Here is a 57,671-nt window from a genome sequence, read left to right as displayed (position 1 = left end):
TCCTATCTCAATGGCGCTCCGCTGGGTTCTTCCACCTACTCCATACCTCAAGGCGGTCTCGGCAATTACGGGGATCTGGTCGCCCACCTGGGCAAATCCTCCTATCCGGATCCAAGGAGCAAGATCGAGGTCGATGATTACGCCATCTACGATCAGGCCATGGATTCCGCTGCGGTCAAGGGGCTCTATACCAGCCAGGCCTTGGAGAAGATCATGCCGACGGTAGCGGTCCCTGCTCAGGCGAGTGAGAACTTCACACTCCCCACGGATCTCTCGGGCGTGCATCTGGACTGGGCATCCTCTTCAGCAGCCCTGGTCGTGGCCGATGATGGGGCAGTCACTGTCAACAGGCCTGCTCCCGGGCAGCCGGACGCGCGGGTGACTCTGACGGCCACTTTCAGCCTGAACGGGGTCGCTCGCACCAAGGCCTATCAGGTTTTGGTTCCCCATCTTCCGAGTGATCAGGAGCAGGCGCAGGCTGATCTGGATGCTGTGGGCATCGAGAATGCCGACGATGTGCGAACCAATGTCTCTATACCTACGGTCGGGGAGCACGGTTCCTCCTTCACCTGGTCCGTCAAGGATCCGGGAACGGTTGGTGCGGTGATCGTCGATGGCGTCAACGGCTCTTCCAAGACTGTGAAGGTCAACCGTCCCGTCGCTGGCAAGCCGGCTGCAACCGTGGTCCTGAGCTTGGAGGTCAAGCATGGTGACAGCAGGCTGGTCAAGGAGTTCACCCTTAAGGTGCAGCCCATGCCTGCCGACAACTCCAAGGATCAGGCCTATGTCTGGGCATTCTTCACCGGCGAGGGCGTCGGCGGCGAGAAGATCAGCCTGGCTGCGTCCAAGGGCAACAATGCACTGGACTGGAACACGCTGAACAACGGTTCTCCCCTCTTCACCTCCAGCAAGGGCGAGCAGGGGCTTCGCGATCCTTTCATCATGAGGTCCAAGGATGGCGACAAGTTCTACATGCTGGCTACCGATCTGAAAATCTCCGGACGCCCCAATGCTCCTGGAGGCCTGAGCGGTTTCATGGGTGCCCAGGCCAACGGATCCAAATACATCGAGATCTGGGAGTCGGATGATCTGACCCATTGGTCCCAGGAGCGGCATGTCAAGGTGAGCAACGACTATGCCGGCAACACCTGGGCACCTGAGGCCTATTACGACGCTGAGATCGGCAAGTACGTGGTCTATTGGGCATCCAACCTGTATCCGGGCACCGATCCGGCTGAAAGGACCTCGTTGACTTACAACCGGATGATGTATGTCACCACCGACGATTTCATCAACTTCTCCAAGCCCCAGGTCTGGATCGATGTAGACCGCAGGGGTCAGCCCGGCTCAGGATCCATTGATGCCACAGTGCAGAAGGATGGCGGCCTTTACTATCGCGTCTACAAGGACGAGAAGACCATGACGCTGCGTCAGGAGAAGTCCAAGGATCTTCTGGCCAAGGTTGCCGGATCCTATCCCACTGCTGCATCCAGCGATGCCAACGGCTGGTCCCTGGTCGGGGAACGCATCGGCGGCGGACAGGCCAACGGCTACGGCGGTACTTTCAGCGCTGGCGAAGGCCCATCCCTTTTCCGGGCGAACGACGGGGACATCAACGGATACCAGTACTACCTCTTTGCCGATCAGCCCAATTACCACGGTGGCCCCAACCACTATGTGCCGATGGCCACGAACAATATATCCAAGGCCGACCAGTGGAAGGTGATCGGCGACAAGATGCCCGAGGCCAACTTCCCGACCAATACGGACGGCGGCAAACCACGGCACGGCACTGTCCTGCCAGTGACCAGGGCTCAGTATCAGAAGCTCCTGGAAGCCTATGCGCCCCATGTGGCGGTCGCCTCGGTTCCGGCCATGTCTGTAGAGACGAAGGTCGGTCAGGATCCCACGCCGAATCTTCCTGCCGAGGTGGAGCTGACCAAGGCTGACGGAAGCAAGGAGCAGGTGAAGGTGGCTTGGGATGCCGTGGATCCGTCCGCCTACAGCCACCCCGGAACCTTCAGGGTAAGCGGAATCGCTGCGGATGCTTCTCGGATGCCTGTGGAGGTCACGGTCAAGGTCCTCTCCAATGACGCCAGCCTCAAGTCTTTGACCGTGGCCGGCCAACCAGTGGACCTGGCGCAGGCCTTGGCGGGTACTGCCACGCTGGCGCTCGCCGACCTGCCTGGACTGACTGAAGCCGACATCGCCGCTCTCGCCACGGATGATCAGGCTACAGTCGCCTTGACCTTGGATTCTTCCGGATCAGCGGAAAGGATGCTGACGGTCACGGTCACAGCAGCCGATAAGGCCACCACAAGGACCTACAAGGTCAAACTGACCCAGATTCGCAGCGCCCAGCCTGCACCCGACAAGGACAACACCCAGAAGCCGGGGCATTCATCATCCGGCAATCCATCCGGTACTGCGAACCCGCAGGCACAGGCTCGCCCCTCCCTCTCCGCCACAGGTGTGGACCTGTCAAAGGTTCCGAGTCTCCTGCTGGCAGCAAGCCTGGGGCTGGTTCTCATTGCCGTCTGCAGGTTCTTCGTCCGTCGACAGGGGCCGGCATCAGCCATGGACGGAGATGAGCAGAAGTGAAACGATGTGGAAGAATGATCGCCTGGATGGTGGCGATTCCGACCGCCTTGGCCGGATTGGCTTTCATCCCCGCAGCAGCAAGTGCTGTTGAAACCCTGCCCACCGAGGATTTGCTGGCCGAGTACTCCTTCGCCAGCAAGCCATCGGACGGGCACACGGTCGCCAATACCGCCCCTGGCAGCGCCTTTGGCGAGGCCCAGGTGCAGAATCCGGGAGACGATCTGTGGAAGGATCAATCCCTGGTTCTTTCCGGTGGGGACTGGAGCGGAGGGGGCAGCTGGGTTCGCCTGCCTGCGGACCTGCTTTCCGGCAAGTCCTCCGCTACCGTCCAGATGGAGGTCAAGGCGGATCCCGACATGTTGAAGAGCTTCCACTTCATGTGGAACATCGGCAATGCCTTCAACCAGGAATACCTGTTCAGCTCCCTCAACTGCGCCTTCGGACGCCAGCCGCTGGTGGGCATCAAGGCGAAGGGGACCGAGCATCTGGTCCAGTCGGGTTCCTGTGCGGTCCGGGCCGACCAGTGGATGTCGGTGACGGCCACCTTGGACGGGTCGGACGGTATGGCCAGGCTCTATGTCGATGGCGAGGAGGTCGCCTCTGGCAAGGTTCCCGTCACCACTGCCGATATTGGCGACCAGAGCCTCAACACCATCGGCCACTCGCCTTGGAAGGATGTGAATTTCAAGGGCCAGGTGGCTAACTTCCGTGTCTACGGCAGGGCTCTGGACGCTGGACAGGTCAAGAGCATCAGCACTGTCGACGCCAACATCCACAGGAGCGAACTGGTGGACGGACGCATCGATGCCCTGGGCTTTCATGACCAGAGCGTGGATGGCGACTACCTGGCACTTCCCACAGCGGGCGGCACGGTAACCTGGTCCTCATCGGATCCTTCGATCATCACTGATACAGGTATGGTCAACCAGCCGCCCTCCGGCGCTCAGGATCAAACGGTGACCATGACGGCTACCACCACAGTGCGTGGATTGACTGGCAGCAAGAGCTACCGCATCACCGTAAAACCGAGTACGAAGACCAAGGCCGAGAGGTTGCAGGAGGCGGCTGACGGTTACGTCATCCCGCCCCTGATCGCCTCAGGGACCAAGCTTCCTGTGGCTCCGGATCATACGACTCTGCAGCTGAAGGCCGCTTCCGGCATCTCCATCCGAGACGGGGGATTGGTCTCCATAGCTGGCGACAAGCCTGTCTCTGGACGGATCACTGCCACAATCACCGCTGCAGGAGTTGCCGAACCTGTTGTCAAAGACTTCGAGGTGAAAGTCCTTCCCAAGTCGAAGGCCAGCACCCTCCTTGCCTACGACCGTAATGCGACCTCGGCGGATACAGCCAACAACGGCGATATCGCGCACAGCATGCATCTGGCCCTCAAGGACGAAGCTTCGGGGCGGTACCAGCCCTACAACGGCAACTATGGCATCTTCTTCCCGCTGGGTTACGCCTCGCAGCCCGTCAACCAGAACACCAGGGACTACGCGCGCAGCCTCAAGGATCCCTCGATTTTCATGATGGGGGATGGGTCCTACGGTATCCTCTCCGTGCGCACCAACCGGGGGACGGATGTGCCGGACAGTCCCGGTCATCTGCTCTTTGCCCGGTCCACCGACCTGCTTGCCTATGAGGAGTCCCCGAACTCCGCAGGCCTGATTGACCTAGGCGAAACCAACGGGGTCAACAGCCCCTACGGGGTCTACGATACGGCGTCCAAGACCACCATGATCGGGTGGTATGACGACAACGGAGTGCCCAAGTACACCAGTTTCGCTGAGCTCAAGGGCAAGGATTCTGCGCATGGACCTGTTCATGTTGGGCGGTTCGCCACAGTCGGTGGCAGCCAACCGGCGTCAAAGGTTCAGGGCATCGATGACTATCGCCACGGTTCGTCCATGGTCATTGATCAGGACCGTGTCAAGGCCCTGCAAACCCGATTCGGTCGTCTGACCAACACCGGGGTGGAAGATTTCAAGGACATCACCGTGACCAAGGGGAGTTCAGCAAAGGGATTGAGGTTGCCGAAAACCGCTCGACTGACCTATTCCGATGGTTCCACAGGTTCACTGCCCATCAAAGATTGGGATACCTCGCATCTTGACTTGAACAAAGTCGGGGAATATGAGGTTACCGGCACCATCGGCCAGACCTCCTACAGAGTTCCTTTCGCTGAGGAGCGCGCTGACCCCTCCATCTACAAGTGGCAGTGGAAGCGGCAGGTGGACGGTCATGAACGGGTGGAGACCAAGTACCTCATGATTGCCACCAACGATATTGAAGGAGACTGCACCTGGCAGCATGGCAGTCCTCACATGCCCCTGCGGATGGCCGATGCCATCGCCGATCTGGCTGACACCCCTGGCCAGGACTCCGGGTTGATTGATGCCAACGGGTACAACGCCAAGGAACACATCATCCTTAAGGCGGGGGATCCTGATGCAGAGGGGCAGCCGATCATGCACAGCTTCTGGGCGCCCGAGATTCACGAGATCAATGGCAGGTTGACGGTCCTGTTCATGGCGGGATACGGAAACCAGTGGACCAATGGCAAGGCCGTCTATATGCAGCTCAAGCAGGATGCCGGAGGTCATGATCTTGACCCGACCGTCGCTTCCAACTGGGAGCGGCCGCGAGCCGTGACTCGTTCCGACGGGCGTCCCCTGGCCCTTGCCGCTGATGGAAGTGTCGGCATGTCCTTGGATATGAGCTACTTCCAGGATCAGAAGGGACAATCCTATTATGTCTGGCAGCAGCTGGGCGCCACCTATTTGGCCAGGATGAATCCTGCCGACCCTGCTCACGTCACCACCGACCCGGTGAGGATTGTCGCCCCGGATTACGCCTGGAACGCCACAATCGCCGAGGGACCTAATGTAACCCTGCACCAGGGTAAGCTCTATCTGATGTATTCAGGTTCCTCGGTCGGCAAGACCTACACCACGGGCATGGCCGTGGCCGACGGATCAGGCAGTACCGATCTGACCAATCCAGCCAGTTGGAGCAATCTCAACTATCCCATCCAGAATTCAGGCATTTTCAACGGAAAGTGGCAGCTGGGCACGGGCCATGGCATGTGGAGCGAGGACGAGGACGGCAATCAGATCTACGTCTTCCACGCATACGCCAACAAGACGGATGGCTACCGCAACTATTCCGGGCGGGATACTTTCGTGCGCCGAGTCCATTGGGCGGCGGATGGTCTGCCCGTGCTGGACATGGATGCGGATGAAGAACTCGCCCACCCTGATGTGAAAGTCCGGGTCACGGTGGTCGATTCCATAGCAAAGGTCGATAAATCCGGTCTTTCTGCTGCCTTGAAGAAGGCCGATGGTTTGGACCAGGGCAAATATGAGTCCGGTTCCTGGATGGCTTTCACTGCGGCTCGAATGCAGGCGCAGGCTGTCTATGACGATCCCAATGCCGACCAGGCTACTGTTAATGAGGCGCTGAAGGGTCTTCAGGAGGCTGTCAAGGCCCTGGTTCCCCTCAGTAGACCGGGCGGAAACGGGACGCAAAGTGGCGGTCTGGGACAAGGCAACAGTCTGATCTCTGCCGATGTCAGCGGACATGGTCGTCACGACCCTGGCCGTGATGCATCGGTCGGGGGCGGTGGTTTGTCCTCCACCGGGGCGGATGTCGCTGCAGTAAGTTTGGCGGCCTTGCTCATGGTCTCGTTGGCCTTGATGGTGGCCATTCCGGTCAGAAGAAGGTCGATGTCATCGTCGTTGACTTAGGCTTGAGCTTGGCCTGACGGTGCCCCGCAGATGGAACAGATCATCTGCGGGGCACTTTTACAAGGTGTCCGCCGTGTCCTGCTGCTTCAGCGGGCGGATTCGGCGCCGGACACGTCCATGTCCTTGAGGCGCACGATCTTGGTGTGGTTGACGAACTTGAAGCCCAGGTAGAGGACCAGGACCAGTACCACGCTGAAGTAGGTCATGGCCATGTGCGACCAGTTCAGGCTGAGCAGGGAGGGGATGTCCTGTCCGGCGATGACGATGACGCAGAGCACCATGGCCAGGACAGGGCCGAACGGGTAGAGCTTGGAGTGGTACTTGAGCTCGCTCAGGTCGTGCCCCTGGAGCTTGAAGGCCCTCCGGAAGCGGAAGTGGCTCAGGGCGATGCCGATCCAGGCGATGAACCCGGTCAGCCCGGTGGCGGTCACCAGCCACATGTAGAAGGACTGGCCGAAGATGCTGGAGGCGAAGGTGGCCAGTGACATGCAGACCGTGGCCACCAGAGCTGCCAGGGGGATGCCCCGCTTGGTGGTCTTGGCGAAGATGGCCGGAGCATAGTGGTCCTTGGCCAGTCCATAGAGCATACGGCTGGAGGCGTAGGCCCCGGTGTTGACGGCCGAGAGGATGGATGTCAGCACCACCGCGTTCATGACGCTGGCTGCCGAGGCCAGGCCGGCCCGTTGGAAGACCAGGGTGAAGGGCGACATGGCGATGTTCCCGTCAGAGGCTCCCAGGAGGTTGGGACTGGTGTAGGGGATCAGGGCGGCGATGACGAAGATGGAGAGCACATAGAAGAGCAGGATCCGCCAGAAGACGTCGTTGATGGCTTTGGGCACCGCTTTGCCGGGGTTTTCGGATTCACCTGCGGTCACGCCTACCACCTCGGTTCCCTGGAAGGAGTAGCCAGCGATCAGGAAGACGCTCATGATGGCCGGGAAACCTCCCACGAATGGAGCGTCCTTGTAGGTGAAGTTCTTCAGGCCGACCGCCGGCTGGAACATGATTCCGCAGATCATGGCCATGCCGATGACCAGGAAGACGATGATGGTAGCCACCTTGATCAGTGAGAGCCAGAATTCGGTCTCGCCGAATGCAGAGACCGTCAGGGCGTTGATCAGGAAGACGATGACCAGGACCAGCAGACTCCAGATCCATCCTGGGGTGTTGGGCAGCCAGTACTGGATCAGCAGGGCAGCGGTGGAGATGTCCACGGCACCCGAAATGGTCCAGTTCAGCCAGTAGTCCCAGCCCATGGCAAAGCCCAGGGCCGGATCCACGTAGCGGGCGCTGTAGGCGGCGAAGGATCCCGACACTGGAAGGTGGGTGGCCAGCTCGCCCAGGCTGGTCATCAGGAAGTAGACCATGACACCCATGGCTATATAGGCCAGAAGTCCACCGCCGGGACCGGCTGTAGAGATGGTGGAGCCGGAGGTCATGAACAGGCCGGTGCCGATGCAGCCGCCCAGGGCGATCATGGAGATGTGGCGGGTCTTGAGGTTGCGTTTGACGCTGCCGTAGCCATGATGCTCTTGCCCGGCCCGGTCGGATTGATTGGTGTTCGACGCTGCATTGCTGGTGTTCTGCGTCATGATCCTCCTCCTTTTGGCTGGGCGACGCACCGGGGAGTCCGGGGTCGTACTGAAATTGCGATTCCTGATATGCCGGCTGGATGCCGGAATGGATTCATATGGCCGGGTCCTTGAGCCGGTCCTCGAACGCTTAGGGAGTCTATGCCATTGGTATGGCCTTTCGGCTCCCGTGGTCACAATGTGTCATGGTAGTTGACGGATCTGTCATAGCGATTCCGGATCCCCGCTCAAATCCATCTCCTTCAGGGGCACGATCCGGGTATGGTACCGGATCTTGTAACCCAGGTAGAGGGCAAGCACCAGGGGCACACTGATGTAGGTGATGCCGATCTCCTGCCAGTTCCAGTTGACGAAGGCCTCGATGTTCTGCCCGCCGATGACGATGATGCACAGGATCAGGGCCAGGATGGGCCCCAGGGGGAAGAGCTTGGCATGGTAGCGCAACTCCTCAACCCGGTGGCCCTGGACCACCCAGGCGCGACGGAAGCGGTAATGGCTCAGGGCGATGCCGACCCAGACGATGAATCCGGTCAGCCCCGAGGCGGCCACCAGCCACATGTACATCCGCTGGCCGAAGATGCTGGCGGCAAAGGTGGCCAGGGAGACCACGAGAGTGGCGACCAGCGAGGCCATGGGTATGCCGTGACGGGTGGTGTGCCCGAAGAAGGCGGGGGCGTAATGGTCCTTGGCAAGGGCGTAGAGCATCCGGGTGGAGGCGTAGACACCCGAGTTGGCGGACGAGAGGACCGAGGTCAGGATGATGGCGTTCATGACGCTGGCTGCCGAGGCCAGACCGGCCCGCTGGAAGACCATCGTAAAGGGTGACATGGCGATGTCCCCCTCGGCGGAGCTCAGCAGATTGGGACTGGTATAGGGGATCAGGGCGGCGATGACGAAGATGGACAGTACGTAGAAGAGCAGGATCCGCCAGAAGACGTCGTTGATGGCCTTGGGAACCGCCTTGCCGGGGTTTTCGGACTCGCCGGCCGTGACCCCGATCAGCTCGGTGCCTTGGAAGGAGAAGCCTGCAATTAGAAAGACGTTGAGGATGGCGGGGAATCCGCCCACGAAGGGGGCGTCCTTGTAGGTGAAATTGCCCAGGCCCACGGCTGGGCGGAACATGATGCCGCAGATCATGGCCAGACCGATGACCAGGAAGACGATCACCGTCACCACCTTGATCAGAGCCAGCCAGAACTCGGCCTCGCCAAAGGCCGACACGGTCAGGGCGTTGATCAGGAAGATGACCACCAGGACCAGCAGGCTCCAGACCCATCCTGGGGTGTTGGGCAGCCAGTACTGGATCAGCAGGGCGGCGGTGGAGATGTCCACAGCCACGGTGATGGCCCAGTTCAGCCAGTAGTTCCAGCCCATGGCGAATCCCAGGGCCGGATCCACATAGCGGGCGTTGTAGGCGGCAAAGGAGCCGGAAGTGGGCAGGTGAGTGGCCAGCTCGCCCAGGCTGGTCATCAGGAAATAGACCATGAGGCCCATGGCCGCATAGGCTACCAGCGCGCCTCCTGGTCCGGCCTTGGCGATGGTGGAGCCGGAGGTCATGAACAGGCCGGTGCCGATGCAGCCGCCCAGGGCGATCATGGTGACGTGTCGGGTTTTAAGGTTGCGTTGAACCCGGTCGGTGGAAGCGGAGGGACTGGCCTTTCCGCCCTGCCTGGTCGCCATAACTGCTCTTTTCCTTGGACTGACCTGAGAGCCCTATGACGACGGTTCCGGCCAGTTCCGCTCAGGCGGAATCCAGGCGGGTTGCCTGTCTGTGACACTGCACATAGCGCTCCGCAACATGGGGTTGCGACAGTCCCGGACCTGTTCGACCCGGGCCCAACGGGTCGGATGGGCGGATCCGAACCGTTTCGGCCGGACCTCCTTTCGCCGAGAATGCGCGACACCGCACTGTCTGATCCCGGTTACTGATAGGTTCGGCGACCTCTTCAGTGGCTTTGCAATTACGCGTAAGCATAGAGGGATTCTCAGACAAGGTAGGAGCGCTTGCTTTATAGGGCATAGGGCGAAGTCGTCGAAAGCGTTGCTACCGCAAAGCACTACACCAGCCTAGAGTTCGTTTGATCCAACAGGTTGATGTCAATTGTGAATGAAGATAATCAAATGAAAATCCCGTGGTTTAGCACCGCTTTGCTAAATCTACATTTCCTGTAATTGAATTAATAAACTGTCCTCGCAAATAAGTACTGCTATACTGAATGTGCACTTCGAGGTTAAGACAATGTTGTTTTTTATGAAGGGGTGAATCAAGATGAGAACCAGCAGCAAACGCATAATGGCGGCCATGGCTGCAGTGGCGGCCTTAAGTATGACATTGGCCGGATGCGGCTCCTCCGGCGGATCCGATGCCAGCAAGGGCGGTGACACCAAGTCGGGTGGCAAGGTCGAACTGACATACCTGCACCGTCTTCCTGACAAGCAGGGCATGACCATGGTCAAGGACACCGTGGCCAGGTGGAACAAGGATCACCCGAACATCCAGGTCAAGGCCACCAAGTTCAATGGCAGCCCCGGCGACCTGATCAAGAAGCTGGAGACCGACGTCAAGGCCGGTAATGCTCCCGATCTGGCCCAGGTAGGCTACGCTGAGCTGCCCGAGGTCTATACCAAGGGCATCGTTGAGGATGTCACTGCAGAGGCAGGCAAGTACTCCAAAGACTTCGCAGAGGGTCCCAGCAAGCTCATGAGCGTGGACGGCAAGGTCTTCGGTCTGCCCCAGGATACCGGTCCCATGGTCTACTACTACAACAAGACGGAATTCGACAAACTGGGCATTAAGGTCCCCACCACGGCCGAGGAATTCATCGAATCGGCCAAGAAGGCAGCGGCTCAGGGCAAGTACATCATGACCTACCAGCCCGATGGCGCAGGCATGGCCTTCTCCGCCCTTTCCGGCGCGTCATCTCCCTGGTACAAAATCAAGGACGGCAAGTGGGTCGTCAATGTTGATACGCCCGGCTCCAAGGCCACAGCCGACTTCTACCAGCAGCTGCTCGATGCCAAGGCGATGAACCTGACCCCCAGCACCGACCCCTCCTTCGCTGGCGCCTTCCATGACGGCTCCATCATCGGAACTGTTGACGCCGCCTGGAATGCCCCGATCATGATGGACTGGATCGGTGATGCCGGCAAGGGCCAGTGGAGGGTCACCCAGATCGGCGACTGGTTCAAGAACGGCGAGAAGACCGGGCCCAACGGCGGTTCGGGCGTTGCAGCCATCAAGGGCACCAAGCACAAGGCAGAGGCCATGGAGTTCCTGGATTGGTTCAACACCCAGGTGCCTGATCTGACCTCTCAGGGTCTGATTGTCGCGGCCTCCACCGAGAAGGCCAAGACCCCTCAGTCCTGGACCGAATTCTTCGGCGGGCAGGACGTGATGGCGGAGTTCGCCAAGGCCAACGCCAACATGGGCTCCTTCAACTACATGCCCGGATTCTCCGCGGTGAGCAGCGCCGTCGGCGAGGCTGCTGACAAGGCCGGCAAGGGTCAAGCCAAGGTCTCCGATGCCTTCGATGCAGCACAGAAGACATCCCTCGCCACACTGAAGGATTATGGCCTTCCGATCGCCAAGGATTGATCGGTAACCGCTCTTCGGCGGATACAGCAGGGAGGCCTTCCCTGACAATCTCACCAGGTTGGGGAACCCGGGTCTGTGGCCCGTGTTCCCCGCCTGCTGGAAGGTCGCTCGCCTTATAGGTTCCGAGAGGATGGGTTATTCACATGAGCCATCGAACAGCAGCTGAGGCAGGGGCTCAGAAGAAGGGGAGATCCGAGATCGTCAAACGCAACGAACGGACGGGTTGGGCATTCATGATGCCTTTCTGCATCCTCTTTGCGATTGTCTTCATCATCCCCATCGCCTATGCCGTCTATATGAGCTTCTTCCAGCAGGTGGCCTCGGGCGGCGGCGCCTACGGCGGGGGCGAGTTGATCAATAAGTTCGTCGGGTTGGAGAACTTCCGATTTACAGTCACCTCCGCAGCCTTCTGGACCGGCATCGGCAGGGTTCTAATCTACACGGTCATCCAGGTCCCGGTCATGATCATCGCCGCTCTGGCCCTGGCCATGCTTCTGGATTCCTTCATCGTCAAGCATGTCACCCCCTATCGGCTGGGCTACTTCCTGCCCTATGCCATCCCGGGCGCGATCGCGGCCATCATCTGGGTATTCCTTTACAACGACCAGTTCTCGCCCATCGTCAAGGGCCTGGCAGCCATAGGAATACACGTCAACTTCTTCGCATCCAACGCGCTGATCGCCTCCATGGCCAACATCACCACCTGGACCTTCACGGGCTACAACATGCTGATCTTCCTGGCAGCCCTCCAGGCCATCCCGCGTGACCTCTATGAGGCTGCCCGAATCGACGGAGCCAACGGTTTCCAGATCGCCATGAGAATCAAACTCCCCAACGTCAGGGGGGCCGCCCTCCTGGCCATGCTCCTGTCCATCATCGGCAGCATCCAGCTCTTCAACGAGCCCCAGGTCATGCAGACCGTCGACAAGGGCATATCGAACTCATACACCCCCATGATGATGGCCATGAACACATCACGAGGCATCCTCACCCCCAAGGGTGACGGTCCGGCTTCAGCCATCGCAATCGTCATGGCGCTGATTGCCGGGATCCTTGCCGCCCTCTACGCATACATCGAGAGGAAGGTGAACGAATCATGACCTCGGCCAATCCCGCACGCCTCGCAAAAAAGCAGGACAAGCTCCTCAAGCAGAAGGCCGATGAGCTGCCCCGCTCCATGAGGCCCACCAAGGTGGTCAAGATCACCACCATCGTGGTTCTGGTCTTCGCCCTGATCTACTTCCTCTTTCCCATCTACTGGGCCATCATCGCCTCTACCAAGTCGCCCTCCCAGCTGGTCAGCAGCAACGGCCTCTGGTTTGCTGTCGACCTGAAGAAGATTCCCCAGGCAGTGGCCACCAACTACTCGATCCTCCTGGGCTGGACCCACTCGCAGTTCTGGCACTGGGTCTTCAATTCCTTGATTTACTCAGGGGTTTCCGCCCTGATCGGCACGGTGGTTTCGGTCATGGCCGGGTATGGCACAGCCAAGTTCCAGTTCCGTGGCAGGGGCGTCGTCATGACCATCGCCATGTCCGCCCTGCTGATGCCCTCGGCCCTGATGACCATCCCCCAGTACTCCATCTTCAATGCCCTGCATCTGAGCAACACCATGCTGGCAGTGATCATCCCCTGCTCGGTCTCGCCCTTCGGTTTCTTCCTGGGAAGGGTATACGCCCAGAGTTCGGTACCTACCGAGCTTCTGGAGGCGGCCAGGATCGACGGTGCCGGTGAAGCCAGGATCTTCTTCACAATCGTGCTGAGGATTCTTGCGCCCGCCATGGTCACGATCTTTCTCTTCCTCTTCGTGGCCACCTGGAACAACTTCCTCCTGCCGCTGATGATGCTCTCCAGCGAGAACCTATTCCCGGTGACCCTGGGCCTCTATGGTCTGGTCTCTCTGCCGGTCTTTACCGATCGAGGGGCGCTGATGATGGGGTCGCTGCTGGGTGTTCTGCCGGTGATCATCCTCTTCTTCTGCCTGCAGCGGTTCTGGCAGGCTGGACTGACCGCCGGTTCGGTCAAGGAGTGAGAGTCCAAGGCTGCACACAGTTTTTCAGTCATTCCGTTACGAGATATTCCAAGGAGATTTGATTCAATGACCACGACCGGGCGCTTTACCCTGCCGGGCGAAGAGAACTTTGCCGAAAAGACCAAGGAGCTGGCCAAACTCTGGGGAGCGGATGCCATTCGCAATTCGGACGGCACCCGCTTGGACCAGGAGCTGTTGAACTTAGGGATGAAGGTGTACAGCGCCTACTTTCCTACTCGCGCCCACAACGAGTGGATCAGCAAGCACATGGACGAGACCCCGCAGGTCTACCTGATGTCTGAGCGCATACTGGCCCACGAAGACCAAGTGCAGATTCCCTTGATGGACCGCTACTTCGACCAGCAGCTCAGGCCCAACAGGGATGCCGACCCCCATCGGTACTGGGAGGTCATCGACCGCACCGCCGGACGGGTCCTGGACCAGTCGGAGTGGAGCCTGGATCCGGATCAGGACCTGGTTCGCGTGACCGGGGCCACCCCCATGCACGAGTACACGGCATCCTTCCTGGCCTACATCATCTGGGATCCGGTCGAGATGTACAACCACCTGACCAACGACTGGGGCGACAAGGAACACGAAATTCCTCTGGACATCTACCACCCTGCCACCCGAAAGTTCGTCATGGATGCCTATCGGCAGTGGCTGGATGAGAACCCGGCGACCGACGTGGTCCGGTTCACCACCTTCTTCTACCAATTCACGCTGATCTTCGACCAGCTCCACCGGGAGAAGCTGGTGGACTGGTTCGGATATGCCTGCACGGTCTCCCCCCAGGCCTTGGACGATTTCGAGACCCGATACGGTTACCGTCTGCGTCCAGAGGACTTCATCAACAAGGGCAGCTACAACTCCTCCTTCTGCATTCCTGGCAGGGCACAGCGCGATTGGATCGATTTCCTCTCGGATTTCGTGCGAGAGAACGTGAAGACCATGGTCGACATGACCCACCAGGCCGGCAAGGAAGCCATGATGTTCCTGGGAGACCAGTGGATCGGCACCGAGCCCTACAAGCCGGGCTTCGAGAAGTTGGGTCTGGATGCTGTGGTCGGGTCCGTGGGCGACGGCACCACCCTGCGCATGATCTCCGACATTCCAGGGGTCCGCTACACCGAAGGTCGGTTTCTGCCTTACTTCTTCCCAGATACCTTCCATGAGGGCAACGATCCCAGCATCGAGGGGCTGGACAATTGGCGCAAGGCCCGCAGGGCCATCCTGCGCAGCCCCATATCGCGCATGGGCTACGGCGGCTACCCATCCCTGGCGGCCAAGTTCCCCAAGTTTGTTCGGACCGTGGCCCGCATCGCAGACGAGTTCCGCGATCTGCATGACAGGACCAAGGGGAGGGCGGCCCAGGGACAGCTCAATGTGGCGGTGCTGAATTCCTGGGGCGCCATGCGGTCCTGGATGGCCTACACGGTGGCGCACGCCCTGCCCAACAAGCAGACCTACTCCTACTACGGGGTTCTGGAGGCACTGTCGGGCATGAGGGTGAACGTCCGCTTCATCAGCTTTGACGACATTCTGGCCCACGGCGTGGATCATGACCTGGATGTGATCATCACCGGTGGTCCGGCCGATACGGCCTTCAGCGGTGGCGGGGTCTGGAAGAATCCTGCCCTGCTGGAGACCCTGCGATCCTGGGTCGACGGGGGAGGGGCCCTGGTCGGCATAGGCCAACCGACTGCTCTGGAAAGAGAGGGGCGCTTCTTCCAATTGGCCGACGTTTTCGGCGTTGATCAGGAGCGCTTCCATACCCTTTCGGTAGACAAGTACTTCCCGAAGGTCACCGAGAGGCACTTCATCACCGCCGATCTGCCCGAGGACGGCAAGGCGGACTTCGGAGAGCCCGTAGTGAACACCTACTCCATCAACGAGGATGTCACCCTGCTCAGGGCCGACCAGGGTCAGGTGCAGCTGGCGGTCAACCAGTATGGCATGGGCCGTGGGGTCTACCTGTCCGGACTGCCCTATTCGGCCGTCAACGCCAGGCTTCTTGAACGGATCCTCTTCTATGCTAGTGGGCGACAGGACCGGTACGGGGACTGGAGCTGCACCAATCCTCATTGCGAGGTGGCCTACTTCCCGCAGGAGGGCGTCTACTGCGTCGTCAACAACACCGACTTGCCCCAGGAGACCAGCGTTCGTCAGGCAGACGGCCAGGTCAGAGACATCGTCCTGGAACCCAGCGCCATGGTCTGGCAGCAGGCATAGGCAGGTTCGGCAGGAAAGGGGCTATTATGACGACGGTTCAGGATCAGGAGCTGGCCGCGGTTGCCGCCCACTACCCACTCGAGGGGCGTGTGGAGAGCATTGCGCCTTATGGCAACGGGCACATCAATCAGACTTATCTGATACAGACGGACAAGCGTCGTTACATTCTGCAGCGAATGAATACCTCGGTTTTCCCTGATACGGCCTCCCTGATGCGCAATATCGAGTTGGTGACCGAATTCCTGCGCTCGCAGGGCCAGGAGACCCTGGACATCATCCGCAATAGAGAGGGCAGTACCTACTGTGAGCTGGCAAGCGGAGCCTGGCGGGTCTATGCCTTCATCGAGAACACGATCTCCTACGATCTGGTCCCTAGCCCAGATGTTTTTAGGGAAGCGGGCCAGGCCTTCGGACGATTCCAGAACTCCCTGGCGCTCTTCGATGCCTCTCAGCTGACCGAGACCATCGCCCACTTCCATGACACCCCCAAGCGGTTCGAGACCTTCAAACAGGCTGTTCAGGAAGATATCAAAGGCAGGGCATCCACCTGCCGGACCGAGATCGACTGGTATATGGAACGTGCCGACCAGTACCCGGTCATCATGGAAGGGCTGGCCGATGGATCCATTCCACTCAGGGTCACCCATAACGACACCAAGCTCAACAACATCCTGATGGATGCAGCCACCGGTAAGGCCAGGGCCATCATCGACCTGGACACGATCATGCCCGGATCCATGCTCTTCGATTTCGGCGACTCCATCCGTTTCGGCGCCTCGACAGCCCTGGAGGACGAGCGTGATCTGGATAAGGTTCATTTCAACCCCGATCTTTACCGTGCCTATGCTCAAGGGTTCCTGGGAGCCGTGGCCGGCAAGGCCGTGGACCGGGAGCTGAGCCTCTTCCCGGCTTCCTGCAGGATTATGACCCTGGAGTGCGGCATGCGCTTTCTGACCGACTACCTTCAGGGCGACACCTATTTCGCCACCGCCTACCCGGAGCACAATCTGGTGCGGACCCATACCCAGATGCGCTTGGTGGAGGAGATGGAGGCTGACGATGCCCGCATGCAGGAGATGACCGCCCAGGTGGTCGAAGAGGTGAGGAGCTGATGCTGAACCGGGTTTACCGGAGCCTTGACGCTCTAATCGGGTACGCCTGTGCCTGTCTGGACCTGGACCCGTCCGATGTCGACTGGGCTCGCAATCAGATCCTGGCGCTTTTCTCCTTGGACTCCTACGATTCCGGGGATGGATCTGCTGATCCCGCTCCCGGTGGCGTCGATGATCTCCTGGAATCCTTTATGCAGGCCTTGGAGGGCGCCGGGCTTATGGTTCAGGATGATGCCCCCTCCATGGCAGATACGGTTATGGGAATCCTGTCCTCCAGGCCATCCCAGCTGCAGCGGCGCTTCACGCAGGTGGAGAGGGCCCAGGGTGGTATGGCCGCCATGCACTGGTTCTACGACTATTGCGTTAAAAACACCTACATCAAGAAGTCCCGTCTGGATAGGAACCCTTGTTTCTCCTCCGGGGGCGTGGTGGTCACCATCAACCTGGCCAAGCCGGAATTCAAGGATATGAAGAAGGCTGCGGCGGGCAACAGCACCGCAGGCGGGTATCCCAAGTGCACCATCTGCCATGAAAATGAGGGCTTTGCCGGGCGCGACAAGCGCACACTGCGGACCATCCCCCTGACTCTGGGCGGGCATGACTGGTTCTGGCAGTTCTCGCCCTATGGGTACTTTCGCGAGCATGGCATCTGTGTCAACGCTGATCACACCCCCATGCACGTGGACCGGGACACCTTCGGGAACCTGCTGGATTTTGTGGACCGTTTCCCCGGCTACTTCCTAGGCTGCAACGCCGCCCTGCCCCGCATTGGCGGATCCGTTTTGGCCCATGACCATTATCAGGGCGGAGGAGAGCGCCTGCCTGTGCATCAGGCCAGGGCTTGGCGGACCCTGCACTTGGGCGGCCACCCTGATACTCCTATCGAGATTCTGGACTGGCCGGGGACCGTGGTCAGAGTGGTTTCGCCATTGCGGCAGGAGATTATTCAGGTCAGCGAGACCATCAGGCAGGCCTGGGTGGATTACGACAACCCGGACCTAAACATCGCCAGCCAGGGGCCAGAAGGACGGCAATCAGCCCTTTCGCCCAGCCTGGTCAAGACCGACCGAGGCTATGAGATGAGCCTGATCCTGCGTAATAACGGTGTCAGTCCGGAGTTTCCGGATGGTATCTTCCACGTGCACCCGGAGTTCTATCCGGTCAAGCAGGAACCCATCGGGCTGATTGAGGCCCAGGGGCTCTTCGTCCTGCCCGGAAGGCTGGTCGGCCAGCTTGCCTGCCTGGAGAAGGCCCTGGTGGCAGGTACCGGGCTTCCCGAACAAGTAGCCGACTTCAACTTGGAGTATGGCGAAATTACCAAGGCTCTGCAGGGGTCGCATGATCCGGACCAGGTTCATGAGGCCCTTAAGAGTGAGATTGGCAGTGTCTGCGCCCGGATCCTGGGCAACACCGCAGTCTTTAAGCGGCCCGAACAGACCGAGGAATTCCTGCGGGGGCTGGGTTGCCGGTAGGTGGCGTAGATGAATAACACCAATGACAGGGGATGACCGATGGGCGGAACAATCATGGGCGGAAACCAACCGATCGCGAGGCAGGGCGCCACGGACTCCTGGGAGACCCTGCGTACTCAAGTAATGGAAGTGCACCTCAGGCCCGACTTTCCTTCGGTGATTGACTATCGGCTGAAAGCACCTCAGGCTGAAAGAACCATGCTTGGGCAGGTCCGGGATCTGCGTCTGGTGGCCATCAACGGCGTCGAGATTGAGCTGGGTCCTGACAAGGTGGAGCTGGAGCGGGAGAATGAGACCAGTCTGGTCTATCGACTTCATGTGATTGCTGCGGGTCAGGGGATCGATGCGGTTTTGGCAGTCCGCATTTCAGTCGAGGACGCCTCTCTGAGCTTTAAGGTGATCTCGATTGGGAACCTGGCCGGCCCCGACCATCCAGTCCAGACGGTGGCCTTCCCCGGACAATGCCTGATTTCCGTGACCAGCACTCAGGCGGATGCGGAGTTTACCGGCGCTCGCATGTCTGCGGACGTCTCCATCAGTGGCGATGTACACCGGGCGGTCACCGAGCAGATGGAGGAGGATCCTATTGGGCAGGACTACATGTATGGCTTCCTCTCCGCAGATGGCCTCAGTGCCGGCCTCTGGAGCAACTCCGAGCACGATGGGACCACCGCCAGCAAAACGGGAACCGGCGGCGCGCAGAACACCAGGGTTCTGGCGGTTCGCGACCAGGTGGACGGAGTCACCGTCCTCGGTCTGACCAGCGCACCTTGGATATACAACCGGGTGGTCCAGGATTCCCACGGACGCTCTTATACGGTCGGGGAGACGGACAAGCCCGCCATGGCAGTGGCTCTGGCCGGAGACTTGAACGATGACGGGGTGGTCAACTGGCAGGACGGCGCCATCGCCTTCAGGCACATCATGAACAATCCGTATGGTTCTGATGACATTCCGGACCAGGTGGCACGACGCATAGCCATGAACTTCGGCTCTCAGGCCCAGAATCCCTTCATGACAACCTTGGATAACGTCAAGCGGGTGGCCCTGGCCACCGATGGCCTAGGTCAGTCCATCCTTCTCAAAGGTTATGGCAACGAGGGCCACGACTCCGGCCATCCGGACTACGACGACATCGGTCGACGAATCGGCGGAGTCAAGGATATGAATGCTCTGATGGACAGGGGCAAGGCCTATGGGGCCCGGTTCGGAGTCCACGTCAATGTAGACGAGATGTATCCCGAGGCCAAGGCCTTTTCCGAAGACATGATTCGCGGGGACGGCAAGGGCGGCCTCTGCTACGGCTGGAACTGGCTGGACCAGACTGTGGGCATCGATGGCATCTACGATCTGGCCTCTGGCGCCAGGAGGGAGCGCTTTGCCGCCCTCGCCCGTGAGGTCGGTGACAGGATGGACTTCGTGTACGTGGATGTCTGGGGCGATGGGACCTCGGGGGAGGAGGATTCCTGGCAAACCCGGCAGCTCTCGAAGATTCTGACCGATAACGGGTGGGGGATTGGCACGGAGTACGCTTCGGCCAACGAGTATGATGCCTCCTTCCAGCATTGGTCCCTGGATTTGACCTATGGATCTCCCCATGACAAGGGTGAGAACTCCCAGGTCATGCGGTTTCTGCGCAACCACCAGAAGGACAGCTGGATAGGTGATCACCGAGCCTTCGGAAGCGCAGCCAACGCCCCGCTCCTGGGCGGCTACAGTATGAAGGACTTCGAGGGATGGCAGGGGCGCAACGACTTCGATGCCTATATGGATAACCTCTACACCTGCGACCTCTCGACCAAGTTCATCCAGCACTTCAGAATCATGGCCTGGTACAACGACCCCATCAATGTCGATTCAGTGCGTGACTCGACCAGGAATCAGGGGAACGAACAGATTGAGCTGGTCAATGATCAAGGTGACAGGCTGGTCATCTCCAGGGGTTCCAATGATCAGGCATTGCCCGTCTACCGCGAGCGCACGATGATGCTGAATGGCCGCGTGGTGCTTGTCGGCGATTTGGAGGCCAATGACCCCAAGGCCGACAAGCCTGGGCTTGAAACCGGAACCGGCGCAGGGGCATATCTGCTGCCCTGGGTCTGGGATGCCAATACAGGGGACCGGCTCAATCCAGATGAGCAGAAGCTCTACCACTGGAATACTGCAGGCGGCTCAACCACCTGGGAGCTCCCGGAATCGTGGCGCGATGCCTCTGCTGTCATCGTCTACCGGCTGACCGACCAGGGCAGATCGGAGCCAAGGGAGATTCCGGTGGTGCAGGGGAGCCTCACCCTGGATGCCAAGCCCAGAACACCCTACCTGGTCTGCCGGCATGCGGGCCAGGGGGTTCAGGTGGACTGGTCGGGAGAGCATCTAGTGGATGCAGGGTTCAACGGCGGCGAAAGGCTGCTCCAGTCGGTCTGGTCCGTGAAGGGGCCCGGGCGTGCCTCGATCACCAAGGGTCAGTGCGCCAATCCCATGCTCAGGCTTGAGGGTTCGGTCTGTGCTGTGCAACCCCTGACCAACCTGGTGCCAGGCAAGAGGTATGCCCTCTATCTAGGGCTTGACAACCGTGGCGGCCAGGTCAAGCTGAGTGTGGAAGCGGACCAGGGTGGGGTGCTGGCTCGCAATATGAGCGGCCCGAGCATTGCCAAAAACTATGTCAAGGCCTACGCCCATAACACCGATGCCCCAACGACTGACGGCAGCAGCTACTTCCAGAATGCCTATCTTTTCTTCATGGCTCCCAAGGGTGGGCAGACCCGTCTGGCCTTGGCGCATGAAGGGGAGGGCGCCGCCTACTTTGACGACATTCGCCTGGTTGAGAACGACTACGACGGCATCAGCTTGGACCAGGACGGTCATCTGGCTGAGCTTACCTGTGACTTCGAGGATAACGTCCAAGGCATCTGGCCTTTTGTGGTGGCTGGTGCTGAAGGGGTGGAAGACAACCGAATCCACCTGGCCCAGCTGCATGAGCCCTTCACGCAGGCCGGGTGGACGGTCAAAAGAATGGACGATGTCCTCCAGGGTGACTGGTCTCTGAAAGTCAACGGTCTGACTGGAAGACGAGCTCTCCTCTTCCAGACCATTCCCCAGAACGTCCCCTTTGCGCCGGGTCGACGCTACAGAGTCTCGTTCGACTACCAGTGTGGCTCGGACGGCATTTACGCCCTGGCAACAGGTAGAGGCGAATACCCCGCTGAGGATCTGAACCTGTATCCCTTGCACAAGGCTCTAGGGGTCACCGCCAGATGCGAGTTCGAGCTGACTGGCGATGCGAATGGCGATACCTGGTTCGGCATTTACTCCACTGACAGACAACCAGATCTGGAAGGCAGCAGCGGCTCGGAGGCCAACATGGCTGGCTACCAGGATCTGGTTGTCGATAATCTGCGGATTACCAGTCTCTAGTCAGAGATTCCTGAGTCAAGACGGAAGGGTTGCATGGTCAATTTCCTTAACTTGTTCTTGGCCACACTAAGTAAAAACAGCCGGTCGCGCTTATATTGATTCGTCCATTTCAGGCTCGACGCTGGGTCAGCTGGTAGGCCGTCAGGAGGACGATCAGCCAGATGGGCCCGGCGATGACGGCTACCCGGTAGCTGGGCGAGAAGCACATGAGTACCACGATCATGGCCAGGAAGGCCAGGACCGCCCAAGGGGTCACCCGGGCAAAGGGCAGCTTGAAGTGCAGGGCGTTCAGAGCGCTCTCGCCGGTCTTGCCCGCCAGGTCGCCCGGCCCCTCGCCTCGTGCCACGGCACGCCGGAAGAGCATCTCGGTCACCATGATCATGGACCAATTGATGATGGCCGAGATCGTGGCGATGCTCATCAGGTAGTTGAAGGCGAACTGGGGCCAGAGGAAGACCACGACCACGGCCAGGGCGATGATGCAGGCCGAGGTCAGCACTCCTGCGTAGGGCACGCCTCCCTTGGACAGGCGGCTCAGGTACCGGGGGGCATTGCCCTGCCGGGCCAGGGAGAAGAGCATACGGGAGTTGGAGTAGAGGGCCGAGTTGTAGACGCTCATGACTGCGGTCAAACAGACGAAATTGAGGATGCCCGCGGCCGCGTGGACCCCAACCGAGTCGAAGATCTGAACGAAGGGGCTGACGACCATACCTTGCGCGTTGGGCTTGCCGATGGCATTCCAGGGGACCACGGCCATGATCACCCCAAGCGTCAGGATGTAGAAGACCAGGATCCTCCAGATGATGGCATTGGTGGCCTTGGGGATGGTCCGACGGGGATCGGAGGCCTCCCCGGCGGTAATGCCAATGAGCTCGGTGCCGCCGAAGCTGAACATGACCACCGCCAGTGACATGAGCAGACCGGTCCACTGGCCATTGGCCCCGTGACGCATGAGTCCGTTGGGCAGGAACCCGCCGCCTACGGTGAACCAGTTGGCGAAGGAGGCCCGCAGTCCGTTGGCCGTGGGCAGGGCCATGACTACGACGGCCAGGCCGCCTATGATCATAGCGATGATGGCCGCGATCTTGATGATGGCGAACCAGAACTCAAACTCGCCGAACTTGCTGACCCCCATCAGATTGGCGGCCGTGATGACCACCAGGAAGAAGGCTGCAGAGACCCAGGCGGGTATTGCCGGGAACCAGAAGTTGACGAATGTGCCCACCACGGAGAGTTCGACCATGGATACCAGGACGTAGTTCATCCAGTAGTTCCACCCCGAAACGAACCCTGCCCGCTTGGACCAGTAGCGGGTGGCGTAGTAGCTGAAAGCGCCGGACTTGGGGTCTTCCACGCTCATTTCGCTCATGGCCCTGACGATCATGAAGATGGCCAGACCGCCTATCAGATAGGCGATGATGATGGCCGGCCCTGCCAATGAGATGGATTCCCCGGACCCGTAGAAGAGTCCCGTCCCTATGGCGCCGCCCAGCGAGATGAGCTGGATGTGCCTGTTCTTCAGGGTTTTGCGCAGATCCTTGCCCTGCGACTCCTTGGGTTGATCCATGGGGATGTCATTCCTTAGGTGGTAGTTGTCAGCTGAATGTGACCGGCTGACAGGGCCAACCCTATAGGAGTCGGTCCGAGCGGAATGAACATGCCTTTGCATTATGGAATAGAGGCGTCCGCCATGTGAGATGTTCAATTCACCAAATCGTGACCGTTGGGTCCTACTATGGGCGTCGGTGCCTGCCGTCTGCTCCTGGTTATCGACACCTCTGTGGTATTGCTGTCCTACCGGCCTTGTTGGGATGCCCCTTCCTGGACGGCGATGATTAATGGGTTGTGAAGACAAGGAGGTGCAGTCGCATGAACCGTACGGGCAATGGCCCTTTGGCACAGCAGAATCAAGGTGACAGCGCCTCGGCAGGCGACGGCATGGAACGCGGTCTGAGCAACCGACATGTACAGTTCATCGCCATTGGCGGCACCATCGGCACCGGGCTCTTCCTGGGGTCGGGCAAGTCCATAGCCCTGACCGGTCCCTCCATCATCCTGGTCTACATCGGCGTCGGCGTGATCATGTACCTGCTCATGCGGGCCATTGGCGAGCTCATGTATCGCAGCCCCGTCCAGCACACCTTCATCGCCTTCATCAGCCGCTACCTGGGCCAGGGTTGGGGGTCCTTCGCCGGCTGGTCCTACTGGATCGTGCTCATCCTGATCGGCATGTCCGAGCTGACTGCCGTGGGCACCTACTTCGTCACCTTCTTTGGCACCTTCGGCATTGATCTGAGCGCCTGGCGGGGTCTGATCGAACTCTGTTTCCTGGCGGCCATGGTGTGCATCAACCTGATTGCCGTGCGGGTTTTCGGGGAGACCGAGTTCTGGTTCTCCATGATCAAGATCACCCTGATCCTGGCCATGATTGCCACAGCTGTGGTCATGGTCATCATGGGATTCCACTATCCTGCCGTTCACATGCCGGGACAGGATCGAATCAGCCCGGCCGGCCATGCGGGCCTGGACAACATCACCACTGGCCTGAGCCTGGCACCCAACGGGTGGATGGCCTTCTTCATGAGCTTCCAGATGGTCTTCTTCGCCTACGAAATGATCGAGTTCGTGGGGGTCACCGTCTCCGAGACCCAGAATCCCCGTAAGGTCCTGCCCAAGGCTATCAATCAGATCATCCTGAGGGTGCTGATCTTCTACGTGGGCGCCCTGGTCGCCATCATGCTGATCGTGCCCTGGCGCTCCTTCCGCCCCAATGCCGACGGCAGCTTCACCTCGCCATTTGTTATGGTCTTCCGCTACGCCGGGGTCGACTGGGCGGCCGCCCTGGTCTTCTTCGTGGTCATCACGGCAGCCAGCTCCTCGCTGAACTCCCTGCTCTATTCAGCCGGCCGCAACCTCTTCCAGTTGGCCGCCGCCGGCCACTCTCCGGTGATGCGCAGCCTGCATACGATTTCACGCCGTGGCAAGGTGCCCGCCCGGGCCATCATTCTGTCCGGAGTGTTGATCCTCTTATCTCCGGTGCTGCATATGCTGCCCGGCTTCGAGAACACCTTCGTTCTGTTCACCTCCTGCTCCAGCGCGGTCATCATCTTTATCTACATCCTGACCTTGCTGGCTCACCGCCGTTACCGGACCAGCCCGGACTTCATGCCTGATGGGTTTATCATGCCTGCCTACCGGGTGACGGGAGCCGTTGCCATCGCCTTCTTCGTCCTGATCTACCTCTCGCTCTTCCTGGCTCCCGACACCCGGTATCCGGCCATACTGGGATTGGTCTGGCTGCTGGTCTTCGGTGGCATCTGCCTGTGGAAGCATAAGGGTGAGCCGAAGTCAGTCGACTGACCATCAGCAAGTGTGGGCGCATTATATGGCCTCAAAACACTATAAACAAGTCTGTTTTTCCACTTGTGCTTGGGCTAGATTGATTTTCGGTACTTGTCAAATCGGCCTTCGTTTCTCGCAGGCTTGATAACGAGGGACTGACGAAGGAGATCATCGCCCATGGTTGCACAGGTCGGCAGGACGCGAATGGCCAGGATCACTGGCACCCTGCTCTCATGCCTGCTGTTAGCTCTGATATTCCTGTCCCTGCAGACCCCGCAGTCGGCCATGGCGGCGAGCGGAGCCACGGATTATGACAACTGGACTCAAGTGGCTGGCTCCGTGTCCCGTCAGCTGGATAGAGGGTGTGAGGACTATGCCCGGGGGGATCGCGCGGGAGCTGCTTCGCAATTCATGGGAGCCTACAACGTGGGCTACGTGGGCTCCGGATTCGTCTCTGTCGTGGAGTCGACCCTGGGGCAGGACAGGCGCAACGCTCTGGACGGGCAGTTCCAGGCCCTGCAGGGCCAGGCCTATGCCCCGGATGCCGGGCAGGCCCTGACCCAAGGCAGTGAAAAGCTCAAAGCCGATCTGGCTGCTGCGGCCACCCAGCTGGATGCCACCCAAGGGTTGGCCAATCCCCGTGCCTATGCCAAGGCCCAGCAGGAACAGATCAAGGCTGACCGTCGACGGCTGGATGCAGCCAAGAAGCATCGGAACACCGGCAAAGGCAATCGGACTTGGACCCAGGTGGCCCACGAGATGACGCCGATTCTCGATCAGGCGCTCGCCCAGGCATCCAAGGGACAGGGCCAGGCGGGATCCGACCTGGTCAACAAGGCCTATTACCAGTATTACGAAAAGCTGGGCTTCGAGAAGAACGTCATGAACGCCATCAGCGGCAACAGGGTCTCCCAGGTCGAGTACCAGTTCAAGGAGACCCGGATGGCCATGGTGGCGGGCAAGCCGGCCAAGACCCTGGTGAACGATCTTAAGAGCATGCTGGTTGAGGACGCAGCCATTCTGGACGGAGGTGCCGCGGACCAGGTCAATGGGTGGACGTCCTTCCTGACATCCGCCTTCGGCCAGGCTTTCGTGGTCCTGCTACGGGAGGGTCTGGAGGCCATCCTGGTGGTGGCGGCCATCATCGCCTACCTGGTCAAGTCCGGTCATAAAGACAAGGTCCGGCACATCTACTGGGGCATTGCGGCAGGTCTGGTGGCCAGCGGGCTGGTGGCCCTGCTCTTCACCCTGCTCTTCAACGGGAATGGCCCCCAGCAAGAGATCCTGGAGGGCGTGGTGGCTCTGGTGGCCATGCTCATGCTGCTCTACACCAGCAACTGGATGCTCTCCAAGTCCTCTGTGGAATCCTGGAACCACTACATTCAAAGCCGGACGGTGGCTGCTATCTCGAAGGGCAGTGTGATCTCCCTGGCCCTGCTTTCCTTCCTGGCGGTCTTCCGCGAGGGGGCTGAGACGGTCATGTTCTACCAGGCCATCTTCGCCATGGCTCCTGGTGGCTCACGGGAGATTTGGACCGGCTTTGCGGCTGCCGCCGTGGTCCTGGTCATCGTTTTCGTGCTCATCCGCTTCACCTCGGTCAAAATTCCCATCCGGCCCTTCTTCATCATCACCAGCCTGCTCATGGCGGTTATGGTGGTCATTTTCGCCGGGGGCGGCGTCCATGCCCTGATCGAGGGCGACCTGGTGCCGGCCACCTATCTACCCGGCGTGCCCACCAGCGACTGGATCGGGCTGTATCCATACACGCAGACCATAGGCGCCCAGATCCTGGCGGCCCTGGTCGTGGTCGTGCTGGCAATTGTGTCGACCCGCCGCCTGCACAAGCAGGAGCAGGCGCAGTCGAATCAGGACTCCGGCGGGTCGTCGTCGGCGACCGTCCATCAGACGGAAGCCGAGCAGGCCGTCGAAGGGGCTGTGCCCTCTGAGGTCACGGCATCCATGCAAACATCAAAGAGCGAAGGACAATCATGAAGAAGAGACAATTGACCGCCCTGGTCGCGCTGGTGCTCTCAGGCACCCTGGCCTTGGCGGGGTGCGGCTCCAGCGGGTCAGGCACCCGTGAGGCCCCCGCGCCTGAGGCTTCTGGCTCCTCCCAGTCCTCGGCGGGCAAGGGGGCCGGGTTCGAAGAGATCCCCATTCCGCCCGACGATCAGCAGAAGGGCCCCCTGAACATCGGCACGGTCTTCTTCCAGCCCATCGACATGGAGCCCGCCTCCATGGGTCTGAAGGCGGCAGATGCCAGCCTGCATTTGGAGGCTGATATCCACGCCCTGGCCAACAACAACCTGGGATATGCCAAGGGTGAGTTCGTTCCGGATCTGACCGTCAACTACACCATTCAGAACAAGGATGATCCCAACGATAAGCAATCCGGCACCTTCATGCAGATGAACGCCTCGGATGGCCCTCATTATGGAGCCAACATCAAGATGGAGAAGGCTGGATCCTACAAGCTGACCTATTCCATCGACTCTCCTGAGAAGAAGGGCTGGATGCTGCACGTCGACCCGGAGACTGGCGTGAAGGGACACTTCTGGACCGAGCCCATCGTAGTCAGCTGGGACTGGGACTACACGCCCCACCAGTGGTAAGCTGCTATGCACCATGCTTGAGCAATTTGTCACGGTCTTGCCGGGGACACTGGCCCCGGCCCTCTTGGTCATGATTTTCAGCGTGCTTCTAGGGGTGGGCGAGGGCCGCGATCGGCCCCGTTCCTCCTCCTGGCGGCTGATTGGCCTGGGGGTTGGCGTGCTGGGGGCGCTGGTTTTTGCCCTCCTGCGCGCCACCGTGATCATCAACCGGCGAACCATGGTCAACTACCCGACCCTGGTAGCCTGCGTTCTGACCGATCTGGCGGCCATCGTGGTGGTGCTGGTCGCCGACCGGCTGGTTTCAGACTGGCATCGCCGCCCCTGGGCCATGGATCTGGCCAATGCCCTGGCGGCCCTGGCCATAGCCCTGACCACCTTCCGTGCCCTGCCTGACGTCATCCTGCAGCTTACGGCCTTTGTGGAACCGGGGGAGCCGGTGATGACCTCGGCCATGCTTCTGAGGGCCCTGGGCTTCCTGTTCGGTCTGGCTGCCGCTGTGATAGTGGCTGCCATTCTGAGGACCATGCATACCTCCTGCCCCCGGATAGCCTTCCGTCTGGCCGCCCTGCTCATGGTGGTCCTGCTGCTGGTCCGGCACGGCGTAGCCCTGGTGGCCCTGATGCAGACCACCGGTCTGGTTCTTCTGCACGGCTGGGCCTTCCGGGTCATGGCCCTGGGATACAACGCCGACCTGATCCTGGTTCTTGCCCAGGTCTTGGTCTTCATCATTCCTGTCCTGGCCTGCTTGGTTGCAGGCTGGCGCATGCCGGTGACCGGAGCCTCCACAGCCGACGACCGCAGCCACCGGGCCTTCCGCCGACGGGCCCTGGCATCAGCGGTCTGGAGCCTGGTGGCCATGATCGGCGTCACCCTGGCCCTGACGGTGGGTACCGCCAAGGCCCACCAGGTGCCTGTGCTCTCGCCTCCGGAGAAGTATTCCTTGACCTCCGATACGGCCACCATTCGTTTCTCCCAGGTGGAGGATGGCCACCTGCATCGATTCAGCTACCGGGCCAAGGACGGCACCGAGATGCGCTTCATCATCATCCGCAAGAATGGCGCGGCCTACGGGGTCGGGCTGGATGCCTGCGAGAACTGCGGGGATGCGGGCTATTACGAAAAAGACGGCAAGATTATCTGCAAGAAGTGCGACGTAGCCATCAACCTGGCCACCATCGGGTTCAAGGGCGGCTGCAATCCCGTTCCCTTGCCTTACAAGACCGGCCGGGGCGCCATACTGATCAGTACCGCCGACCTGGATGCGCTGTCTTCGCACTTCAAGAGCTGAAAAAAGGGAAGGAGCGGTTGGTATGTTCTTCATGCGAATGATGCTGCGGTCATTCAGCCGCCAGTTCGGGCGAAGAATGCTCATCGCCGTCACGGTCTGCCTGTCGGCCTGCGTGGCCACGGCCATGCTGGGGGTGGTCTTTGACGTTGGCGACAAGCTCAACGCAGAACTGTCCACTTATGGATCCAACATTACGGTCCAGGCCAAGGCTGATGCAGTGGTCTCCGACCTCTATGGCGACCAGGAGGGTGGCCCCTCAGGCGACGAGTCAACGCCGACAGCCTTCCTCAAGGAGTCCCAGGTGCCCAAGATCAAGACCATCTTCTGGGCCTACAACATCACCGACTTTGCCCCCCGTCTGGATCTGCGCGGCACCGTGGACCAGGTCGGCGCCCCCCTGGTGGGCACCTGGTTCGGCCGGACCGTCAAGGTCGATAGCGGTGAGAGCAGCACCGCAGGTCTGAAAGGCCTTCGGCCCTGGTGGAAGGTTCAAGGACGCTGGCCCAAGGATGAGGCTGGGTCCGGCGGCAGGACCGAGGCCATGATGGGCAAAGAGCTGGCTGCACGACTGGGCGGCCGTCAGGTCGGCGACCAGGTCAAGGTGGGTCTGGATGGTAAACAGCAGACCGTCACCATTGTGGGCATCTTCGACTCCGGTGATGCTGATGCTTCCTCCCTCTATCTGCCCACCAGGGCGTTGCAGGAGATGTCCGGCCTGACCGATCAGATCGACCAGGTGGAGGTCAAGGCCCTGACCACGCCCGAGAACGACTTGGCCCGCAAGGCCGCACGAAACCCTGCTGCCCTCTCCCAGGACGAGTGGGAAACCTGGTACTGCACGGCTTATCCGTCCTCCATCGCCTACCAGATCGAGGAGGCCATACCCGGGTCTATGGCCAAGCAGGTCAGACAGGTAGCAGCTCTGCAGGGCGATGTTCTGCAAAAGACCCAGGCGGTCATGATCCTGATGACCGTGCTCAGCCTGCTGGCGGCAGCCATCGCCGTGGCCAACCTGATGGCGTCCTCCATATCCGAGAGGTCCTCGGAATTCGCCCTGCTCAAGGCCTTGGGCGCCACCGATGGGGCTGTGTCCCGATTGGTGCTGGCCGAGACGGCCCTGATCGCCTTGGCCGGAGCTCTGGTCGGCGCTCTGCTGGGTTCCGGCGTGGCCCAGATCGTAGGCAGGGTGGTATTCGGCTCAGGTATCACCATGAGGCCCATGGTCTTCGTGCTGGTCTTCGTGCTGCTAGCCCTGACTGTGCTGCTGGCATCCATCTCGTCCATCAGATCGATTCTGCGGCTTCGGCCGGCGGAGGTGCTTCATGGCCGCTGATCGCCATACAAGCCATATGACCAATACCCGCATGTTCCTGACCATGCTCTTTGGGGCCGTCTTCCGTCGTCGGGGCCGGGCCCTGATGGCCGTGGTGGCCTCCCTGGTGGGGGCGGCCACCCTCTTCTGCCTGGCGGCGGTCTGCATTGAGGCTCCCAGGCAGATCAACCAGGAGATGCGCTCCTACGGGGCCAATCTGGTCGTCTCGCCCATTCAGGGGGGCAACCGGTCCGGCTCCGGCATCGAACAGGGCATGGTGGATCACACCACCCACATGGTGACTGCCAAGGCCCCGGCCCGGTACGCCACCTATCGATATGAGACGGTGCAGGTCAATGCCGGGGCCCGTGAGATGGCCGGCATCCACCCCGACCAGGTGCGTCAGCTCAACCGTCACTGGAGTGTTGAGGGATCCTGGCCGCAGTCCGGTTCAGTCATGGTGGGGCGGGATCTGGCAGATTCACTGGGGCTGACCACCGGCAAGCAGATAACTATTGGTTACCCCGCTGGAAAGGTCACCGCAACAGGTAAGACCGGGGAGCAGGGTCGTGACTTTCGTGTGGGAGGCATTGTCGATACTGGCGGTTCTGAAGATCGGATCATTTACGCCGACCTGGCTGACCTGGAGCTCCTGACCGGGGCCAAGCGAGGAACCGATGTCATCGAATACTCGGTCAACACCATGACTTCGGGGCTGAAGACCATCGCTGCCAGCATCAACGATATGACCTCCATGGGGGTCAAGGCCCGACCGGTCACCAGGATCACAGCGGGTGACAGCCATACCATCGCCATGCTCCAGTCGCTCTTCTGGCTGGTTTCGGTGGTGGTGCTGGTCCTGACCTTTGTGGGCGTGGGGACTACCATGGCATCCATCGTCTCCCAGCGACGCAGCGAGATCGGCCTGCGCAAGGCCTTGGGTGCCTCATCGCGGGGGATAGCCATGGAGTTTTTGGCTGAGTCGGCCTGCTACGGATTGGCTGGAGGCCTGATTGGCACCGCTCTGGGCTATGGCTTTGCCCGGCTACTCTGCCTGTCCGTCTTCCAGCGGCCGCTGGGCTTCAACTGGTGGCTGGCCCTGGGCACGGTCCTGCTGAGCGTGGCCATATCCATGATCGCATCCATCCGGCCGGTTCTCCGGGCTTCGCGTATCGACCCGGCCCTGGTTTTGAGGGAGGAATGACAATGACGCAGGCAAAGGCGAGCGAGGGCCAGTCAGGTGGCGGCATGCTGCTGGATCTGGACCATGTATCCAAGATCTACGGCGATCTGCACGCCCTGGATGATCTGAATCTGAGCGTCCCGCAGGGCCAGTGGCTGGCTGTGGTGGGGTCCTCCGGCTCAGGCAAGACCACACTGATGAACATTCTGGGTTGCATGGACACGCCCAGCCGGGGCTCGGTCCGTCTGCAGGGGCGGCCGCTGGAGGATCTGAGCCAGTCCCAGCTGGCCGATGTGCGCAAGAACGTGATCGGCCTGGTCTTCCAGAAGTTCTACTTGGTTCCGCATCTGACCGCCCTGGAGAACGTCATGGTGGCCCAGTACTACCACTCGGTGGTGGATGAGGACCAGGCCATGAAGGCCCTGGATCGGGTGGGTCTGGCGGATCGAGCCCGCCATCTGCCCAGCCAGCTTTCGGGCGGCGAGCAGCAGCGGGTCTGCGTGGCCCGGGCGCTGATCAACGAGCCCAAGCTGATCCTTGCTGACGAGCCCACTGGCAACCTGGACGAGGCCAATGAGCGGATCGTACTGGACCTCTTCCGGCAACTGCATGACCAGGGAACCTCCCTGATTGTGGTCACCCACGATGCCCTGGTGGCCTCATGCGCCCAGCGCGAGATCATGCTCAACCACGGTGTGCTGGCCGGCGAGCAGTGGAATGATGAGGAGGCCAAGCGGGCCTACCTGGCAGCTGGAGGTCGACCAGCCTTCAGTGGCGCTCCTGGCGACACCGGGGACCAGGATATTCCCGTGGGCTTCCATGACCCCACTAAGATGGCCAAGACAGGTGGGTCTCTGCCGGGATCGGGATCGGCCGCTAAGTCAGAAGGAGGACGCTGAGATGGCCACAAGCAAGTCTCGGGGGCTGGTTACAGCCTCGGCAACGTTGGCGACCCTGGTGGCGGTCGGTTCTCTCCTAGGCGGTTGTGGAAGCCAACAGGCCAAGCCCATGGATGACGAGTTCGCAGGATCGAGCGCCGAGTCCAGCTCTGCTCCAGGGTCAGCGGAAGGATCAGGTGAGGCGGGCGAGGGCAAGCCCACGGCCGTCTCCCGCGATGGACTGCCGACCGCTCCTGCTGATACGGGCAACTATCATGACGGCACCTACGCCCTGACGGGCAAGTACGGGCATGACGGGGCTGACAGTATTGATGTGGATCTGGACCTGTCCGGAGGCCAGGTGACCCGGGTCCAGGTCCAGGGGCATTCGGACTCGCCCATTTCACGCGGTCACATGGAACGCTTCGCTCAGGCTGTGCCTGGTGTAGTCCAAGGACGCCCGCTCAAGGACCTCAAGGTGCAGAAGGTGGCTGGGGCCAGCTGGACCTCGGACGCCTTCAATAAGGCCCTGGATTTGGCCCGGCTGGAGGCTTCGGCGGATAGGTCGTCCTGAAAACTGGGCTGTACGGTGACGGAAACAAAAAGGGGCGAGGATTCAACTCCTCGCCCCTTTTCAGGCCTTTATACTACCGATCCCACCAGGGCCGCAGCGGATAGGTGTCCGTGCCGGTCTCGGGATCGGGCTTGATGCACTGGAACTGGTGTATCTGAATGTTGTCGAGCTCGAAGTTGAGCCGCGCGCCGGCCATGTACAGGCCCCAGAGCCTCGCCTTGGGCGCCCCCACCATGGGCTTGGCCTGATCCCAATGCTCCTGGAGGTTCTCGGTCCAGTGCTTGAGGGTCAGCGCATAGTGCTGACGCAGATTCTCCTGGGTGATGACCTCGAAGCCAGTGTCCTGGATGGCCAGTTCGATCTCGGCCGGGCTGGCCAGCTCGCCGTCGGGGAAGATGTAGCGGTCGATGAAGCCGCCGGCCCGCTTGTGGTCGTGGGAGTTGGTGCGGGTGATCTGGTGGTTGAGCAGGATGCCGCCCGGACGCAGCTTGTCCATCATCTCCTTGAAGTAGGAGGGGTACTGCTTGTAGCCCACGTGCTCCATCATGCCGATGGAGCAGATTCCGTCGAAGCCGGACTCGGGGACGTCGCGGTAGTCCATCAGCCTGACCTCGGCCAGATCCTGCAGTCCCTCCTGGCGGATCCAATTCTGGGCCCACTCGACTTGTTCCTCAGCCAGGGTCACGCCGATGACGTGGATGCCGCGGCGGGCGGCCGCGATCTCCATGGAGCCCCAGCCGCAGCCCACGTCCAGCAGACGGTCGCCCTTGTTCAGGTGCATCTTGTCCAGAACCATGTTGAGCTTATGCCACTGAGCATCCTCCAGGCTGCCGTCGGCCTTCTCGAAGACGGCGCAGGTGTAGGTCATGGAGGAACCCAGGAAGAGCCGGTAGAAGTCGTTGGACTGGTCGTAGTGGTAGCTGACGGTGGCTGCGTCGCCCCGACGGGTGTGGGGGCGGATGCCCTCGGTCAGTCGCTTGGCCAGGGATGGCCCTTCGATGGCCGGCGGCTCGGGCACGCGCACCCCGTGTGAGAAGACGGCCGCAGCTGCCCGTGCCAGCTCCATCTTGCTGGGGTGCTTGACGAAGTGCTTAAGGCCCATCAGTTCCTTGAGAACCTGGTAGGGGTTGCCTGGCAGCAGCTCGGGAGAATCCAGATCACCCTGCAGGTAGGCGCGGGCCAGACCAAGGTCGTTGGGATTTTCCGTGATGTAGTACATGGCACGGGAATTCTTGACTTCCAGATGCAGCGGTGCCTGGTCCTGCCCGAAGACCGACCCGTCGAAGGCGGTCACCTGCACAGGCGCGTCAGGGGTGAGGAAGAGCCCGATCATCTCGGCTACAGTCATCTTGCTTTTGGCCATGAAGCCCCCTTGTGTGACCCGGACATGACCGAACATGGCGGGTCTGGTAGTTAGTGGATACAAGTACTGTCTTCACCCTACCCCTGACACTGGTCCCTATCGCTGTCATGTTCGGTGAATTATTCCGCATGGGAAACCTTGCCTGGGTACAGACTCTTTGGTAAGGCTGAACATGGAGGCGAGCAGGAAATGACCAGCAGCGGATCAGTGTCGGCCCGGGCAGATGAGGCCTGGATTCAGGACACGCTTGCCAGGTTGGGGCATTCGCGCTTCCGCGCTGGATTCTCTTTATCGGCCAAGGATCGAGCCTACGCCCGTGCCAAGGGCAGGGATACCATCGACCGCCACGCCCATGAGATGCTGGCCAAGCGTGTGGGGCCTGCCCGCCCTTTGAAGGACGGCAAGCAGACCCCCTACCGCGGGCATCCGGTTTTCACGGCCCAGCATGCCACGGCCACCTGCTGCCGCGGATGCATCGAGCGCTGGCATCACATCCCGCGTGGCCGTGCTCTTACCGATGCCGAGGTGGATGCCCTAGCCAGACTGGTCATGGCCTGGATAGAGCGGGATTTGGTCAATCATCCGGTCCGTCCGGCCTGACGGACCGGATGATTTAGTCAGGAGGCTTCCTTCTGGACTTGTATGTTTGTCTGAGTCTCCAAATCAGCTCTTTCCCGCCAAGATTGAGCATAGTTACCATAGATGGTGCGGATCCGAGTACCTACGGGCAGGGCTGGAGATTCGTTCTCTGTATTGGTTCCCCAGTTAACCCAGCCAGATTGTGGCCGTTGGACGATCTGAAAACCGCCTGATGGTTGTGATGTCAGCCAGATCATGCATCGCCCATTGCTGGTGTTGAATTCTGCAGTGCAATCAGCGGCCCCGGGGAAGATGGTTTGGTCTTGCAGGGATGAGACATCAATTGCCTGACTTGGCATGTGCCATGGACGTTCATTCGCATCGGCGGCCACGTGTGCCTGGTCGGTCACCTGAGCCAGATGCTCTCGAATCTGCACATCGATGAGAGCGTGCTCCCAGTATGAGAACAGCCGCCAGTACAAATCCCAGTGTGCCTTGGTTAAATCCCTGTCCAGAAGATTGCGGAAGTATGCGAATCTTTCTGGTTCTTCCTGGTGGTTTTCCGGGTTCTTGGCCTCGTTGATGATGGAAGCCACCTCTTGCTTCAACAGAGTTGCATAGGGGTCGCCTTCTCTGTAGGGGGAGCGGTTATAGGAATCAAAGCGGTCAAAGACCAGTCCTCCTTCGCCGCCTTCAAACTCATCCCCAACGGTGATGCGATCCAAAGCACAGCGGCCGTTGACCTCGGTTTCGAAGTGATCCACCTGGTATCGGCGGTCGAAAAAGTCGACATCACGGTAGAAAGTAAATTCGACCGAGAAGGACTTGCCACGCAGCTCTGGACGGAGACCATCCGGAATGCGTCCGCTCAGCAAATAGCGGTGCATGACCGGTCCGCATTCCTCAACCGTTACGTTTGCCACCACATGTTCGGGCGGGTTGATGAGCCCATTTTCCGGGGTGAAGAATGGCCCATAGAAACCGCCCATGGCGTTGTTGCCGCTCTTAAGCAGGTCGACTTGCTCCTCCTTGCTCATAAAGTGACGAATTCCCCACTTGGATGCGCCTTCTCCCGATCCTGTACCTCTGCACAGTTCGAGGTCGAAGTATCCAGTATCCAGTCTGCATACGGCATCACGCTCGTGAACTGAATGTAATGACTTGATACCTCCGGTGGCTTCAGACGATGAATCGTCAAAGACTATAATTTGGCCGTCATGCGGTTCTACTATGCCCAGATAGACCGATTTTTCGGGTGTGCTCTCCCCAGCCAGGCGTTGAAAGGGGACGGCACCTTCTTGCTCGACTTGGGCAGTCAGAATCGGCTGGTTGATTGAGCTAGGCAGACGTATGCGAATCGGTCTGGGGCCCGAGTGTGCTGGTCCGGAATAATGAATCCGATAGCTTGCGGATATGTTCATGGCTGTTGCCTCCTTATGCGTCTATGCTGGCCGCTCTTCTCCTCAGGAAGGAGAATGAGAAGGAATTCTGTTTCATTCCATCGATCAGGACTGCAATGATGATGACTACGCCTTTGATCAGCTGCTGAGTGAAGAATGGCACATTCATCAGCACGAGACCGGTTGTTAAGACTCCGAAGATGACTGAACCGATGACAGTGCCTGATATGCGTCCTTTGCCTCCAGCAAGCGAGGTGCCGCCGAGTACCGTTGCAGCGATGGCATCCATTTCATAGCCATTGCCAGCCGTCGGCTGTGCCGATACGACCCTGGCGGCGAAAATGCAGCCTGCCAGACCGGCGCATAGCCCGGCGATCAGGTAGACGGACATAAGGACTGACTTGACATTGATGCCTGCCAGACGGGCGGCTTCTGGATTGCCTCCTACTGCGTAGACATGAGCTCCATACCGGGTTTTGTCCAGAACCACCCACATGACCAGATATACGACGACCATGATGATGAAGGGGATCGGTATGTGCCAGATGTACCCATTGCCGATCGCTCTAAAAGACAGATTATTGTCAACGATCGGCAGTCCGCCGGTGATCGTGTATGCCAGTCCTCTCAGGAATGTCATAGTCCCGAGAGTGACGATGAAAGCGGCCAGGTTGCAATAGGCAATAAGCAATCCATTGACGAGTCCCGCTATTGCCCCAACGATGATGCCAAGGGATACGGCAATCAAAGGATTCATGCCTGAGCGGGCTGCCAGTACAGCCACACATCCGCTGACAGCGATTGTCGATCCCACAGACAGGTCGATGCCGGCCGTAATAATCACCAGCGTCATGCCTGCCGCCAGAATGGCGTTGATGGATATGGCCCTGGCTACGTTGAACAAATTGCTCAACGTGCCGAAATTCGGTGCCTTTACCAGCATGAAGAGTATGAGCAACAAAAGGACGAAGGGCATGCCAACCTTCTCCCAGATTGCCGCAATATTGACGTTTTTGCCTTTCATGATGCTTCTTTCATGTTTCAAGTTACGGTTGCCGGCTTCCCGGACGATGCATACGGACGGTGGAGCGGAACCATGTGTTTGCTGTCTTATGAATCAGCCGAGCAGCTGCGGTTTGCTCACACCGGTGGCATATGACATTACGTTTTCCTCAGTCGCTTCTGTGGCCGGGATGTTGGCTACCACCTCGTTCTGCCGGACTACCAGAATCCGATCACTGACTCCCAATACCTCAGGCAGATCAGAGGAAATCATCAGGATTGCCTTCCCTGCTTTTGCGAGGGAATTGATCAAGCCATATATCTCTTGCTTGGCGCCCACATCGACTCCACGGGTCGGCTCGTCAAGGATGAGCAAGTCCGATTGCTTGAGTAGCCATCGGGCTAGAACGGCCTTCTGCTGATTGCCGCCGGACAAATTGTTGATCTCGGTATGCTCCATGGTCTGGTCGATGTTGACCTCCTGCATGATGTTCCGGACGGATGCCCGCATCTTGCCCTTGCGTAGAAGATGCAGATATTGGAACTGATCCAGTGATGAGATGGCGATATTTTCTTCGACGCTCATGACGGGGAAGATGCTCTGGGTCTTTCGGCTCTCCGGCAGGTAGGCTACTCCATGATTAATTGCTGATTTCGGAGAGTGGAAAAGAACCTTGTTCCCCTGAAGCTGGACGCTGATGGAGGCGCAGCGGTCGGCGCCAATTATGGCACGCGCCATTTCTGTCCTTCCGGCGCCGACCAGCCCGGACATGCCCACAACTTCGCCGGCGTGGACGCTGAATGATACGGGCTGGTCGTCTTCCTTGATTCTGAGATTTTCGACCCTCAGAACCTCGGCACCTTTCTGCCGGGCATCGTGCTCATAGAGTTTTTCAACCTTTCTGCCGACCATTTTGGATACGACCTGAGATTGGTCGACCTGGGAGAGCTTGTCGGTCAACACAGTCTGGCCATCGCGGAGCACGGTAATCCGATCAGCCAGACGCCAGACCTCCTCCATGCGGTGTGAGATGTAGATCAGTCCAGTGCCCTCGTCGCGAAGGGTGCTGATCAGGGTGAACAGCTGCTCCGATTCGGCTTTCGATAGGGAAGCAGTGGGCTCATCCAGAATGAGTATTCGGGCCTTCTGGGCGAGGGCCTTGGCTATTTCGACCATTTGCTGTTCGCCGACGCCTAGTTTGCCCAACTCCGTATTTGGATCGATGTCCGCCTTGATGACCTCAAGCTTGCTTCTGGCTTCATCCTTGAGGCGCTTTTTGTCTATCAGACCGTACCGCTTCTTTGGCTCTTGACCCAAGGCCAGGTTTTCGGCGACAGTCATGGTTGGCACGACGTTGAGCTCCTGATGGATGATGGCAATACCTTGATCCGTTGCCTGCTTGGGGGTTCGGATTTCAACAGGCTCGCCTTCGATGGCAATGGAGCCGGAATCGAGACTAAGGTTGCCTGACAGGATGTTCATCAGTGTCGATTTTCCTGCTCCGTTTTCGCCCATAAGAGCCAGAACCTCATGGTCATAAAGGTTTAGGCTGACATTATCAAGGACTGTTACACCCGAAAAGCTCTTGCAGATGTTCCGCAGCTCTAACAAGGCGGCTTTATTCTCAGACATGCTCACCACCCTTTGTACTTGTTGACGTTATCGCGAGTGATCATTTCGCTGGGAATCAGGATGGTCGTTTTCTTGGGCGTCTTTCCTTTGACCTTGTCCTGGGCGAACTTCACGGCCTGATCAACCATGGCCCTTGGATTCTGGGTTGCTGCACCGATGAAAGGCGAACCTGCCCGCTTGAGCTCGTCCACTCCTTGTGGGCTGGCATCGATGCCTGTGACGATGATCTGGTCCTGCCGCCCGGCTTGTTCCACAGCCAGGGCTGCCCCGAGGGCAGAGGGGTCGTTCATGCCGAAGATGCCCTGCACGTCCTTGTTGGCGGTGAGCATATCAGTGGTCACTGTCAACCCTGTGGCTCTGTCGTTCTTTGAGGCCTGCTGGGCTACCACTTTGATTCCAGGGTATTTCTTGAGCGCTTGCTTGCAGCCTTTGATCCTATCAGTGATGGTTTGAATGGGTGTTCCATCAACGATTAGGATGTTACCTTTACCTCCCAGCTTCTCTGAGAGGTAAGAGCAGGAAAGTTGCCCAGCCTGTACGCCATCGGTTGTCACGATTGCATCAGCTCCTTTGGCTGGGGTGTCAACAGCCACAACGATTATGCCCGCGTCTCTAGCTCTCTTGATTGCCGGTTGCAGGCCGCTTTCATCGACGGCGGATACGATAATCAGATCCACGTTCTGCTCGATGAAAGCAGAGATTTGGTTATCTTGGGTAGCCAAATCGAGTTGGGCATCCTGAACGTTCAGACGTGCCCCGATTCGTTTTGCCTCCTTTTTTGCTTCCTTGTCCATGGAGGAGAAGAAGGGATTTGACATATCTTGGACCATCAGGCCAATGCTTTTGATTTCTGTGCGTTTTGGTGCAGACTGTCTGTCTTCGTCGCCATTGCTGCAGCCGGTTAGAGCGAGCGATGCGGCCAGAATTGCCACCATCGCAGTGATGATTTTCTTGGATCTCATAATTTAATTTACCTTTCGCAAAACGGTCAGGCAGCCCCCGTTGGATACCTGCAACCGCACGATTCTCTGATCTTCAGTGATGCTTCAATCGTTTGATGGATGGGCCCCATTGTCATTTGTGGTTTCCCATCCGGTTTCGAATCGTCGTCACCTCCTTTTCTGTCTTGTTTCTGATCAATCAGTGCAAGAATGTGTTCAGCGGCCTTGGCGCCGATTCCATAGCTGTCTTCCGCAACCAGGGTGATGCGCGGTTTTAGCAGATCGGACCATATGAAGTCGTCAAACGCCACTAGCGCCAAATCGTCGGGAACTTCAATTGCCCTTGCCTGCAAGGCAGTCATGATCCCCAGCAGTATTGGGTTGTTGCCGGCGATAATGACATCGGGCTGGAATTTGTCATGATCCAAAAACCCGTCGAGTGCTTTCCGTGTGGAGAACTGATCGTTGCCGCATTCTAGAACACGGATGGCGGCTCCGCATCGCGCAGCTGCTTGGCGGAGTCCTGATTCTCTGATATATCGGCTATTCCAGACTGATGGGTAGATGACCAACAACCATCGTTTGAAGTGATGCCCCGCCAGATGGCTCCCCAGTTTGTTCGAGGCATCCTTGTTATCTGTTGTGACATAGGAGAAGTCCTCGTGAGTTGATCCAGGAGTCGAATCGACGAAGACTACAGGCATCTTCCACTCCCGCAGCCGCTGCCGGGATGAGTCGCTCAGTCCCAGGGTTGATATTATCCCTCCGGGTCGCGTTTCCAAGACATGCTGGAGCAGCAGGCTCTCGGCGGACTCTGAGTAGTGGCCGTCAATGGCGATGTCTGATATGAGCAGGTTTTCGCCCCGTATTTGGAATATGCTTTCGATTCCGCTAATCAGATCCAGATAGTAGGGATTTGACATTCCTGCTGTAAGGAGACTGACTGAGTGGTGAAGTCCCTTGCGCAGATCCCTGGCATTGACGTTGGGAATGTAGCCCTTTTCTTTAGCGACTTTCAGTACGGCGGCACGTGTGGTTTTGGAGACCCCGCTTAGGTCGTTGATGGCCCTTGACACGGCATACACGGAAAGGTTCAGCTCGTCCGCAATGTCCTTCAAGGTAACGCCAGTGTGTTTCATCATCGAATCCTAAACGTTTATTATTAGCAATACAAGAATACTATCAGGTTAATTTTGTCGGGTCAAGTTATATCTGGAGGCGATGGGCGATGATGGCATCTTTCTAATGGTGCTGGGCCCTGTAGCCTTTTGCTGTTAACGAAGTTATTTACTGGCTCGGGGGTATCTCGCCTGAACCTCTGGCGATCAATTCAGTAGGAAGCAGGATGTGGCGAGGTTCGGCAGTTAAGCCATCGATGCGTTCGAATGCCATGTTTGCGGCTATTCGGCCGATGTTCTCAGGATTCTGCTTGATGACCGTGATTCCGGGATCAAGCATGTCAAACATATCGGCGTCATCGAAGCTGATGATTGCTATGCTCTTTTCCAATCCTCTTGTTCTTAGGGCGCGAATCACACCTCGGGCGATAAGGTTCTGTCCTGCAAAGATCGCGGTAGGCCGTTTGGCTCGTGCCCGGTCTAACAGTCTGCATGTGACGGTGTATGCTTTGCGTTCATCCATGTCGTCAACGAGGTCAATATTGTCCATCGGCAGGTAGCTCTCCTTGATGGCAGCGAGGAAGCCTTTTCTTCGTTGGCTTACGGTATACACGTTTTTCTTGGCCCCTAGGTAGGCCATGTTCCTGTGCCCAATGGATAAAAGCGCTCGGGTTCCACTGATTGCACCGGCATAGTTGTCAGACATGACGGTATCTGAAGGTAATCCCATAGAAGTGCTGTCAGCAAAGACGACGGCCAGTCCACGACGCATTTCGGGAATTAGGTAGTCCTGTGAGCTGGCGGCTGTGACCAGGATCAGTCCGTCTATCCGCCGGCTCAGCATTTCATCCACGGTATTGGAGTCCCTGTCTTGATTTCCGGTCAGTGCCGAGGCCAGAACCAGGCTGGAGTGCTGCACGGCGACGCTGTCAATGGACCAGTGCACCGATGAGGAGAAGGGATTGGGTCTGGCTCCCAGCAGAACACCGAGGGTTCTGCTGTGGCTTTTGCCACGTTTCAGATCGGCTGCATGCACGTCGGGCCGATAGTGCAGTTCCTGAATGGCCGAAAGGACTCGCTCCTTGGTTGTCGAAGATACATAGGGCTCTTCATTGATCACGCGGGATACCGTCTTTGGCGCGACTTGTGCAAGGGCCGCCACGTCCTTGATCGTGGGGTGGCTGTTCGCATTGCCACTGTTCTGTGTCATATCTAGCATTGTCCCCCGTGAATTGACAACGGTCTGTAATTAGTATAGTTTTACATATGTCAACGTTGTCAGACAACGTTGACATATGTCACTATGAGGTGGCGTTGGTTACGTCCAATGAAGGAGAGACCATGAAACTATCGTTCGCCAAGAGGGCATGCACCTGTGCAGTGGCTGTCCTGTCCTTATTCGGTTTCGGGGGGTGCGGTTCTTCGCAACAGTCGGGTACTATTACTTGGCTCAGTGCGAGGCCCGCCAGCGAAGGAAGCATAAAAGCAATCAAACAAATCGCTGATGAGTACGCGAAGTCGCATCAGGGTTTCAAGTTGGAGTTTCAGAATATTTCTGATCGGCCGTCATATAACCAAAAGTTGAAAGTGCTGGCATCCAGTAACCGTTTGCCGGAGTTATGGGACGCCGATCCCGACCCGTACTTTACCAAGCTTGTCAAGGACGGTCGTGCTGAAGATATTGGAAAACTCTACAAGGACATTGGCGTAACCAACCGCTTTTATAAGATATCCACCAAATACCCGACAATGGCTGACGGCAGCCTACATTTAATGACTTTCAATGCCAATGCAGAGTACTTTTGGTACAACAAAGATGCCTTCCGAAAAGCAGGTATTACGGAGGAGCCTAAGACCTTCGACGAGCTGTTAGCAGATCTTCAGAAGCTCAAGGATACCGGCGTTATTCCGATCGCTCTTGATGGTAAGGACCAGTGGCCTTTTTATAGGTTCCTGGGGATGATTCCGTACAGGGAAACTGGCAATGAGTTCCTCACCAAGCTCAAGGTTGGAAAGGAGTCTATGGCCAGTCCGACTGGTCAAGCAGGAATTGCCTTCTTGCAAAAAATGTCTACATATTTCCAGCCTGGCTTCACAAATTCGGATGCCACCGCTACCTTGAATCTGTTCAAGAGCAAGCGTGCTGCGATAACGTATGACGGTACTTGGAACCTCCCGTCCTACGTTGACGATTCCGGCAATCTGAAATCGGATATCGGCTATTTCCGTCTACCTATGCTTGGTAAGGGGGACAAGACTGCACCCACGGACTTCTTCGCTAACTCGGGTATAGGCACGGCCGTCAGTAAAGGCAAGCTGACCCCTCAGCTGAAGGATTTCCTCAAATATCTTTTCAATAAATATGGCGACGTGGCTTTGAATGATTATCGGGTCATCCCTTCAGTCAAGCCCAAGGGCAGCGTCAAGTCCCCCCGCATATATCAGGACGTCCTGTCCGACATAGCCAAGGTCAACGACTATGCGCAAGTCTGGGACGTACAACTTGATGCCAATACGGTCAGTGTACTTGGACGACAGTGCCAAAGCCTGCTAGTGGACAATACCTCAACGCATGAGTTTGCAGCCAACGTCGACAAAGCCATCGCTCAATATAACAAGGCCAAGTGAAGGCAGATATGGAAAGATCTAATCCAGCGGATTCCATCCCGCCACAGATGGTGCGTCGGAGGAGGTCCTGGCCAGGTCATCCGTCCAGGGGCAACAGGGCCATCAGTTCGGGAGCCGCGTGGCCCTATTACCTGCCTGCGGTCATCATCTTTACGCTCATAGTGGTTGTCCCTATTGTCTGGTCGTTCGGCGCAAGTCTGTTTGACTGGAATGGGATAGGAGCCATGCGATTCTCTGGCCTAGCGAATTTCAAACTGATGCTGACCGATAAGGTGTTCCGCGCGGCTTTCCTCAACACCATTTTCTTCACCCTTCTGGGTACCTGCGTTCAGATGCTTATGGGCTTGGTGATGGCCCTGTTGGTCTTGTGCATTGACCGATTTCGGACCATCATCAGAACGGTCTATTTCATTCCGTGCGTCATTTCCTCAGTTGCTATCAGCCAGATCTTCGCCCAGATGCTAGCTGTCAATCCGCCGGGGGTCGTTCCGGCGGTAGGCAGCCTGTTCGGGCTGGCCCCTCACGCTTTGCTCTCGGATCCTCACTGGGCCTTGGTGTTGGTGACGCTCATAGATGCCTATAAGTTCGCCGGCATATACATGGTCATCTACTATGCAGCTCTGGAGTCAGTCGATGCCGAAGTGCTCGAAGCGGCATTGATTGACGGCTGCAATTGGTGGCAACAGCTCATCTACATAAGGGTGCCTCTAATCAGGGCGGTCTTGGAGGTGACGTTGGTGATGCTGGTTTCTGGATGCTTGAAGGGGTTCGATGTCTCCTATGTGCTTACTGGAGGTGGTCCCGGTTCGTCCAGCGAGCTGGTGTCTACCTACCTGTACAAGACAATCTTCATATCCGGGAATTTTGGCTACGGTAGCGCCATCAGCATCTTCCTAGCGGTGGAGTGCCTGGTAACGCTTCTTATTCTGCGCCGCCTGTTTGGGAAAGGGGACAAAGCATGACTACGAAGCCAGGCAGGAAAACCAGGGGATTGGTATATGCGATTATCGCAGTTTTCGTTCTGGTGCAGATATACCCGATTCTTTGGGTCACACTCTCTTCGTTGAAAAGCCCCGATGAGCTCGCAGATACCTTGGCTTATCAACTGCCTAAGGGTCTGTATCTGGGTAATTACGTGAGAGCCTTTGCCACATCGGGTCTACTGCGATATTTGATTAACAGCACGATCGTCGCCGTGCTGACCATTCTGGTCACCGTCATGGTCGGAGCCCCTGCGGCGTTTGCCATTGAAAAGTTGCGGTTCCGGGGTGCGGATAAGGTGCTTTCCTATTTGCTGGTAGGACTTCTGGTGCCTTCATTTGCAGCTTTGCTGCCTCTGTTCGAAGTGTTTAACAAAATCGGCATTACGGACACCTATCTGGCCCTTATCATTCCGCAATTGGCTTTCAATCTGCCGATGTGCGTCTATCTGTACGCAGGATTCATGAAGGAGATACCGGATTCGTTGTTGGAGGCCGCTCGTATAGATGGAGCCGGAACCTGGCAGATCTTTTCGAAGATCGTCATGCCGCTTTCCCGCAACACCACTGTGACTGTGGCGACCTACAACTTCGTCTTCATCTGGAATGAATTCGTATTTGCCAACACCTTTATGGTTCGCAGCGATATGAAAACTCTCCCGATAGGTTTGAACGACTTTGTCGGTATGTATGGACAGACCGACCTGGGAGCCACATACTCAGCAATAGTCGTGTCTATGATTCCGACCCTTATACTCTACTTCTTCCTGAACAGACAGGTTATTTCCGGCATGGTGGCCGGAGCGGTCCGTGGGTAAAGGCACTGGGAACAGAATTAAGGAAAATAATGAACAAGCAATTGGACATCAGTAGTGATTGGAGCGTTCTACAGGACGTCAATGATGTCGGTGAAAAACTAAAACTCTATGAGGATCGCGATTGTACGCAGGTCGGACCGCAGATATCAGAGTGGGAGCCGTTGCCGGCTCTGGAGCATCTCCAGTGTCTGTTGGATGAACAGCCTTATTGGGGACGCCGGCTGCGGTATTTCAATCAGGCGCCTTGGTGGTATCGTCGGCTCATTAAGCTTGATAATTCTGAGACGGACAGCAAGATTCTGCTGCGGTTCAGCAATGTCGATTACTTTTGCAAGGTGTGGATGAACGGGCAACTCCTTGGCTCCCATGAGGGCTACAGTGAGTCGTTCGTCTTTGATGTCAGCAATGTCGTACACTCCGGCACGAATATCCTGATGGTCAAGGTCTGGTCACCTTGGGATAGGCAGATAAGGAATGATGACGTTGAGAACCGTACCTATATGGTTGAAAGGAGATTGGTCAAAGGAACCTACGAGCATGATGACGGCCTTATAGCCCGTGACGTGAATCCCGTGGGCATTTACGGCAAGGTCACCTTATCGATTCATGAGTCTGCTTGTCTGGCTGAAGATCCGCGCCTGAGCGTGTGGATGGATGATCAGGGTCGTGGAAGAATAATCATCAGAGGGAAAGCACTCGGTCGCGGTAATGATCATCCATCTGTGCTGAGAACCCTGGTGCGGGATCCAATTGATGGCCGCGTGCTGCTTGACGCGGATAAGCAGGTCCAGGGACCTTTCGAGTTCAAAGCTGCCGTTGATGGCGTGACGCCTTGGTTCACTTGGGATCTGGGAGAGCCGAAGCTCTATGACATGACATTGAGCTTGGACGGCGAACAGGTGGAAAGCCGGAAGATCGGATTCCGGAACGTCAAACTTGATCGTGATGAATCGACAACCCGGTTCGTGCTTAATGGGAAGCCCCTGTATGTGCGTGGGACATCCTATTTCCCTGATGTCTATATATCTCGAATGCACAGAATGCGGTACCTGCGTGATTTGCAGGCTATCAAAATGGCTGGATTCAACTTGATCAGGGTTCATGTACATGTCGAGAAGCCGGAATTGTATGATTTATGCGATCGCATGGGCATTGCTGTGATTCAGGATTCAGAATACAACTGGAACCAGCCCAGGACTTCTGAGTGGGCGGAAACGTTTGTGCGGTTATTTATCAGTACCGTCAAAACCCTCGATAGGCATGCCAGTGTTTTCAGCTGGATATGCCTTAATGAACCAGGCGTAGTGGATGTGCCGAAGGGCACACAGGGCACGGCTATGCAAGTGAGTCCAGGGCCTGCCATCTATCGACAGGTCACTCAAACAGACCCGACTCGTCCCGTTATCAAAGGCTCGTATTGCGCTGATGATCTGACCAGTGGAGACAGCCACAACTATACGGGATCGTTGGATACTCCTCCCACGTCGTATACGTTGATTGACGGCACGAAAGAGAAGCTCAATACGGAATTTGGTTTCGACGCCCCAGGCTACTTCGGGAATCTGAGAAATCTCGGGACGCTGACGCAGCGTATATCGGGCTTGGAACCCTTGACAGGAGCATTGCAGCATTATCAGACCGAGCTGCTTAAGTATTACATTGAGCACTATCGTTGCCAAAGGGCCGCACCTAATTGGGGATATGTACAGTTCATGTTCATAGACCTGTGCCCGCAAAGCTTCTATGGACTGTTGGATTGGTGGGGGCAGCCGAAACCTTCATACGAGGTGGTTGCCAGGATCAATCAACCCATAGGTGTTTTCCTGAATAGGTGTAGCAAGAAGGTCTCTGGATTGGTTGTTGCCAATGACTCCCCCAAGGATCTAGGTCAGGTTTCCGCTACCTGGCGATTCGTGAATTCGCAAGGGTACGAGGTGCTGAAAGGAAATGCGTCTATTTCACTTGCGCCTTTTTCAAGCGTTCAGATACAGGAGGTATCACTCGCTTCACAGCAAAATGACGGCGACGATTTATCGGCTTACCTGACCCTGTGTGATGGAGAAAAAAGAGTTCTGGCATCAAACAGCTATGACAGTGTCTTCAGCCATCCTGAGCATCCGTCTGGCCATCCTGTAAGGCTCAGCCATGAGTTTGGAGTCCGCCTATATTCTGCCTGAACGGCAGTAAGAGAGTGGTGATGGAATCGAGAATCGGCCGGTGGCTTGAAATAATTTTCTTTTCAAGTCGCCGGCCGAATACTTTGCCTGTCGTATTCTCGACACATCGACAGTGAAACAGCTAAGCTGTCGCCTTATTCTCAAAGGAGAAAGAGATCTCCCGTATGCAGCTCAGACATAGTCGCCTAAGCAGAGCTTGGATGTTTACGCGACTTGACGGTGGTAGCTACTTCTTGTTTTTGGCTCCAGAGCGGGGAATGCCCAGAAGTTTGCGAGTCTCGGCAACCAGCTTTTTCGGCGTCTTGCGCACGCCACTCTCTTCGGCATCCTTGATGATGGTCTTCACGTCCAGGTCGGGGTTGTGGTCTTGTGTGGCCACCAGGTCGCGTGCTTCCTGCCGGTTGAGCACGGTGGGCAGGGTGCCGGGCATGGGGCGCCGGGCGGTTTCCGCCAGGAAGAGCACGGTGACCAGACCGCAGGTTGAGGTGAACATGATCCAGTAGGCGGGTGCCAGGGACTTGCCGGTCGCAGTTACCAGTCCCTCCATGATGACAGGCGCGGTTCCGCCGAAGACGGCCACGGCCAGGTTGTATGACAGTCCCATGCCGCCGTAACGAGAAGCGGTGGGGAAGAGGGCTGGCAGGGTGGAGGCTAGGTTGGCCACAAAGAAGATGACAGGGATGGCCAGCAGGACCAGTCCGCCGAAGACGGCACCCGTGGTCTCGTGCTCCAACAGTCGGAAGGCCGGCAGAGACAGGCACAGTCCGGTGATTGCTCCCATGAACAAGACCTTCTTGCGGCCAAAGCGGTCGGAAAGAGCCCCGGTGATGGGAATGCAGCAGGCCACTAGGAGCAAAACCGGCAGGGAGAGCAGATTGGCCTGGGCCGTGTTGTAGTGCAGGGTACCCGACAGATAGGTGGGCATGTAGGCGGTCAGTGTGTAGCTCAGGGTGTTGGCCGCAGCTACCAGGATGAAGGCCATGAGCAGCTCCCGCCAATAGCCCCGGATCAGATCCAGCAGGCTCTTGTGCTGGCTCTTGGTCTTCTCGTCGCTGGCATCCTGGGCTTGGCGGAAGGCAGGAGTGTCCTGGACCTTGGCCCGGAAGTAGACTGCGATGGCGGCCAGCGGCAGGGCAATGATGAAGGGGATGCGCCAGCCCCAGGCCAGCATGGCCTGCGGGGAGATGGAGAACTCAAGCAAAGAGACCAAAGCTGCTCCGAAGGCGTAGCCCAGGTAGGATCCCACGTCCAGCAGAGAGGCGAAGAAGCCGCGATGCCGGTCCGGGGAGTATTCAGTGACCATGGTCGAAGCGCCCGCGTATTCGCCGCCGGTGGAAAAGCCCTGGATCAGCTTGAGCAGGATAAGCAGGATGGGCGCCAGGGGACCGACGGCCGCATAACTGGGCAGAAGACCGATCAGCAGGGTGGCTGCGGACATGCTCAGCAGAGTGAAGGCCAGAATGCGCTGGCGGCCGATCTTGTCGCCCAGCTGGCCCAGGACCACGCCGCCCAAGGGCCGAGCGATGAAGGTGACAGCGAAGACACCCAAGGAGAAGAGCCGCTGCACGGCATCGGATGCGTCGGACAGGAAGACACGGCCGATCGTCACTGCCAGGTAGCCGTAGACCCCCACGTCGTACCATTCCATGAAGTTGCCGACCACGGTGCCGGCGATGGCCCGCTTGAGGGTGGACCTATCCACCACGTTGATGTCGGTAAGATGCAGGCGCTCGCTCCAGCCCCGATGCGGTTTGGGATTTTGCTTACGGGCCTTACGCTTTGCCGCGGCCTGCTGCTTCTTCAGTTGCTTGGCTGTCTGTCGATCACGCTGTTTCTGCTCGTGCTGGCCGCTAGATGCAGCCGAAAATTTATCGTCCTCTGCCATTGTTCCTTCTCCGGCCACTAGGCCGTTGTTCGTCTTTTCCGCCTTTGTGATTTCCCTGTCTGCCTCTTCCTTTAGCGGTTTTCACAAAAATGCCATAAATACACAGCTTACCACGCAGTTTTCTTCACGGTGGAAGGATGCAACTGCGCTACCGAACCTGGTAGTTTGTATTGCTGATCAACTAAATGAGGACAGGTACGAAGATGAGGCCGTTGTAACAAGTTTCTGGTGGTCGCAGTTCAGAACTATTTTGGCTGTTGTCGTGTACGTAGTGGTATATTCAGCTTGTCAAGAACATCGCAGGGGAACGAAAGGGGAATGATGTCTGCTTTCGCTAAAAGTTTGTTTAATGCCCTGCCCCGTATCGGCGGGGGGGGGTAGGCCATAAGCTAATCCATAATTCATGCATTCTCCTCCCTGATGCTTACCCAAATCAAGGAGACTGAAGAATGGGTTACAAAGAAAATATTGCCGCTCTCGCTTTTGATCACAGTGATGATGTCAATGTTGCTTACGGCAATGCCAAAAATCAGCTCAATATGATTCGTACGGCTAATTTGGAAGGGCCGGACAGAATTTTACCTGATGACTTTTCGCAGCAACTGACTAAGCTCAATACCTCCTTCAACCAGCAACTTCCCGATAAGCGTTCTGCAATTGAAGCAGAAGAGAAGAAACTGAAAACACAACATCTTATCTTCCTGCTTGTCAAGATTGCATTGATTGTGCTGGGCCTTTTGTTCCTTGTGAATGAGAATCTTCGAGTTCTTGGTCTCATAATGGTCATCGCCGGCATAATTTGCCACTTCGTTTTCAAATCAATTGATGCAAACAAATCAGCCGATCTCCTTGCTGAGTGGAATGGGTTCTTCGACGGTTTTGTCGACTCCATTGGGCACGGTGAAACACTGCATTCGCCTTCTACTGGTCTTTTCAAGAAGATTGATGATCTGTTTCTCAAGAGCCTTGATGATAATGCCCGTGGCTTTGAACAGCAGCAGCGACAGATGCAGAAGAACATGGAGGCTCAGGCTGAACAGTCTCGGCGTGCTCTGGCCGCACAGGCCGCGCAGACGCAGGCTATTCAGAAAGGCATGGCTGACATGAGCAGATCGATGCGGCGTCGTTGATGCATCATGCCTTCTGTTGATTCGGATATCGTGTGCCCCGGCTGCGGGGCACCACTTTCGGCTTCGAGTAAGCAATGTCCTTATTGCGGAAGACCTGTTGTTCTAACCTCATTGAACTTTAAACAGGTTCGTCGAGCCACTTACAAGGACTCAGCACGATTCCTCGATAAGTACCAGGAGGTGCTGAAGGATTCGCCCAACGATCCGAAGGTGCTGGCTTCATTGGGGTACGTCCTTTTTGATAGGGGCCAGTACCAAGAAGCTACTGAGAACTTGGAAAAGGCTGTAGAAAATGGTTCTAACGATTCCGATGTTCTTTTCCATATTGCATTAAGCAGGTTCAAGTCTCAAAAACCGTTCAAGATAAAGCTCAAAGAGGCGGAGTCAATAATGGCGACTCTGGATTCTGCGATTGAGATGAATCCACATCCCCAGTATCTGTGTGCAAAAGCAATATTGATCAAACGACTTTTTGAGCAGCGCTACATCAGGTATTCACAATCATCCAAGGAGGTGATGGAAGCGGCCAAGCAAGGAGGACTGACTGATTCCGACAGCCAAGAGATGAATGAACTGTTGATGAAGTGACGATCGATGCTGAAGTTTGTGATTCGGGAAAGGTGTGAATAGGAGTGAGTTTCGAAGACTACAGCGTTGCCATAGATAGGCGTAAGGATACGGCTATGGAGATCTGCGGCATTTTCGACGAGGATGAAGTGGGCAGGGTGGAACCTGTTTCCTACATCCAGCAAATGAACGGTCATATGATGATCACGGTCTGGATGTTCGGAAATAAAAAAATATACTCCGCCATGTTCGAACTTCAGCCTGATAGGGCTGGAGACGCAACGCCTCCTGGTCGCACTTTCTTTGACGTGTATCGGTTCAAGAACATAGTCGATATTCGAGTGGATGACTTTGGGTGCGTCATCAGTATGCGAACCGGGAAAAAGCTGGAACTGAAGTCAAACAGTTATGAAGGCTCAGAGTCCTTCTTGAATTCTGCCCATGGTCTTGTGAGTCTATGGGACGAGTATGACGACTGATTGCTGCTTGACCAAGTAATGGATACGGGTCGAACAGTGCATAAGAAAAAGGGGTGTACAGATGGCTGTATTCAAGCGCAACTCCAATGAAGCCGCTTTTGCAGGTGGTGAGAAGCACTTTGTCGACGTCATCAAGAACCGTTCAGATAACGACACACTCATATTCAAAAACCCCGAAGAAGACTTCAACAACGGGACCACCTTGGTGGTAGGTCCTGGAGAAAAGGCCATCTTCGTCTATCAGGGTACGATCGAGCAAATTTTCGATCCAGGTAGTTATACCCTGACTAGTGCCAATTATCCTTTTATATCCCGTTTGAGGAACAGTCTGTCCGGCGGAGTCTCTTCGTTCCACTCGCTGGTCTATTTTGTTCGTACAGCGACCAGCAGGGAAATCAAGTGGGGCACACAGACACCTATCAAGGTCTACGACAAGGCTCTTGGCGACCAGTTCCAAGGGATCGGCGTTGAAACTGAGGTGAGGGCAAGAGGCGCTTATCGCATCAAAGTTGACGACTGTGGCATTTTTCTTACTCAATTGATCGGCAATAACTATGACCTGACCGATCAGGAGTCGATTACCGACTACTTCCGCAACCAGTTCCTTGGCCACATCGTTTCTATCTTGACCACTGAGCTGACCAAGTGGGAGGGGCCCCTAATCTCGGTGCCTGCCAATGCTGTAACCTATGCCAAGACAATAGAGGATGAAATCGTGCCTATTGCTGCTGAATACGGCATGAAAGTACTGAACTTCAGCATTTCCGCAATTGACATTGTCGACAATGAAGCCAGACAGGAAGCCCAGGAGCTAGTATCCAAGAACCGCGAGCAGTTCTATGGGCGTATGGCCCAGGGGCAAGGCGAAGCGGCATATGCACAGGGCCAGCAGTCTGCGTATGAGACTTATGGCACCAACTATCAGCAGGCTCAGGTTTTGAATGCCATGAATGGTGCCGCGTCCAATCCTGGCTCTGACGGTGGAGCTCTCCTAGGGGCGGGTATGGGATTGACCATGGGAGCCGGCATGGGTCAGGTCATTCCCAACATGGTCAATCAGACGATGGGACAGGCACAAGCAGCTCCTCAACCGGCCTCCGTCGACCCTGTAGAGCGGTTGAGCAGACTGAAGGAAATGCTGTCAAAAGAGCTTATTTCCCAAGAGGAGTATGAGGCTAAAAAGGCCGACATACTCAAGGAAATGTAGGTGACTTGAATGAAGTATCTAGTTTCGATTTTTGCAACGGTCCTGACGCTCATAGGTTGCGCGGCTTTCATGGCCGAAATTGGTACCTATGGCTTTGCCCCTCCCGCTCAGTGGATAGTGATGCTCTTCCTGTTGCTGTTTACCATTCTGTGCTGGGTTGCTCAGTCGCGTAGCGATGAAGATGCTGCATCAAGGAACGAAAATCTTTATTACCGGCTGATAGCTGAGAATGTGGTATTCCCGGCTGTTGGTTATCTGATTCAGGGTATTATTGCGATTTTCTACTTTTCAGCTTGGAATGCCCCCTGGTGGTCCGGGAACCTCACCTTGAGACACATATTGCCCAGTGGGTTTTTCATTCCCCTTCTGGTCGAAGTTCTGCTCACCATCGTGGTCATTTCCTTGTGGGTCGGCAATATTACTTCCAACGTACATACGGTTCGTCAGCAGGTCATAAGGGATGAGAAGGTCGCCAATCGTGCACAACTGAAATCTCAGGTGCTCTTCCTTGATTCATGTCTGGATCCGAATGACAAGGAGGCGACTGATATCAGCAGTCAAATTCAGCGTAAGGTCGAATCCCTGCCTCTGGTGCCCGACGCGGCGACCGGCCTCTTCTATTCACGGGCCATCAATGAAATTCAAGAAGCTACAGCTAAGGGCAGTGTAGATCTTCCTACTCTTCAACATATTCGAGACACGCTCAACAGAGTGCGCTGATAACTCTCGTCACACGAAGCGTCTCATACAATTTCATGAGGCTCCGAGATGCCTGTTAGCGGAATCGGGACTCCGGATTATGCAGTGTGCATAATTGTGCATAGCGCGAACAGCTGTCATGGCTTAAAAAGCGAAGAGAACCCGGCCGTCCTGCAGATCCACCCATTATGGCGTGTTCCTGAAGACGGTCGGGTTCTTTGTTCTTAGGAAGAACCTAGCTCTTGTCAGGCCTTCAGGAAGTTAGGATCCGCAAAGGCGGGGTTTGGATAGGTGTAGAAGCCTTGTCCAGAGTCCTTGCCGGTCTTGCCCTCGTCCATCATCTTCTGGATCTTATCCATGAAGGGCTTGAAGTCAGGGTTGTCGCCCTGCTGCTCCTTGGTGATGTTGAAGGCGGTCCGCAGCCCCACAACGTCAAAGATGGCAAAGGGTCCCATGGGGGCGCCCGTGCCGATCATCCAGGTCTTGTCCACGGTCTCCGGGTCTGCGATGTCGTGGCCCCAGAGGTGAGCGGCGGCGTTGAGCAGGGGGATGAGAAGGGTGTTCAGGACGTATCCGGGCTGCTCCTTCTTCAGGACGATGGGAACCATGCCGATTTCCTTGGCATAGTCCACGATCTCGTTGAAGACCTTGGGGTCGGTCTGCTCGGAGCCCATGATCTCTGCGGTGTTGTTCAGCCAGACCTGGTTGGCGAAGTGCATGTTCAGGAACTTGTCCGGCCTGCCCGTGTCGGGTGCGAAGGTGCTGGGCACGTAGGTGGATGAGTTGCTGGTGAAGATGGTGTCCTTGGGCGCCAGTTTGGCCAGGCTCTGGTAGAAGTCGTGCTTGATGGAAGGCTTCTCGGGGACAGCCTCGATGACCAGGTCAGCGTTCTTGACAGCCTCGGCCATGTCCGAGCTGTACGACATGTTGTTCAGGCCTGCGTCGAACTGTTCATCAGTGGCGTTGATGTCGTGCTTGTAGGAATCCCGCAGGTTCTTGACGCGCTCCTCTGCTGCCGCCACAGCCTGGTCGTTGATGTCGTAGATCGTCACTTTCTTGCCCTTGAAGGCTGATTGATAGGCGATCTGGCTGCCCAGCACCCCGCCGCCGGCAACCGTAACATTATGAATGTTCGTCATAGAAACCTCTTTCATTCGTGGTATCCATCCTCGGATACGCTACTTCCATAGTAGAGCCAGGTCTTGAACGGGGCCTGGCTCACAGATTCGGCAGACAGACGATCAGGCCTTGAGGAAGTCCTCATCCTTGTAACGCGGGTTCGGATAGTCGTAGAATCCGTGGCCTGCGTCACTGCCGGTCTTGCCCTCGTCGAGCATCTTCCGGACCTTCTCCAGGAAGGGCTTGAAGCCAGGGTCGTCGCCTTTTTGTTCCTCGATGATGTTGTAGATGGTCCGCAGGCCGACCGCGTCATAGGCGCCGAAGGGGCCAACGGGCGAGCCAGTGCCGATCATCCAGGTCTTGTCGATGGTTTCAGGGTCTGCTATGTCATTGCCCCAGAGGTAACCGGCATCCTCCAGGAAGGGAACCAGCAGGCTGTTGAGGATGTATCCGGGCTGCTCCTTGTGGAGAGGGATTGGGACCATGCCGATTTCCTTGGCATAGTCCACGATCTCGTTGAAGATGTCGGGGTCGGTCTGGTTGGAACCCATGATTTCGGCGGTGTTCATGCGCCATACGTGATTGGCGAAGTGAAGGCAGAGGAACTTAGTCGGACGACCGGTGTCGGCAGCATAGGTGCTGGGTACATAGGTGGAGGAGTTGCTGGCGAAGATGGTCTTCTCGGGGGCTACCTTGGCCAGGCTCTGGTAGAAGTTGTGCTTGATGGAGGGTTTCTCGGGAACGGCTTCGATGACCAGGTCGGCATTCTTGACGGCGTCAGCCAGGTCTGCGCTGTAGGTCAGATTGTTCAGCCCAGCATCGAACTGCTCGTCGGTGGCGTTGATGTCCCGCTTGTAAAGGTCTCGACGGTTCTTGATCCGCTGCTCAGCCGCTGCGATAGCCTCATCGTTGATGTCGTAGACTGTGACTTTCTTGCCCTTGAATGCTGATTGGAAGGCGATCTGGCTGCCCAGCACCCCGCCGCCGGCCACCGTAACATTCTCAATGTTCGTCATGAGAAACTTCTTTCATTATCGGGCGCCCCGCATTGGACGCAATGCTCATTCTAGTAGAGCGATATGGGTCGAATTGAAAGGAGTTTTGTGCCAAAAATGGCTATTTCCTAGGGGAATTGAGGCGAGTTCGGTTCTCTGCCGGTTGCAGATAAATATGTTGCATTGCTCACATAGGTTTGCTCGTATGGAGCGGTCCTACCCGAGCTCAGCGTAGTATCCGGGCAGCGAACCGCGCGCTTGCTGCATGCACGATTCGCCTGTGCGGATGGCATTCAGAGAATCTGGCAGAATTCGATCGTCTCCTGATTGGGGCCAATGACGTTGAAGTAGCGGATTCCGCGCTGCCAGAAGGTGGGAATGGACTGGATGGAGTCCTCTCTGATCTTCAATCCCATCTCCAGGGCATGCTCGTATGCAGCATCGATGTCTGGCGTATCCAGCGCCCAGTGGTTGATTGCTCCGGTGCGCATGGGCGCAGGCTCGCCCTCCCAGGTTTCAATGGTTAGATGGCCCAGACGTAGAAAGGCGCAGCGGTTCTCTCCGTTGGGGTAGATGCCGACCAGCTCGAACCCGAGTTTGTTGGTGTAGAAGTCAATGGTCTCGTCCAGATCGCGGGCGATCATGCCCGAGTGCTGAAAGTCAGTGGTGAAAGCCGACATGGTTTGCATAGTGATGCCTCCTCCTTCAAGGTAGGTGCTTGATAGCATGTTAGGGCTGTTTCAGAAGTTCTTGTCAATTCGGGAATGTGACCAATGCCTTGGTTGTTTCACCGATCTTGCCTTCCATGAGTTCAGGAACTTGTTCCAGTTTCAGTTCGTGACTAATTAGGTCACTTATATTCAACTGCTCGGATCTTAGGAGACTGATGGCATCCAAGCAGGAGAGGGGATTGATGAAAGACCCTTTTATGGTCAGTTCTTTCTGGTAAATATCATACGTGTTCATTGTGAAGTGGGCATCGGGAGCGCCCACCCCGAACATGAGGACCTGGGCGCCGCGCCTGCAAGCTTGGATAGCCTGGGCCTGTGTGGCTGGAAGGCCAACGGCCTCCACGACCAGATCGTAGGCCTCAACAGGCAGAGTCTCGCAGTCAGTCTTGTACGTGGCGTGGATGTTGCTCAAACGTCTGCCCAAGGCCAGTTTTTCAGCACTGATGCCAGCTAGATCCACCTGGACTAGGCCATAGCATTGAAGAATCTGGGCGAAGAGCTGTCCCATGAATCCGTCTCCGATAACTAGTGCCTTCTGGCTGGGTCGTAATTCCATGAGATTTACACCGTGGACCGCACAGGAGATCGGTTCCATCAGGGATGCTTCTCGCAGCCCGACGTCATCGGGTACTTTGTAGACCACCTCAGCAGGAGCCGAGAAGTATTCCGCCATTCCCCCGTTCCGGGTTACACCGATGGCTGATAAGTGACTGCAAAGCCCGGGTTTTCCACTTCGGCAGTAATTGCACTGGTGGCAGTAGATGTTGGGATCCACGGCCACTTCATCCCCAACCGCTAGCCCGGTTACTTGGTCTCCGACGTACTCAATTCGGCCTGAATTCTCATGCCCTAGAATGATGGGCGGTTCAACTTTAGCTGAACCAGGAAGACCCAGATACAGATCACGGTCGGTGCCGCAAATACCTGCATAAGCGGTGCGGATTAGGACTTCGTCGCTGCCGATCTGGGGCATGGGTACATCCTTCAGGTTCAGTTCTTGTGGGTTTTCTAGAACAAGTGCTTTCATGACTTATCCTCAGATTCCGGTGTTCCAGGTTGTGCGTTTTCGGCGGCTTTCTTAAAATCGGGTAGTTCTATCTGGATTTTGACATCCTCCTGGTGCCCCTGGGCTGCCCTGTCGAAAGCCTCCTGGGCCTGATCCATTCTGTAGGTCCGGGAGATGAAGGGCTTCAAGTTAATTTTTCCTGCTGAAACTAGATCAATGGACTTCTGGT

43 protein-coding genes and 1 riboswitch (2 of these 44 running past the window's edge) are annotated in these 57,671 nt (G+C 57.4%); of the genes, 27 read left to right on the top strand and 16 right to left on the bottom strand.

Annotated features, from left to right (window positions below; translation table 11 throughout):
- Both P273_RS0103355 and P273_RS0103350 read left to right on the top strand, forming a co-directional pair.
- Positions 1-2,601, top strand: partial view of an immunoglobulin-like domain-containing protein gene (locus P273_RS0103355; RefSeq protein WP_024627078.1) — the 3' portion only. 573 nt of this gene lie to the left of the window's left edge; only the last 2,601 of its 3,174 coding nucleotides appear in the window; its start codon lies off the left edge, out of view; its stop codon occupies positions 2,599-2,601.
- 26 nt (positions 2,602-2,627) lie between these two features.
- On the top strand, positions 2,628-6,347 hold the full coding sequence (locus P273_RS0103350) for a family 43 glycosylhydrolase (RefSeq protein ID WP_172637236.1): 3,720 nt from the start codon (positions 2,628-2,630) through the stop codon (positions 6,345-6,347).
- Between the two features lie 86 nt (positions 6,348-6,433).
- On the opposite strand, the gene P273_RS0103345 is transcribed toward P273_RS0103350, so the two are convergent.
- Positions 6,434-7,939 carry an amino acid permease gene (locus P273_RS0103345; protein WP_024627076.1) on the bottom strand — a complete coding sequence of 502 codons (1,506 nt, stop codon included), beginning with the start codon at positions 7,937-7,939 and terminating at the stop codon, positions 6,434-6,436.
- A 204-nt stretch (positions 7,940-8,143) separates the two neighbouring features.
- A complete protein-coding gene (locus P273_RS0103340; RefSeq protein WP_024627075.1) occupies positions 8,144-9,619 on the bottom strand; it encodes an amino acid permease in 1,476 nt (491 codons plus the stop codon).
- Positions 9,620-9,715: 96 nt separating this feature from the next.
- Positions 9,716-9,894: riboswitch (Lysine riboswitch) on the bottom strand.
- Positions 9,895-10,208: 314 nt separating this feature from the next.
- On the opposite strand from P273_RS0103340, the gene P273_RS0103335 reads away from it, so the two are divergent.
- The 7 genes from P273_RS0103335 to P273_RS0103305 all read left to right on the top strand — a co-directional run bounded on the left by P273_RS0103335 (position 10,209) and on the right by P273_RS0103305 (position 21,796).
- Complete coding sequence (locus P273_RS0103335) at positions 10,209-11,534, top strand: ABC transporter substrate-binding protein (protein WP_024627074.1); 1,326 nt, start codon at positions 10,209-10,211, stop codon at positions 11,532-11,534.
- 143 nt (positions 11,535-11,677) lie between these two features.
- Entirely contained in the window at positions 11,678-12,634 is a 957-nt protein-coding gene (locus P273_RS0103330; RefSeq protein WP_024627073.1) for a carbohydrate ABC transporter permease, read from the top strand.
- Positions 12,631-13,566, top strand: a complete 936-nt coding sequence (locus P273_RS0103325; protein WP_024627072.1) for a carbohydrate ABC transporter permease — start codon at positions 12,631-12,633, stop codon at positions 13,564-13,566. The genes P273_RS0103330 and P273_RS0103325 overlap by 4 nt, the downstream gene beginning before the upstream one ends.
- 66 nt (positions 13,567-13,632) lie before the next feature.
- The gene (gnpA, locus tag P273_RS0103320) at positions 13,633-15,798 is read left to right on the top strand and encodes a 1,3-beta-galactosyl-N-acetylhexosamine phosphorylase (protein WP_024627071.1); all 2,166 of its coding nucleotides are present in this window, start codon (positions 13,633-13,635) and stop codon (positions 15,796-15,798) included.
- A 26-nt stretch (positions 15,799-15,824) separates the two neighbouring features.
- A complete protein-coding gene (locus P273_RS0103315; protein WP_024627070.1) occupies positions 15,825-16,910 on the top strand; it encodes a phosphotransferase enzyme family protein in 1,086 nt (361 codons plus the stop codon).
- Positions 16,910-18,382 (top strand): UDP-glucose--hexose-1-phosphate uridylyltransferase, encoded by a 1,473-nt coding sequence (locus P273_RS0103310; protein ID WP_024627069.1) that lies wholly within the window; start codon positions 16,910-16,912, stop codon positions 18,380-18,382. The genes P273_RS0103315 and P273_RS0103310 overlap by 1 nt, the downstream gene beginning before the upstream one ends.
- Positions 18,383-18,421: 39 nt before the next feature.
- Complete coding sequence (locus P273_RS0103305) at positions 18,422-21,796, top strand: endo-alpha-N-acetylgalactosaminidase family protein (RefSeq protein ID WP_051354102.1); 3,375 nt, start codon at positions 18,422-18,424, stop codon at positions 21,794-21,796.
- A gap of 109 nt (positions 21,797-21,905) precedes the next feature.
- Here the strand turns inward: P273_RS0103305 and P273_RS0103300 are convergent, their stop codons facing one another.
- Entirely contained in the window at positions 21,906-23,363 is a 1,458-nt protein-coding gene (locus P273_RS0103300; protein ID WP_024627068.1) for an amino acid permease, read from the bottom strand.
- Between the two features lie 302 nt (positions 23,364-23,665).
- On the opposite strand from P273_RS0103300, the gene P273_RS0103295 reads away from it, so the two are divergent.
- The 8 genes from P273_RS0103295 (at position 23,666) to P273_RS0103260 (ending at position 32,985) form a co-directional block, all read left to right on the top strand.
- A complete protein-coding gene (locus tag P273_RS0103295; protein ID WP_024627067.1) occupies positions 23,666-25,156 on the top strand; it encodes an amino acid permease in 1,491 nt (496 codons plus the stop codon).
- Between the two features lie 159 nt (positions 25,157-25,315).
- On the top strand, positions 25,316-27,130 hold the full coding sequence (locus P273_RS0103290; protein ID WP_024627066.1) for an FTR1 family protein: 1,815 nt from the start codon (positions 25,316-25,318) through the stop codon (positions 27,128-27,130).
- Positions 27,127-27,750 carry an iron transporter gene (locus P273_RS0103285; RefSeq protein WP_024627065.1) on the top strand — a complete coding sequence of 208 codons (624 nt, stop codon included), beginning with the start codon at positions 27,127-27,129 and terminating at the stop codon, positions 27,748-27,750. Before P273_RS0103290 ends, P273_RS0103285 begins: the two co-directional genes overlap by 4 nt.
- Before the next feature lie 13 nt (positions 27,751-27,763).
- Positions 27,764-29,038 carry a DUF2318 domain-containing protein gene (locus P273_RS0103280; protein WP_024627064.1) on the top strand — a complete coding sequence of 425 codons (1,275 nt, stop codon included), beginning with the start codon at positions 27,764-27,766 and terminating at the stop codon, positions 29,036-29,038.
- Positions 29,039-29,060: 22 nt separating this feature from the next.
- The gene (locus P273_RS0103275) at positions 29,061-30,371 is read left to right on the top strand and encodes an ABC transporter permease (RefSeq protein WP_024627063.1); all 1,311 of its coding nucleotides are present in this window, start codon (positions 29,061-29,063) and stop codon (positions 30,369-30,371) included.
- 16 nt (positions 30,372-30,387) lie between these two features.
- Entirely contained in the window at positions 30,388-31,554 is a 1,167-nt protein-coding gene (locus P273_RS0103270; RefSeq protein WP_024627062.1) for an ABC transporter permease, read from the top strand.
- A gap of 44 nt (positions 31,555-31,598) precedes the next feature.
- Entirely contained in the window at positions 31,599-32,432 is an 834-nt protein-coding gene (locus tag P273_RS0103265) for an ABC transporter ATP-binding protein (protein ID WP_024627061.1), read from the top strand.
- Between the two features lies 1 nt (position 32,433).
- Complete coding sequence (locus P273_RS0103260) at positions 32,434-32,985, top strand: hypothetical protein (protein ID WP_024627060.1); 552 nt, start codon at positions 32,434-32,436, stop codon at positions 32,983-32,985.
- A 73-nt stretch (positions 32,986-33,058) separates the two neighbouring features.
- On the opposite strand, the gene P273_RS0103255 is transcribed toward P273_RS0103260, so the two are convergent.
- The gene (locus P273_RS0103255) at positions 33,059-34,348 is read right to left on the bottom strand and encodes a class I SAM-dependent methyltransferase (protein ID WP_024627059.1); all 1,290 of its coding nucleotides are present in this window, start codon (positions 34,346-34,348) and stop codon (positions 33,059-33,061) included.
- Positions 34,349-34,537: 189 nt separating this feature from the next.
- Between P273_RS0103255 and P273_RS0103250 the strand changes: the two genes are divergently transcribed.
- Positions 34,538-34,948, top strand: a complete 411-nt coding sequence (locus P273_RS0103250) for a DUF4186 domain-containing protein (RefSeq protein WP_029676085.1) — start codon at positions 34,538-34,540, stop codon at positions 34,946-34,948.
- A gap of 17 nt (positions 34,949-34,965) precedes the next feature.
- Here P273_RS0103250 and P273_RS0103245 read toward each other — a convergent pair whose 3' ends face one another.
- The 6 genes from P273_RS0103245 to P273_RS0103220 all read right to left on the bottom strand — a co-directional run bounded on the left by P273_RS0103245 (position 34,966) and on the right by P273_RS0103220 (position 42,183).
- A complete protein-coding gene (locus P273_RS0103245; protein ID WP_024627057.1) occupies positions 34,966-36,348 on the bottom strand; it encodes a hypothetical protein in 1,383 nt (460 codons plus the stop codon).
- 13 nt (positions 36,349-36,361) lie between these two features.
- Entirely contained in the window at positions 36,362-37,351 is a 990-nt protein-coding gene (locus P273_RS0103240; protein WP_029676084.1) for an ABC transporter permease, read from the bottom strand.
- Positions 37,352-37,444: 93 nt separating this feature from the next.
- Positions 37,445-38,962, bottom strand: coding sequence for a sugar ABC transporter ATP-binding protein (locus P273_RS0103235; RefSeq protein ID WP_024627055.1), 1,518 nt, complete (start codon positions 38,960-38,962; stop codon positions 37,445-37,447).
- Between the two features lie 2 nt (positions 38,963-38,964).
- Positions 38,965-39,924: an ABC transporter substrate-binding protein gene (locus P273_RS0103230; protein WP_024627054.1), complete on the bottom strand. Its 960-nt coding sequence runs from the start codon at positions 39,922-39,924 to the stop codon at positions 38,965-38,967.
- Between the two features lie 26 nt (positions 39,925-39,950).
- On the bottom strand, positions 39,951-41,045 hold the full coding sequence (locus P273_RS0103225; protein ID WP_024627053.1) for a LacI family DNA-binding transcriptional regulator: 1,095 nt from the start codon (positions 41,043-41,045) through the stop codon (positions 39,951-39,953).
- Positions 41,046-41,190: 145 nt separating this feature from the next.
- Complete coding sequence (locus P273_RS0103220; RefSeq protein WP_172637235.1) at positions 41,191-42,183, bottom strand: LacI family DNA-binding transcriptional regulator; 993 nt, start codon at positions 42,181-42,183, stop codon at positions 41,191-41,193.
- A gap of 179 nt (positions 42,184-42,362) precedes the next feature.
- On the opposite strand from P273_RS0103220, the gene P273_RS0103215 reads away from it, so the two are divergent.
- The 4 genes from P273_RS0103215 (at position 42,363) to P273_RS0103200 (ending at position 47,624) form a co-directional block, all read left to right on the top strand.
- Complete coding sequence (locus P273_RS0103215) at positions 42,363-43,649, top strand: ABC transporter substrate-binding protein (RefSeq protein ID WP_024627051.1); 1,287 nt, start codon at positions 42,363-42,365, stop codon at positions 43,647-43,649.
- Positions 43,650-43,873: 224 nt separating this feature from the next.
- Positions 43,874-44,611, top strand: coding sequence for a carbohydrate ABC transporter permease (locus P273_RS0103210; RefSeq protein ID WP_216476351.1), 738 nt, complete (start codon positions 43,874-43,876; stop codon positions 44,609-44,611).
- Positions 44,608-45,447, top strand: a complete 840-nt coding sequence (locus tag P273_RS0103205) for a carbohydrate ABC transporter permease (RefSeq protein ID WP_024627049.1) — start codon at positions 44,608-44,610, stop codon at positions 45,445-45,447. The genes P273_RS0103210 and P273_RS0103205 overlap by 4 nt, the downstream gene beginning before the upstream one ends.
- A gap of 29 nt (positions 45,448-45,476) precedes the next feature.
- Positions 45,477-47,624, top strand: a complete 2,148-nt coding sequence (locus P273_RS0103200; protein WP_024627048.1) for a sugar-binding domain-containing protein — start codon at positions 45,477-45,479, stop codon at positions 47,622-47,624.
- 226 nt (positions 47,625-47,850) lie between these two features.
- Here P273_RS0103200 and P273_RS0103195 read toward each other — a convergent pair whose 3' ends face one another.
- Entirely contained in the window at positions 47,851-49,509 is a 1,659-nt protein-coding gene (locus tag P273_RS0103195) for an MFS transporter (protein WP_024627047.1), read from the bottom strand.
- A gap of 449 nt (positions 49,510-49,958) precedes the next feature.
- Between P273_RS0103195 and P273_RS0103190 the strand changes: the two genes are divergently transcribed.
- From P273_RS0103190 to P273_RS0103170, 5 genes are all read left to right on the top strand, one after another.
- Positions 49,959-50,639 (top strand): hypothetical protein, encoded by a 681-nt coding sequence (locus tag P273_RS0103190; RefSeq protein ID WP_024627046.1) that lies wholly within the window; start codon positions 49,959-49,961, stop codon positions 50,637-50,639.
- A gap of 6 nt (positions 50,640-50,645) precedes the next feature.
- Entirely contained in the window at positions 50,646-51,227 is a 582-nt protein-coding gene (locus P273_RS0103185) for a tetratricopeptide repeat protein (RefSeq protein ID WP_024627045.1), read from the top strand.
- 44 nt (positions 51,228-51,271) lie between these two features.
- Complete coding sequence (locus P273_RS0103180) at positions 51,272-51,685, top strand: hypothetical protein (RefSeq protein ID WP_024627044.1); 414 nt, start codon at positions 51,272-51,274, stop codon at positions 51,683-51,685.
- Positions 51,686-51,746: 61 nt separating this feature from the next.
- On the top strand, positions 51,747-52,892 hold the full coding sequence (locus tag P273_RS0103175) for an SPFH domain-containing protein (protein WP_024627043.1): 1,146 nt from the start codon (positions 51,747-51,749) through the stop codon (positions 52,890-52,892).
- A gap of 9 nt (positions 52,893-52,901) precedes the next feature.
- Complete coding sequence (locus P273_RS0103170) at positions 52,902-53,612, top strand: hypothetical protein (protein WP_024627042.1); 711 nt, start codon at positions 52,902-52,904, stop codon at positions 53,610-53,612.
- 224 nt (positions 53,613-53,836) lie between these two features.
- Here the strand turns inward: P273_RS0103170 and P273_RS0103165 are convergent, their stop codons facing one another.
- The 5 genes from P273_RS0103165 to P273_RS0103145 all read right to left on the bottom strand — a co-directional run.
- Entirely contained in the window at positions 53,837-54,730 is an 894-nt protein-coding gene (locus P273_RS0103165; protein WP_024627041.1) for a 3-hydroxyacyl-CoA dehydrogenase, read from the bottom strand.
- 102 nt (positions 54,731-54,832) lie between these two features.
- Entirely contained in the window at positions 54,833-55,726 is an 894-nt protein-coding gene (locus P273_RS0103160; RefSeq protein ID WP_024627040.1) for a 3-hydroxyacyl-CoA dehydrogenase, read from the bottom strand.
- Between the two features lie 272 nt (positions 55,727-55,998).
- On the bottom strand, positions 55,999-56,394 hold the full coding sequence (locus tag P273_RS0103155) for a VOC family protein (RefSeq protein ID WP_024627039.1): 396 nt from the start codon (positions 56,392-56,394) through the stop codon (positions 55,999-56,001).
- A 64-nt stretch (positions 56,395-56,458) separates the two neighbouring features.
- Positions 56,459-57,463, bottom strand: coding sequence for a zinc-dependent alcohol dehydrogenase family protein (locus P273_RS0103150; protein WP_024627038.1), 1,005 nt, complete (start codon positions 57,461-57,463; stop codon positions 56,459-56,461).
- On the bottom strand, positions 57,460-57,671 hold the end of the coding sequence (locus P273_RS0103145) for an NAD(P)-dependent alcohol dehydrogenase (protein WP_024627037.1). Its footprint extends 886 nt past the window's final position; only the last 212 of its 1,098 coding nucleotides appear in the window; its start codon lies beyond the right edge, outside the window; it ends in the stop codon at positions 57,460-57,462. Before P273_RS0103145 ends, P273_RS0103150 begins: the two co-directional genes overlap by 4 nt.

Origin of the sequence: Bifidobacterium sp. A11 (genome assembly GCF_000499185.1) — a bacterium.
Lineage (GTDB): Bacteria > Actinomycetota > Actinomycetes > Actinomycetales > Bifidobacteriaceae > Bombiscardovia > Bombiscardovia mizhiensis.
This window is presented reverse-complemented; position numbering and strand designations above follow the sequence as displayed.

What these genes read in the sequence shown, in the direction of transcription:
- P273_RS0103350 (WP_172637236.1), top strand. Translation starts at nt 2,628, where the DNA reads ATGGTGGCGATTCCGACCGCCTTGGCCGGATTGGCTTTCATCCCCGCA.
- P273_RS0103345 (WP_024627076.1), bottom strand. Translation starts at nt 7,939, where the DNA reads ATGACGCAGAACACCAGCAATGCAGCGTCGAACACCAATCAATCCGAC.
- P273_RS0103340 (WP_024627075.1), bottom strand. Translation starts at nt 9,619, where the DNA reads ATGGCGACCAGGCAGGGCGGAAAGGCCAGTCCCTCCGCTTCCACCGAC.
- P273_RS0103335 (WP_024627074.1), top strand. Translation starts at nt 10,209, where the DNA reads ATGAGAACCAGCAGCAAACGCATAATGGCGGCCATGGCTGCAGTGGCG.
- P273_RS0103330 (WP_024627073.1), top strand. Translation starts at nt 11,678, where the DNA reads ATGAGCCATCGAACAGCAGCTGAGGCAGGGGCTCAGAAGAAGGGGAGA.
- P273_RS0103325 (WP_024627072.1), top strand. Translation starts at nt 12,631, where the DNA reads ATGACCTCGGCCAATCCCGCACGCCTCGCAAAAAAGCAGGACAAGCTC.
- gnpA (WP_024627071.1), top strand. Translation starts at nt 13,633, where the DNA reads ATGACCACGACCGGGCGCTTTACCCTGCCGGGCGAAGAGAACTTTGCC.
- P273_RS0103315 (WP_024627070.1), top strand. Translation starts at nt 15,825, where the DNA reads ATGACGACGGTTCAGGATCAGGAGCTGGCCGCGGTTGCCGCCCACTAC.
- P273_RS0103310 (WP_024627069.1), top strand. Translation starts at nt 16,910, where the DNA reads ATGCTGAACCGGGTTTACCGGAGCCTTGACGCTCTAATCGGGTACGCC.
- P273_RS0103305 (WP_051354102.1), top strand. Translation starts at nt 18,422, where the DNA reads ATGGGCGGAACAATCATGGGCGGAAACCAACCGATCGCGAGGCAGGGC.
- P273_RS0103300 (WP_024627068.1), bottom strand. Translation starts at nt 23,363, where the DNA reads ATGGATCAACCCAAGGAGTCGCAGGGCAAGGATCTGCGCAAAACCCTG.
- P273_RS0103295 (WP_024627067.1), top strand. Translation starts at nt 23,666, where the DNA reads ATGAACCGTACGGGCAATGGCCCTTTGGCACAGCAGAATCAAGGTGAC.
- P273_RS0103290 (WP_024627066.1), top strand. Translation starts at nt 25,316, where the DNA reads ATGGTTGCACAGGTCGGCAGGACGCGAATGGCCAGGATCACTGGCACC.
- P273_RS0103285 (WP_024627065.1), top strand. Translation starts at nt 27,127, where the DNA reads ATGAAGAAGAGACAATTGACCGCCCTGGTCGCGCTGGTGCTCTCAGGC.
- P273_RS0103280 (WP_024627064.1), top strand. Translation starts at nt 27,764, where the DNA reads ATGCTTGAGCAATTTGTCACGGTCTTGCCGGGGACACTGGCCCCGGCC.
- P273_RS0103275 (WP_024627063.1), top strand. Translation starts at nt 29,061, where the DNA reads ATGTTCTTCATGCGAATGATGCTGCGGTCATTCAGCCGCCAGTTCGGG.
- P273_RS0103270 (WP_024627062.1), top strand. Translation starts at nt 30,388, where the DNA reads ATGACCAATACCCGCATGTTCCTGACCATGCTCTTTGGGGCCGTCTTC.
- P273_RS0103265 (WP_024627061.1), top strand. Translation starts at nt 31,599, where the DNA reads ATGCTGCTGGATCTGGACCATGTATCCAAGATCTACGGCGATCTGCAC.
- P273_RS0103260 (WP_024627060.1), top strand. Translation starts at nt 32,434, where the DNA reads ATGGCCACAAGCAAGTCTCGGGGGCTGGTTACAGCCTCGGCAACGTTG.
- P273_RS0103255 (WP_024627059.1), bottom strand. Translation starts at nt 34,348, where the DNA reads ATGGCCAAAAGCAAGATGACTGTAGCCGAGATGATCGGGCTCTTCCTC.
- P273_RS0103250 (WP_029676085.1), top strand. Translation starts at nt 34,538, where the DNA reads ATGACCAGCAGCGGATCAGTGTCGGCCCGGGCAGATGAGGCCTGGATT.
- P273_RS0103245 (WP_024627057.1), bottom strand. Translation starts at nt 36,348, where the DNA reads ATGAACATATCCGCAAGCTATCGGATTCATTATTCCGGACCAGCACAC.
- P273_RS0103240 (WP_029676084.1), bottom strand. Translation starts at nt 37,351, where the DNA reads ATGAAAGGCAAAAACGTCAATATTGCGGCAATCTGGGAGAAGGTTGGC.
- P273_RS0103235 (WP_024627055.1), bottom strand. Translation starts at nt 38,962, where the DNA reads ATGTCTGAGAATAAAGCCGCCTTGTTAGAGCTGCGGAACATCTGCAAG.
- P273_RS0103230 (WP_024627054.1), bottom strand. Translation starts at nt 39,924, where the DNA reads ATGAGATCCAAGAAAATCATCACTGCGATGGTGGCAATTCTGGCCGCA.
- P273_RS0103225 (WP_024627053.1), bottom strand. Translation starts at nt 41,045, where the DNA reads ATGATGAAACACACTGGCGTTACCTTGAAGGACATTGCGGACGAGCTG.
- P273_RS0103215 (WP_024627051.1), top strand. Translation starts at nt 42,363, where the DNA reads ATGAAACTATCGTTCGCCAAGAGGGCATGCACCTGTGCAGTGGCTGTC.
- P273_RS0103210 (WP_216476351.1), top strand. Translation starts at nt 43,874, where the DNA reads ATGCGATTCTCTGGCCTAGCGAATTTCAAACTGATGCTGACCGATAAG.
- P273_RS0103205 (WP_024627049.1), top strand. Translation starts at nt 44,608, where the DNA reads ATGACTACGAAGCCAGGCAGGAAAACCAGGGGATTGGTATATGCGATT.
- P273_RS0103200 (WP_024627048.1), top strand. Translation starts at nt 45,477, where the DNA reads ATGAACAAGCAATTGGACATCAGTAGTGATTGGAGCGTTCTACAGGAC.
- P273_RS0103195 (WP_024627047.1), bottom strand. Translation starts at nt 49,509, where the DNA reads ATGGCAGAGGACGATAAATTTTCGGCTGCATCTAGCGGCCAGCACGAG.
- P273_RS0103190 (WP_024627046.1), top strand. Translation starts at nt 49,959, where the DNA reads ATGGGTTACAAAGAAAATATTGCCGCTCTCGCTTTTGATCACAGTGAT.
- P273_RS0103185 (WP_024627045.1), top strand. Translation starts at nt 50,646, where the DNA reads ATGCCTTCTGTTGATTCGGATATCGTGTGCCCCGGCTGCGGGGCACCA.
- P273_RS0103175 (WP_024627043.1), top strand. Translation starts at nt 51,747, where the DNA reads ATGGCTGTATTCAAGCGCAACTCCAATGAAGCCGCTTTTGCAGGTGGT.
- P273_RS0103170 (WP_024627042.1), top strand. Translation starts at nt 52,902, where the DNA reads ATGAAGTATCTAGTTTCGATTTTTGCAACGGTCCTGACGCTCATAGGT.
- P273_RS0103165 (WP_024627041.1), bottom strand. Translation starts at nt 54,730, where the DNA reads ATGACGAACATTCATAATGTTACGGTTGCCGGCGGCGGGGTGCTGGGC.
- P273_RS0103160 (WP_024627040.1), bottom strand. Translation starts at nt 55,726, where the DNA reads ATGACGAACATTGAGAATGTTACGGTGGCCGGCGGCGGGGTGCTGGGC.
- P273_RS0103155 (WP_024627039.1), bottom strand. Translation starts at nt 56,394, where the DNA reads ATGCAAACCATGTCGGCTTTCACCACTGACTTTCAGCACTCGGGCATG.
- P273_RS0103150 (WP_024627038.1), bottom strand. Translation starts at nt 57,463, where the DNA reads ATGAAAGCACTTGTTCTAGAAAACCCACAAGAACTGAACCTGAAGGAT.